The 57,671-nt window shown below is 37.1% G+C and carries 50 protein-coding genes (2 of these 50 running past the window's edge); 26 read left to right on the top strand and 24 right to left on the bottom strand.

Features of this window, described 5'->3' with window-relative positions; translation table 11 throughout:
- The 3 genes in view from GS03_RS05590 to GS03_RS05600 are tightly spaced (at most 27 nt apart) and all read left to right on the top strand, a layout consistent with a single transcriptional unit that may run on beyond the window.
- Nucleotides 1–132 carry the end of a MotA/TolQ/ExbB proton channel family protein gene (locus GS03_RS05590; protein WP_168710318.1) on the top strand. Its footprint begins 582 nt before the window's first position, so the window shows 132 of its 714 coding nt (coding positions 583–714); the start codon falls outside the window, past its left edge; the stop codon is at nt 130–132.
- Nucleotides 113–508, top strand: coding sequence for an ExbD/TolR family protein (locus tag GS03_RS05595; protein WP_136151574.1), 396 nt, complete (start codon nt 113–115; stop codon nt 506–508). The genes GS03_RS05590 and GS03_RS05595 overlap by 20 nt, the downstream gene beginning before the upstream one ends.
- Before the next feature lie 27 nt (nt 509–535).
- Nucleotides 536–1,072 (top strand): DUF4468 domain-containing protein, encoded by a 537-nt coding sequence (locus GS03_RS05600; RefSeq protein ID WP_136151575.1) that lies wholly within the window; start codon nt 536–538, stop codon nt 1,070–1,072.
- Between the two features lie 58 nt (nt 1,073–1,130).
- Here the strand turns inward: GS03_RS05600 and GS03_RS05605 are convergent, their stop codons facing one another.
- The 4 genes from GS03_RS05605 to GS03_RS05620 all read right to left on the bottom strand — a co-directional run bounded on the left by GS03_RS05605 (nt 1,131) and on the right by GS03_RS05620 (nt 5,058).
- A complete protein-coding gene (locus GS03_RS05605) occupies nt 1,131–2,009 on the bottom strand; it encodes an energy transducer TonB family protein (protein WP_136151576.1) in 879 nt (292 codons plus the stop codon).
- A gap of 77 nt (nt 2,010–2,086) precedes the next feature.
- Entirely contained in the window at nt 2,087–3,313 is a 1,227-nt protein-coding gene (locus tag GS03_RS05610; protein WP_136151577.1) for a Glu/Leu/Phe/Val dehydrogenase dimerization domain-containing protein, read from the bottom strand.
- A 150-nt stretch (nt 3,314–3,463) separates the two neighbouring features.
- Nucleotides 3,464–3,874, bottom strand: coding sequence for a response regulator (locus tag GS03_RS05615; RefSeq protein ID WP_136151578.1), 411 nt, complete (start codon nt 3,872–3,874; stop codon nt 3,464–3,466).
- 119 nt (nt 3,875–3,993) lie between these two features.
- Nucleotides 3,994–5,058, bottom strand: coding sequence for an anhydro-N-acetylmuramic acid kinase (locus GS03_RS05620; protein ID WP_136151579.1), 1,065 nt, complete (start codon nt 5,056–5,058; stop codon nt 3,994–3,996).
- 94 nt (nt 5,059–5,152) lie between these two features.
- Between GS03_RS05620 and GS03_RS05625 the strand changes: the two genes are divergently transcribed.
- The 14 genes from GS03_RS05625 to GS03_RS05690 all read left to right on the top strand — a co-directional run bounded on the left by GS03_RS05625 (nt 5,153) and on the right by GS03_RS05690 (nt 17,968).
- Nucleotides 5,153–6,292 carry an acyl-CoA dehydrogenase family protein gene (locus tag GS03_RS05625; RefSeq protein ID WP_136151580.1) on the top strand — a complete coding sequence of 380 codons (1,140 nt, stop codon included), beginning with the start codon at nt 5,153–5,155 and terminating at the stop codon, nt 6,290–6,292.
- Between the two features lie 111 nt (nt 6,293–6,403).
- Nucleotides 6,404–7,084 carry a Crp/Fnr family transcriptional regulator gene (locus tag GS03_RS05630; RefSeq protein WP_136151581.1) on the top strand — a complete coding sequence of 227 codons (681 nt, stop codon included), beginning with the start codon at nt 6,404–6,406 and terminating at the stop codon, nt 7,082–7,084.
- 11 nt (nt 7,085–7,095) lie between these two features.
- Nucleotides 7,096–7,629, top strand: a complete 534-nt coding sequence (locus GS03_RS05635; RefSeq protein WP_136151582.1) for a GNAT family N-acetyltransferase — start codon at nt 7,096–7,098, stop codon at nt 7,627–7,629.
- 90 nt (nt 7,630–7,719) lie between these two features.
- Nucleotides 7,720–8,181, top strand: a complete 462-nt coding sequence (locus tag GS03_RS05640) for a YHS domain-containing (seleno)protein (protein ID WP_136151583.1) — start codon at nt 7,720–7,722, stop codon at nt 8,179–8,181.
- Between the two features lie 10 nt (nt 8,182–8,191).
- The gene (locus GS03_RS05645) at nt 8,192–8,581 is read left to right on the top strand and encodes a DoxX family protein (protein WP_136151584.1); all 390 of its coding nucleotides are present in this window, start codon (nt 8,192–8,194) and stop codon (nt 8,579–8,581) included.
- A gap of 46 nt (nt 8,582–8,627) precedes the next feature.
- Nucleotides 8,628–9,116 carry a DinB family protein gene (locus tag GS03_RS05650; protein WP_136151585.1) on the top strand — a complete coding sequence of 163 codons (489 nt, stop codon included), beginning with the start codon at nt 8,628–8,630 and terminating at the stop codon, nt 9,114–9,116.
- Nucleotides 9,104–9,814: an NRDE family protein gene (locus tag GS03_RS05655; RefSeq protein WP_136151586.1), complete on the top strand. Its 711-nt coding sequence runs from the start codon at nt 9,104–9,106 to the stop codon at nt 9,812–9,814. Before GS03_RS05650 ends, GS03_RS05655 begins: the two co-directional genes overlap by 13 nt.
- 180 nt (nt 9,815–9,994) lie before the next feature.
- A complete protein-coding gene (locus tag GS03_RS05660; protein WP_317128592.1) occupies nt 9,995–10,870 on the top strand; it encodes an ATP-grasp domain-containing protein in 876 nt (291 codons plus the stop codon).
- The gene (locus tag GS03_RS05665; RefSeq protein ID WP_136151588.1) at nt 10,870–11,496 is read left to right on the top strand and encodes a hypothetical protein; all 627 of its coding nucleotides are present in this window, start codon (nt 10,870–10,872) and stop codon (nt 11,494–11,496) included. The genes GS03_RS05660 and GS03_RS05665 overlap by 1 nt, the downstream gene beginning before the upstream one ends.
- A gap of 56 nt (nt 11,497–11,552) precedes the next feature.
- Nucleotides 11,553–12,230: an SDR family NAD(P)-dependent oxidoreductase gene (locus GS03_RS05670; protein ID WP_136151589.1), complete on the top strand. Its 678-nt coding sequence runs from the start codon at nt 11,553–11,555 to the stop codon at nt 12,228–12,230.
- 2 nt (nt 12,231–12,232) lie between these two features.
- A complete protein-coding gene (locus GS03_RS05675) occupies nt 12,233–12,835 on the top strand; it encodes a SprT-like domain-containing protein (RefSeq protein WP_136151590.1) in 603 nt (200 codons plus the stop codon).
- A gap of 10 nt (nt 12,836–12,845) precedes the next feature.
- Complete coding sequence (locus GS03_RS05680) at nt 12,846–13,343, top strand: hypothetical protein (RefSeq protein ID WP_136151591.1); 498 nt, start codon at nt 12,846–12,848, stop codon at nt 13,341–13,343.
- A gap of 6 nt (nt 13,344–13,349) precedes the next feature.
- Nucleotides 13,350–14,411, top strand: coding sequence for a mannose-1-phosphate guanylyltransferase (locus tag GS03_RS05685; protein ID WP_136151592.1), 1,062 nt, complete (start codon nt 13,350–13,352; stop codon nt 14,409–14,411).
- 104 nt (nt 14,412–14,515) lie between these two features.
- A complete protein-coding gene (locus GS03_RS05690; RefSeq protein ID WP_136151593.1) occupies nt 14,516–17,968 on the top strand; it encodes a gliding motility-associated C-terminal domain-containing protein in 3,453 nt (1,150 codons plus the stop codon).
- Nucleotide 17,969: 1 nt separating this feature from the next.
- Here the strand turns inward: GS03_RS05690 and GS03_RS05695 are convergent, their stop codons facing one another.
- The 7 genes from GS03_RS05695 to gcvP all read right to left on the bottom strand — a co-directional run bounded on the left by GS03_RS05695 (nt 17,970) and on the right by gcvP (nt 25,659).
- Nucleotides 17,970–18,734 carry an ABC transporter ATP-binding protein gene (locus GS03_RS05695; RefSeq protein ID WP_136151594.1) on the bottom strand — a complete coding sequence of 255 codons (765 nt, stop codon included), beginning with the start codon at nt 18,732–18,734 and terminating at the stop codon, nt 17,970–17,972.
- Nucleotides 18,734–19,480: an MlaE family ABC transporter permease gene (locus GS03_RS05700; RefSeq protein WP_136151595.1), complete on the bottom strand. Its 747-nt coding sequence runs from the start codon at nt 19,478–19,480 to the stop codon at nt 18,734–18,736. The genes GS03_RS05695 and GS03_RS05700 overlap by 1 nt, the downstream gene beginning before the upstream one ends.
- 187 nt (nt 19,481–19,667) lie before the next feature.
- Nucleotides 19,668–20,516 (bottom strand): glycosyltransferase, encoded by an 849-nt coding sequence (locus tag GS03_RS05705; protein ID WP_136151596.1) that lies wholly within the window; start codon nt 20,514–20,516, stop codon nt 19,668–19,670.
- Nucleotides 20,517–20,567: 51 nt separating this feature from the next.
- Nucleotides 20,568–21,095 (bottom strand): class I SAM-dependent methyltransferase, encoded by a 528-nt coding sequence (locus tag GS03_RS05710; protein ID WP_136151597.1) that lies wholly within the window; start codon nt 21,093–21,095, stop codon nt 20,568–20,570.
- A 32-nt stretch (nt 21,096–21,127) separates the two neighbouring features.
- Nucleotides 21,128–22,186: a 3-oxoacyl-ACP synthase III family protein gene (locus tag GS03_RS05715; RefSeq protein ID WP_136151598.1), complete on the bottom strand. Its 1,059-nt coding sequence runs from the start codon at nt 22,184–22,186 to the stop codon at nt 21,128–21,130.
- A 116-nt stretch (nt 22,187–22,302) separates the two neighbouring features.
- Nucleotides 22,303–22,689: a group III truncated hemoglobin gene (locus GS03_RS05720; protein WP_136151599.1), complete on the bottom strand. Its 387-nt coding sequence runs from the start codon at nt 22,687–22,689 to the stop codon at nt 22,303–22,305.
- A gap of 126 nt (nt 22,690–22,815) precedes the next feature.
- Entirely contained in the window at nt 22,816–25,659 is a 2,844-nt protein-coding gene (gene gcvP, locus GS03_RS05725) for an aminomethyl-transferring glycine dehydrogenase (protein WP_136151600.1), read from the bottom strand.
- Between the two features lie 154 nt (nt 25,660–25,813).
- Between gcvP and GS03_RS05730 the strand changes: the two genes are divergently transcribed.
- Both GS03_RS05730 and GS03_RS05735 read left to right on the top strand, forming a co-directional pair.
- Nucleotides 25,814–26,635 carry a UbiA prenyltransferase family protein gene (locus GS03_RS05730; protein WP_136151601.1) on the top strand — a complete coding sequence of 274 codons (822 nt, stop codon included), beginning with the start codon at nt 25,814–25,816 and terminating at the stop codon, nt 26,633–26,635.
- Entirely contained in the window at nt 26,632–27,039 is a 408-nt protein-coding gene (locus GS03_RS05735) for a large conductance mechanosensitive channel protein MscL (protein WP_136151602.1), read from the top strand. Before GS03_RS05730 ends, GS03_RS05735 begins: the two co-directional genes overlap by 4 nt.
- Here the strand turns inward: GS03_RS05735 and GS03_RS05740 are convergent.
- The 9 genes from GS03_RS05740 to GS03_RS13340 all read right to left on the bottom strand — a co-directional run bounded on the left by GS03_RS05740 (nt 27,036) and on the right by GS03_RS13340 (nt 33,844).
- A complete protein-coding gene (locus GS03_RS05740) occupies nt 27,036–27,494 on the bottom strand; it encodes an SRPBCC family protein (protein ID WP_136151603.1) in 459 nt (152 codons plus the stop codon). The two genes, GS03_RS05735 and GS03_RS05740, sit on opposite strands and share 4 nt — an antisense overlap.
- A complete protein-coding gene (locus GS03_RS05745) occupies nt 27,491–27,826 on the bottom strand; it encodes a hypothetical protein (RefSeq protein WP_136151604.1) in 336 nt (111 codons plus the stop codon). Before GS03_RS05745 ends, GS03_RS05740 begins: the two co-directional genes overlap by 4 nt.
- A 5-nt stretch (nt 27,827–27,831) precedes the next feature.
- Nucleotides 27,832–28,272, bottom strand: a complete 441-nt coding sequence (locus GS03_RS05750; RefSeq protein WP_136151605.1) for a hypothetical protein — start codon at nt 28,270–28,272, stop codon at nt 27,832–27,834.
- Entirely contained in the window at nt 28,269–28,628 is a 360-nt protein-coding gene (locus GS03_RS05755) for a hypothetical protein (RefSeq protein ID WP_136151606.1), read from the bottom strand. The genes GS03_RS05750 and GS03_RS05755 overlap by 4 nt, the downstream gene beginning before the upstream one ends.
- A gap of 57 nt (nt 28,629–28,685) precedes the next feature.
- Nucleotides 28,686–29,189, bottom strand: coding sequence for a GbsR/MarR family transcriptional regulator (locus GS03_RS05760; RefSeq protein WP_136151607.1), 504 nt, complete (start codon nt 29,187–29,189; stop codon nt 28,686–28,688).
- Between the two features lie 245 nt (nt 29,190–29,434).
- Nucleotides 29,435–31,462, bottom strand: coding sequence for a M3 family metallopeptidase (locus GS03_RS05765; RefSeq protein WP_136151608.1), 2,028 nt, complete (start codon nt 31,460–31,462; stop codon nt 29,435–29,437).
- A gap of 57 nt (nt 31,463–31,519) precedes the next feature.
- On the bottom strand, nt 31,520–32,005 hold the full coding sequence (gene purE, locus GS03_RS05770; RefSeq protein ID WP_136151609.1) for a 5-(carboxyamino)imidazole ribonucleotide mutase: 486 nt from the start codon (nt 32,003–32,005) through the stop codon (nt 31,520–31,522).
- 100 nt (nt 32,006–32,105) lie between these two features.
- Complete coding sequence (locus GS03_RS05775) at nt 32,106–33,257, bottom strand: 5-(carboxyamino)imidazole ribonucleotide synthase (protein WP_136153070.1); 1,152 nt, start codon at nt 33,255–33,257, stop codon at nt 32,106–32,108.
- Nucleotides 33,258–33,307: 50 nt separating this feature from the next.
- Entirely contained in the window at nt 33,308–33,844 is a 537-nt protein-coding gene (locus GS03_RS13340; RefSeq protein WP_168710271.1) for a hypothetical protein, read from the bottom strand.
- Nucleotides 33,845–33,949: 105 nt separating this feature from the next.
- Between GS03_RS13340 and hpt the strand changes: the two genes are divergently transcribed.
- The 4 genes from hpt to obgE all read left to right on the top strand — a co-directional run bounded on the left by hpt (nt 33,950) and on the right by obgE (nt 37,500).
- The gene (gene hpt, locus GS03_RS05785) at nt 33,950–34,480 is read left to right on the top strand and encodes a hypoxanthine phosphoribosyltransferase (protein WP_136151611.1); all 531 of its coding nucleotides are present in this window, start codon (nt 33,950–33,952) and stop codon (nt 34,478–34,480) included.
- Nucleotides 34,481–34,543: 63 nt separating this feature from the next.
- Nucleotides 34,544–35,116, top strand: a complete 573-nt coding sequence (locus GS03_RS05790) for an adenylate kinase (protein WP_136151612.1) — start codon at nt 34,544–34,546, stop codon at nt 35,114–35,116.
- A 109-nt stretch (nt 35,117–35,225) separates the two neighbouring features.
- On the top strand, nt 35,226–36,449 hold the full coding sequence (locus GS03_RS05795; protein ID WP_246034190.1) for a hemolysin family protein: 1,224 nt from the start codon (nt 35,226–35,228) through the stop codon (nt 36,447–36,449).
- 16 nt (nt 36,450–36,465) lie between these two features.
- Nucleotides 36,466–37,500, top strand: a complete 1,035-nt coding sequence (obgE, locus tag GS03_RS05800) for a GTPase ObgE (RefSeq protein WP_136151614.1) — start codon at nt 36,466–36,468, stop codon at nt 37,498–37,500.
- Nucleotides 37,501–37,547: 47 nt separating this feature from the next.
- Here the strand turns inward: obgE and GS03_RS05805 are convergent, their stop codons facing one another.
- The 3 genes from GS03_RS05805 to GS03_RS05815 form a co-directional block, all read right to left on the bottom strand.
- Nucleotides 37,548–38,591 carry a methyltransferase gene (locus GS03_RS05805; protein WP_136151615.1) on the bottom strand — a complete coding sequence of 348 codons (1,044 nt, stop codon included), beginning with the start codon at nt 38,589–38,591 and terminating at the stop codon, nt 37,548–37,550.
- Between the two features lie 118 nt (nt 38,592–38,709).
- Nucleotides 38,710–45,879, bottom strand: coding sequence for a GEVED domain-containing protein (locus GS03_RS05810; RefSeq protein WP_136151616.1), 7,170 nt, complete (start codon nt 45,877–45,879; stop codon nt 38,710–38,712).
- A 181-nt stretch (nt 45,880–46,060) separates the two neighbouring features.
- Nucleotides 46,061–54,214 (bottom strand): Ig-like domain-containing protein, encoded by an 8,154-nt coding sequence (locus tag GS03_RS05815; RefSeq protein ID WP_168710272.1) that lies wholly within the window; start codon nt 54,212–54,214, stop codon nt 46,061–46,063.
- Nucleotides 54,215–54,517: 303 nt separating this feature from the next.
- Between GS03_RS05815 and GS03_RS05820 the strand changes: the two genes are divergently transcribed.
- The 3 genes from GS03_RS05820 to GS03_RS05830 are packed head-to-tail and all read left to right on the top strand — an operon-like array spanning nt 54,518 to nt 57,239.
- Complete coding sequence (locus GS03_RS05820) at nt 54,518–55,216, top strand: tetratricopeptide repeat protein (protein ID WP_136151618.1); 699 nt, start codon at nt 54,518–54,520, stop codon at nt 55,214–55,216.
- 3 nt (nt 55,217–55,219) lie between these two features.
- Complete coding sequence (locus GS03_RS05825) at nt 55,220–56,575, top strand: UDP-N-acetylmuramate--L-alanine ligase (protein WP_136151619.1); 1,356 nt, start codon at nt 55,220–55,222, stop codon at nt 56,573–56,575.
- A gap of 43 nt (nt 56,576–56,618) precedes the next feature.
- On the top strand, nt 56,619–57,239 hold the full coding sequence (locus GS03_RS05830) for a hypothetical protein (RefSeq protein WP_136151620.1): 621 nt from the start codon (nt 56,619–56,621) through the stop codon (nt 57,237–57,239).
- Nucleotide 57,240: 1 nt separating this feature from the next.
- Here the strand turns inward: GS03_RS05830 and GS03_RS05835 are convergent, their stop codons facing one another.
- Nucleotides 57,241–57,671: the 3' portion of a DUF1287 domain-containing protein gene (locus GS03_RS05835; RefSeq protein WP_136151621.1), read on the bottom strand. 181 nt of this gene lie beyond the right edge of the window; only the last 431 of its 612 coding nucleotides appear in the window; its start codon lies beyond the right edge, outside the window; the stop codon is at nt 57,241–57,243.

Below are 57,671 nucleotides of genomic sequence, written 5' to 3' on the forward strand. Positions count from 1 at the left end.
GTTGGGATTATTGCCTACAGCGCGTATCACTTATTCAACGGAAAGATTGATAACTTCTCTTTGGCAATCCAAAAGCAAGTATTAGAATTTGTAAATATAATTCAAAGACCTCATGGCCATAAAGCGAAATAAACGATTTCATGCAGAAGTCGCCACATCTTCGCTGAGCGACATTATGTTTTTCCTGTTGTTGTTTTTCTTAATCATCTCGACCTTGGCAAATCCAAATGTTATCCGAATGACATTGCCAAAATCGAAAACCAATGAAAAGACAAACAAGCAACTTATCACCTTATCGGTAACCGATGAAAAAAGATATTTCATTGACAAAGAAGAAGTACTTTTGGAACAATTGGAAACCAGATTACTTCAATTAATGGACCCTGAAAAGCAGCAAACGGTAATTATTAGAATCCCGGCTACGCTGCAAGTACAAGACTTGGTAGATGTATTGCAAATCGGAGTGAAGAACAAACTGAAGTTTGTCATTGCTACGAGTCCAAAATAGAATTTATAAAATTAAATAGTTTAGCATATGAAACTAAAAACTTTACTGTTGATGGCATTTGTAACGACATCAACTTTTGCACAAGACACCGAATTTAAATTTTCAAAAGACGGATTGACAGATTTTATTGTAACCATTTATGATGGTTCCGCTAAAGATACCTACAATAGAGCAACAGCATGGGTAAAGGATAATGCTAAGAAAAACTTTACTGTGATTTCATCTGTCGAAAATGAAAAGCTTGTGATTGAAGGAACTAAAGAGAATTTTCTTTGCAGTAAAGCAGGAGGAACAACGGTTTGTACTACAGCTACGTTTACCATCGAAATAAATTTCAAAGAAGGAAAATATAAGTTTGCTGCTCTTGGCTTGACTGAAAAACCGAATAACTCAGCGAATACTACGGTTCATAATCTGGATGATTTTTCAGAGTATTACGATAAAGATGGTACGTTGAAGAAGTATAAAGATGAAGTGCCTGCAGCTTATGAATCTCTTTTCAATGACTTGAATAAAAGTTTGATTGTCTTTATGGATAAAAAGAAGAAAGCCGAAAACTGGTAATCTTTTCAAATTAGTAAAAACAAAAAATCCCGATTGTGAAATCGGGATTTTTTTATGTTTAATTCAAACTGAAAGTATAAATTATCTTTCCAACTTGCTTTTCCGGAGCATTGCTGTCAGGCTGCCATTTGGTATTCATTGCAGCAATTTTAGCTTGGTCAAGCAAACATTTTGCTGTGTTGGTTGTTCCCTGAACACCGGCTGTAACGCTTATCGTATTCCCATTTCTATCTACAGAAACTTGAACCGCAACTCTTCCTTGCTCTTGGCATGTATAATCCGGTTGAGGCTTGCTTAATGCTTTTCGGTTGCCCAATGAATAGCCTGAACCGCTTCCGTTTCCGCCACCACTTCCGCTTCCGCTTCCTGAACCTGTGCCCGAACCACTTCCTGTTCCGTTACCCGAACCGTTTCCGCCACCGGAACCTGTTCCGCTTCCGTTGCCATAATAGCCACTTGAATTTAGATTTCCGTTAGCACTACCTTTGTTTCCACCTTTGTTATCATTTCCATCGCCACCTTTATTGCCAAGAATACTAGACAAAGCATCATCAGCACTTTTAGAAACCTTTGGTTTTACAATGGCTGGTTTTACATCTTTTTTGACAGGAACGGGAGTTTTTACATTCTCTTTTTTAGGTACAACAACATTGTCATCAGCATTATCATCAGAAATCACATCTTCGTCGGGAGTTGCTACAGCAGTTGCTTTTACCTGGTCTTTTACATTTAAGACTTCACTTTTATAGTTATCGCCCATGCCAAAATCGCTATCGCCAAAGTTCATTTCGATACCACCACCGCCACCACCGCCCATGATTTTCATGTCAGCCGGAGGCCAAAAACGCAATAGGAAAAGTAGCAGAATTAACAAAGCATACACTACTGTTGTAATGGCTAACGATTTTTTGTCATCTTCAGTTAGTTGAAAACTCATAGCTTTTTCTTTTGTTCGTTAATGAATATAACGCTTAAAAATACAAATTATTGTGTAATTGCAACAGATATTTTTTATTACACTAATTGTTTCAGAGCAATTTCAAAAGCGGTTGCGCTGATATTTTTTTTGTCTGCATGCAAATTGTGTGCCTTTTCTAATGCCTTTTTTATAGTTTCCGAAATATCGTAGAAGATAGCCTCATCGGTCATCTGTACTTTTGCCTCCATGAAGTAAGCAAATACTCTTGCCATTCCGCAGTTCGAAATAAAGTCAGGAATCAAACTTACTTTGCTGTCGGTTTCTTCCATGATGCTTCCAAAGAATATTTCTTTGTCTGCAAAAGGTACATTGGCACCACACGAAATAACTTCTAAACCATGACTGATTAAGTTATCGATTTGGTCTTTGGTTACCAATCTTGACGCAGCACAAGGAGCAAATATATCAGCACCTAATGTCCATATTTTTTGATTGATTTCTTCAAATGATATCATGTTTTGTGCTACCAATTTGTTTCCGTCTTTGTTTAAGAACAATTTTTTAATTTCGTCAAAAGTGTAACCTTCTTCGTTGATAATTCCACCTTCACGGTCGATGATACCTACAATTTTTGCTCCCATTTCGGCAAGATAAAAAGCAGCCGCTGAGCCAACATTTCCAAAACCTTGTACAATCGCTTTTTTACCCTGCACATCCCCACCATAAATATGATAATAATGACGAACAGCTTCGGCAACACCATAACCCGTAATCATGTCGGCAACAGTGTATTTTCGCAACACATCAGGAGAGAATTTAGGGTTTTCGATTACTTTGATTACACCTTGACGCAACTGCCCAATACGGTTGATTTTATCAGCTTCTGTAGGTTTGAAATGTCCGTTAAAAACACCTTCCTGCGGATGCCACACACCACATTCTTCGGTAAATGGAATTACTTCGTGAATCTCATCAACGTTCAAATCACCACCGGTTCCGTAGTAGCTTTTTAATAAAGGAGAAACCGCTTTGTACCAACGTTGTAAAACGCCCTTTTTGCGTGGGTCATTTGGGTCGAAATTAATACCCGATTTTGCACCACCAATCGCCGGACCTGAAACAGAAAATTTAACTTCCATTGTCTTGGCAAGCGAAAGCACTTCGTTCATGTCTAGTCCTTTTCTCATTCGGGTTCCACCGCCGGAAGCACCGCCACGAAGCGAATTAATTACGGTCCAGCCTTCGGCCTCAGTCTCAGAATCTTTCCAGTTAAATACTATTTCGGGTGTTTTATCTTCGAATTTTTTTAATAATTCTTTCATTATGTTGTTAGTTTATTCCGCTTCGCTTCATACAATTGGGCAAAGCCTCGGGTGTTTGTGGTGCAAATATAAGAAATGGGAATTAGGATTTGACTATAAAAAGCGCCACTCATTGGGTGGCGCTTTTTTATTATCCCTTTGTTGAAAATCCTAAGCTTGATGTTTTAGAGGAGGACAAATCATGGATATGAACTTCTTAATGGGTAGAGGCTTGGTCATAACATCTCCAACATAGGGATTACATCTTCCCTTATAGATTTCGTTGCCGCAAAGTGTTGAAGAAAGCATAAAAATTTGAGTTTCCTTTTTTAAGTCTTCCGATAGTTTATCAAATTTGGAAAGAAACTCAAATCCATCCATTACCGGCATTTTAATATCGGAAAGAATGATAAGCGACTTGTTCAGCTTACACTTATGGGTTTTTATCCAGTTAATAGCTTCCTCCCCATTATTCACTATATTTATTTCTGACATAGTAAGCGCATTTTTTAAAAGCTTACTGGTTATGATTTGGTCAATAACATTATCTTCAATTAATAAAAAAGTATAATTGTGATCCATAATAATCAAGTATAGTTTGTTTAATATGGAGCAAGCTATTGTAAAAGTCCTTATTATAATAATGCTTGTCTTTTCAAATTCGCGAAATTAAGGATAGCCAAAATGGAATATTATAGTGTTTATTTTAGAATAACACCTGAAGAATGATCGCTTTTAGCTCCGGTAACACTACTTAAAACATTGATTTCATTTCGCAGCTTCAAAACGCCAAGCAACGCAAAAATTAAGGCTTCTTTGAACTCAATAGTTTTTTTATCGGGAATGATTATTTCAAGTTGAGGTAAATGATACTGCATTCGTTCCATCAAAAAATCATTATAGGTTCCGCCACCTGTTGCTAATAGTTTGCCTTGCTTTTTGGGCAAAGCCACAACGGTCTGAAAAGCAATATGCTCTATAAATGTCCGCATCTTATCTTCAATTGGAATAGTGTATCGTTCTATCAATGGCAAGACAATCGTTTTTACAAATTCAAATCCGAGTGATTTTGGAAATGGTTTTTTGTAATAATCCAATGCATTCAATTCATTCATTAAATCAGTATTGCCTTTTCCTGAACACGCAAGTTGCCCTTTATCATCATAATCCAATCCGAGTTGATTCGCATAAAAATTCAGAACTGTATTTACGGGAGAAATGTCAAAAGCGATTCTATTTCCATTTTGCTCAAACGAAACATTAGAAAAGCCACCTAAATTCAGGCAATAATCATAATCCGAAAATAAAATTCGGTCACCAATAGGAACCAATGGTGCGCCTTGTCCGCCAAGCTGGACATCTTGAACTCTAAAATCACAAACTACAGTCTGGTTAATCAGTTTTGCTATTTTGGGAAGATTTCCAATTTGAAGCGTAAAACCATTTTGCGGCTGATGCAGTATCGTATGTCCATGAGAACAAACAGCATCGAGGTGTTGCAAATTATGTTTTTCAATAAAGGTTTTGATGACATTTGCCAACAGCACTGTATAATCGTCGTTGAGTTGCAGCAATTCGGCTTCTGGAAAATCAACGGCAATTTTAAGTTTTCCCAACCAATCATTGTTATAAGAAACCGTTTCGGTCTCAAGAATTTTGAAACTCCATTTGGTATCAACTATCGAAAAATGAATGTGTGCCAAATCGATGCCGTCTAGCGAAGTGCCTGACATTACTCCGATAACATTATAAGTTTCTTTCTGCATTGGCTAAATTTACGAAAACGTTTGAAATTTTAACTTTTATATTCTATTTTTGCTCACCAAAATTAAAGAAACAACAACACAAATCTTCATAACTATGGATTTTAATTTGAACGAAGAACAGTTAATGATTCAACAAGCGGCGAGAGATTTTGCTCAAGCTGAATTATTACCTGGCGTAATTGAAAGAGACGAACATTCCAAGTTTCCAACGGAACAAGTGAAAATGATGGCGGAATTAGGATTCTTAGGAATGATGGTGGATCCAAAATATGGTGGTGCGGGTTTAGATAGTGTTTCTTATGTTTTGGCGATGACCGAAATTGCTAAAGTGGATGCTTCGGCAGCGGTTATCATGTCGGTAAACAATTCTTTGGTTTGCGCCGGAATGGAAAAATATTGTTCAGAAGAACAAAAAATGAAATATTTAGTGCCTTTAGCAAAAGGTGAGGTTATCGGTGCATTTTGCTTATCTGAACCTGAAGCGGGAAGTGATGCGAGTTCACAAAAAACGACTGCTATTGATATGGGCGATTACTATTTATTAAACGGAACCAAAAACTGGATTACTAACGGCGGAACAGCTTCGACTTATTTGGTGATTGCACAAACCGATGTAGCAAAAGGACACAAAGGAATCAATGCGTTTATCGTTGAAAAAGGTTGGGCCGGTTTCGAAATTGGACCAAAAGAAAAGAAAATGGGAATCCGCGGAAGCGATACACATTCCTTAATGTTTACTGATGTAAAAGTACCAAAAGAAAACCGAATAGGTGCTGATGGTTTCGGATTTAATTTTGCAATGAATGTCTTAAACGGAGGAAGAATCGGGATTGCATCACAAGCATTGGGAATTGCAACCGGAGCTTACGAATTGGCATTAAAATATTCGCATGAGCGTAAAGCATTTGGCAAAGAAATTTTCAAACACCAAGCCATTGCGTTTAAATTAGCGGATATGTATGTGAAAATTACGGCTGCTAAACTTTTGATTATGAAAGCGGCTTGCGAAAAAGATGAAGGAAAAGACATTGCGCACTCAGGTTCAATGGCAAAACTGTATGCTTCGGAAATTGCTTTGGAAGTTGCCAATGAAGCGGTTCAAATTCATGGCGGAAATGGTTATGTTGCCGAATATCACGTAGAGCGTATGATGCGCGATTCGAAAATTACGCAGATTTATGAAGGAACTTCAGAAATTCAAAGAATTGTAATTTCTCGTGGTTTGGTTTCATAATTTTTCTTATATTTGAGAAGAATAATTCTTGAAAATTTAAAATTAATAATCAAAAAACCCTTTCAGCAATGAAAGGGTTTTTTGATTTAGAATATTTGCTACATTTACTGTATGTATGACGAATTAAAATATTGGTATCTCCGCGATCACAAATTATTCCGGACATTGAGTATGTCACAAATCAAGCAATTGTGCATTATTGTTGGTTTTAAAAAAGCCAAAAAAGGCGATATTATTTATTTTTCTTCTTCGGATTTGCCTCGTGTTTTTTTACTCAAAAAAGGCAATATCAAAATTGTTTCTGTTGATGAAGACGGCAACGAAACCATCAAAGACATTATCCAAAAAGGTGATTTGTTTGGCGAATTAGAACTCGAAAACGACAGAAATTCAAACGAATATGCCAAAGCCTTAACTGATGAAGTTACCATTTGTAGTTTCCTGATGTCTGACTTTGAAGATTTGCTATTGCGTAATCCAAGTCTGGCGCTGTCTTATACCAAGTTTGTTGGTTTGAAAATGAAACGCATCAAAAATAATTATGCTAATCTAATTTCTAAAGATGCCAAAACACGCCTGCTGACATTTATGAAAGAATGGGCAGAACGCGATGGAAAAAAAGAAGGAAACAGAGTCGTCATCGAAAACTACCTTACGCAAAATGATATCGCCCAAATCATCTGCACTTCACGCCAAACAGCCACTTCATTACTTAATGAATTAGAGGAAAATGGTCTGATGCATTATGGAAGAAAAGAGATTATTATTGAAGATGTTTCGAAATTGAACTAAACATAAACAGGATGATACATTTCGAGAATTATACTGTCCGACGAATAGTAATAAGCGATTTGGAAAACTACTTCTCGCTGATTGAAAATAACCGGAAAAGACTTGAGGATTTTTTTACCGGAACGGTTTCCAGAACACGAACATTTGAAGACACGGAAACGTTTTTGCGTGAAATAATTCAAAAACGTTATGCGAAACTATATTATGCGTTTGTTATAGAGAATGATGAAAATAAGGAGTTAGTTGGTTTTATTGACATAAAGAATATTGATTGGAATATTCCAAAAGCCGAATTGGGATTTTACACTGACGAACAGTATTCGGGAAAAGGAATAAGTTCAAAAGCATTTTCCTTGTTTGTGGATTATTGCTTTGATCATTTTGGTTTTTCAAAACTGTTTTTGAGAACACATGAAAGCAATATTGCTGCCCAAAAGCTTGCCCAAAAAGCGGGTTTTCAAATTGAAGGTAAAATCAGAAAAGACTATAAAACCACAAAAGGAGAAGTTGTCGACTTGATTTATTATGGAAAAATTAGAGAGTAAAACAACTTATTTACTCCAAATGTAAACTACCCGACAAAACGTTTTTTCAAACCGCTTTAGTTTTGCTTCATAATCAAAACAATATTAAAAATGAGAAGACAAATTTTAATCATGTTCGTTGCCTTTATTTCGGTGACAACATTTGGACAAACCGCTGCAAAAAGAATAGCCGATTTCAATCTGGATAAAAAAACAGCCATTCAGGGATATGATCCAGTGGCGTATTTTACGCAGAAAAAAGCAGTAAAAGGGAAAGCAACTATAGTCGCAACTTATGAAGGTGTGACCTATAATTTTTCTTCGCAAACCAATAAAGACCTGTTTCTAAAAAATCCAGCGGGTTACGAACCGCAATATGGCGGTTGGTGTGCTTTTGCGATGGGCGATTATGGCGAGAAAGTGGAAATCAATCCGGAAACGTTTAAAGTTTTGGATGGCAAATTGTATTTGTTTTACAACGCTTTTTTTAATAACACTTTGAAAAGCTGGAACAGGGATGAGGTTAATTTAAAGAAGAAAGCTGATGCTAACTGGAAGAAAATAATCAACTAAAGGAGGAAGCATGAAAAACTCGATATTCACTTGGATTGTCAAACTCATAGCAGTAATAATCCTTTTACAAACTTTATATTTCAAATTTACCGCTGCCGAAGAAAGCGTTTATATTTTCACCAAACTGGGCATCGAACCTTTTGGAAGAATAGGTTCCGGTCTTGTTGAATTGATTGCATCGATTTTAATTCTGATTCCACGAACCACTTTAATTGGTGCTCTATTAGGAGCGGGTACTATGCTTGGCGCTATTTTTTCACACCTGTTTGTCTTGGGGATTGAGGTGAAAAATGATGGTGGAGAATTGTTTATTTTGGCAATAATTACTTTACTTTGTTGTACGTTACTAATTATTCAAAACAGAAATAAGATTCAGGATTTGCTAAGATTTAAGATATAAAACTGAGGTATTACAAAAAACGTAATTAAGTTATAAATATAAAAATATGCTCATACCATCTTTGCACAAAACCTTAAATGAATTGGAGCTGTTGTTAAACCAACTTTCCAATGCCGATTTTACTTTGCCATGTAAGGGTTTGAGTAATGCAACAATTGGTGAACACACACGGCATATTATCGAAATGTTTCAGTGTCTCGAAAATCAATATGAAAATGGTGTTGTGAATTATGACAGAAGAAATCGCGATTACCGAATCCAAACCGATACTCATTTTGCGTTGCAATGTTTAACTGATATCAAAAATCAATTGGAAAAAGACAATAAAAAATTACTGTTGCAACAAATTATTGATGAAGAAGAATTGCATATCGAGAGTAATTATTTCAGAGAATTGTTATACAATTTGGAGCATTGCATTCATCATCAGGCCTTAATAAAAGTCGCAGTTTTGCAGTTGGAGCATTTACAAATTGATGCTGATTTTGGCGTGGCACCATCTACTATCGAATACAGAAAACAATGTGCACAGTAAGTTTTGTCAATGCCAATGGCAAAATTATCATTACTTCCAATCGTGATGAAAAGACATTGAGGCCAAACTCCATCGAACCCAAAAATTATCTCATCAACAACAAAAAAATCATCTTTCCAAAAGATCAAAAAGCTGGCGGAACATGGTTCGCTATTGATGAACACGCTACTATTTTAGTGCTTTTAAATGGTGCCGATGAAAGACATATTCTCAAAGAAAGTTACCGAAAAAGTCGCGGTTTGATTGTATTGGAATTAATCAGCAGCGAATCCGTAATTGCAGCATGGAAAAACATCGATTTGGAAAACATCGAACCTTTTACGCTGGTGCTTTTTCAAAATCAAAAATTGTATCAGTTGCGATGGAATGAAACTGAAAAAAGCACTTTGGAATTGGATACCAATCAGAGTCATATTTGGTCATCGTCAACTTTGTATTCAAAGGAAATCAGAGAAAAAAGAGCGAATTGGTTTTACACGTTTCTAGATGCAAAGCCGGAAGTGGACGACGAAGAATTGTTTAATTTTCACCGTTATACAGAAGAAGAAAACACCGAACACGGATTGGTTATCAATAGGAATGGGACACTGAAAACCCTGAGCATCACACAAACGATTATCGAAAAAAATAAAGTTGCAATTCATTACAATGATTTGATTGCCGAACAGGATTTTTCCAATACCTTTATTTCCGTCTGACAACTCATAATTTATAACTATTTGAGACTTTTTCTCCATAAATTGTTCCACTGGGAATATTGGCCATTTCAAATTGTCTATATTCCTATTTATTTTTTATGGTCGTATTATGCTTTGAAAGCAAGGACAATTTTCTTTTTTAATACTTGCAATCCAACGATGAAAAACGGTGGTTTTGTTATGGATAGCAAAATAGAAATCTATGATTTAATTCCGAAACAGTTTTATCCAACAACGAAATTTGTCAAAGAGAAAATACCTTTTGATGAAGTTGAAACCTTACTTGAAACTTCCAAAATTAATTTCCCTTTTATTGTAAAACCGGATATTGGTTTGCGCGGATCAGCGGTAAAAAAAGTAAGCAATTTAGAAGAATTAAAAGCCTATCACAACAAAGCTAATTTTGATTATTTAGTACAGGATTTGATTCCGTATGAAAACGAAGTCGGAATTTTCTATGTTCGTTTTCCATATGAAAAGCACGGGCAACTTACCGGAATTGTAGCCAAGGAATTTCTAATTATTGAAGGTGATGGCTGTTCAACGATTGAAGAATTATTGAAAGCCAATCCGCGTTACGAACTTCAGTTAAAAGCACTCGAAAAAGAATATGGTAGTCAGCTAAAAACCATTTTGGCAAATGGCGAAAAACGAAATCTAGTGCCTTATGGGAATCACGCTCGTGGCGCAAAATTTTTAGATTATAGTCATTTAATTTCTGCTGAATTGACCAAAGCCATTGACGAAATGTGTCTTCAGATTCCAGAGTTTTATTTTGGCAGAATGGATTTGATGTACAACACTTGGGAAGAACTTGAACAAGGCAAAAACTTTTCTATCGTTGAATTAAACGGTGCAGCGAGCGAACCAACGCATATTTATGACCCAAAGCATTCGTTGTTTTTTGCATGGAAAGAATTGGCGCGACACATTAGTTATATGTTTCGTATCAGTGTTGAAAATCACAAACGAGGATTTCCGTATTTGTCACACAAAGTTGGAATGGAACAATATAGGTTACATTTGGAACAAAGTAATAAAATTGTAAAATTTTAATGCAGAACCTTAAGAACATAGCAGTTGGTTTTCTGGTGAGTTTCATCGGCTCCATTCCCTTGGGATATCTGAATGTTGTGGGTTTTCAGGTTTATGAAAAAACGGGTTTATTTCCAACAGCTTTGTACTTATTGGGTGTAATTATTATTGAGTTTTTCGTGATTTATTTCACCTTGATTTTCGCTAATAAGTTAGCTGCCAATAAAAGACTAACCAAGTATATTGAAGGATTTTCGATAGTATTCATGTTTGTTTTGGCGTATGTTTTTTATTCCAGTGCCAATGCTAAAAGTGATTTTTCAACAAGCTTTAATTATGCACCATTCTTATTAGGCATAGTTTTGAGCTGTCTCAATTTTATCCAAATTCCGTTTTGGACCGGTTGGAATTTGTATTTGCTAAACGGAAACTACATAGAAGTTTCTAAATCAAGAAAATACTTTTATGTCTTCGGAACCATAACCGGAACATTTTGTGGTATGTTGGTGTTGATTCTTTCGCTTCATTATTTTGCTTCTAATGTAGATTTTTTGTCTAAATATTTAATGCAAATCATTATTCCACTGGTATTTGTTGGACTCGGGATTTTGCAGACGATTAAGTTTTACCGAAAATATTACCGTTAAATTTCAATCGTTTCATTTCCTAAGTTTTGTTATATTTACCAGACTTAAAATTACAAATGAAGAATGTAATCATCACAGGAACTTCGCGTGGCATCGGATTCGAGCTGGCTTTACAGTTTGCCAATGCTGGTCATCAGGTTTTGGCCATTTCCCGCAAAATCCCACAAGGTTTATTAGGAAACTCAAACATCACTTGTCTTTCCGTTGATTTGTCAAAAGAAAACGAACTTGTTGCTGTTGACAATTTTATTTCGCAAACATGGAAAAAAGTGGATGTCATCATTCACAACGCCGGAAGTTTGGTCAACAAACCATTTGCACAAACTACACAGCAAGATTTTGAAAATGTTTATAAAGTCAATGTTTTTGGTGTGGCCAATTTGACTCGGATTTGCCTGCCTTATTTGCAAAAAGGAAGTCATGTGGTTTCGATAAGTTCAATGGGCGGAATTCAGGGAAGCATGAAGTTTGCCGGACTTTCAGCTTATAGTTCGAGTAAAGGTGCCATAATAACATTATCTGAATTGTTAGCCGAAGAATACAAAGAGCAAGGCATTGCTTTTAATGTATTAGCACTTGGAGCGGTAAATACAGAAATGCTGCAGGAAGCTTTTCCGGGTTATGAAGCTCCGATTTCTGCGGGAGCAATGGCCGATTATATTTTCAATTTTGCCCTAACGGGAAACAAATATCACAACGGAAAAATAATTCAGGTTTCATCTTCAACGCCATAATTTTGAGCGAAGTCTTATCCAAATACTTGCCCGAACACGCCGTACTTTCTTGCTTTGAATTAATCAAAGAGAATAATGTGCATCTAAAAATTGTCAACGAACGACAAACGCGTCATGGTGATTATCGACGAGCTGTTGGTGGGAAACACGAAATTACGGTCAATGCCAATTTGAATAAATACCGATTTCTAATTACGTTGGTTCATGAGATTTCGCATTTGGTTGCTTATGAAAAATACGGGCGACTTATAAAACCACATGGCAACGAATGGAAAATTACCTTTCAGCGTTTGATGGTTCCGTTTATTCGACCGGAAATATTTCCGCATGCTGTCCTGCCTTTGATTGCCAATCATTTCAGAAATCCAACAGCGAGTAGTGATACCGATGCCCGATTGGCTTTTGCCCTAAAACAATTTGACGAAAGAAAACCTGATGTTCATTTCGTACACGAAGTACCAAGCGGCAGTATGTTCCGAATAAAAAATGGCAGAATTTTTCAAAAGAAAGGCTTACGCGTAAAGCGTTATGAATGTCTGGAAGTAAAAACAGGAAGACTTTATTTGTTTAATGCCAACGCTGAGGTGGAAATTTTGCCTGGTTAAATAATCTGTCATGAAAAAAGTTCAAATTGCTTTATTCTTTCTGTTGTTTTCAAAACTAAGTTTTGGGCAGGATTATCTTTTACCAAATGAAGAAGTTCTTTTTTCATTTGAGACAAAGGCTGGCAAAAAAATGATTTTAGCTAAAGATAAGCATGGTAAATATATAGTTTACAGATTTGGCACTTCAAAAAAAATCGAATTAGAATATCCCGAAAAGAATAAAGAAAGTTGGAATAAGTTTACCTTTGCGTATTATAGTAGAGGAGGCGGAGTTCAAAACTTAGCTATGGATTTAAACAATGTTTTTTTTAAAATAGGCAATTTTGAATATTCGATTCATGAGAATTATTATTCTGAAAGTAATGAAAATGATGTAGGAATCACAATCAGGAATACAGCGACAGAAAAGACTTCAGAAATTTATGGAAAATATAATTCTGTAAAAGGGTCCTTATATAAATTTAGAAGCAATAAGTTACTCAAAATAGATGAGGATAGAATAGACTAAGAAATTATGAATAAAAATTATTACGCAATAGTAATGGCTGGTGGTGTTGGTTCAAGATTTTGGCCGGTCAGTACTACCGATTTTCCTAAACAGTTTCACGACATGTTGGGTTCAGGCGATACTTTGATCCAAAAAACATTCAGCCGCTTATCAAAATTGATTCCAGCGGAAAACATTTTGATACTGACAAACGAGCGTTACAACGATTTGGTTTTGGAACAATTACCAATGGTAAAACAAGAACAGGTATTGTTAGAACCAGCGATGCGAAATACTGCACCATGCATTTTATATGCTTCACTAAAAATTCAAAAGCAAAATCCAAATGCCGTTATGGTTGTTGCGCCAAGTGATCACTGGATTGAAGATGAAGATGAATTTTCAGGAAATTTGCAACAGTGTTTTGACTTCTGTCAAAAAGAAAATGCCTTGATGACCTTAGGCATACAACCAACATTTCCGAACACAGGTTTTGGTTATATCGAATTTGATAAATCAGATGCAAATCCGATTAAGAAAGTGAATCAGTTTCGTGAAAAACCTGATTATGAAACGGCAAAAGCATTTTTAGATTCCGGAAATTTCCTTTGGAATGGTGGGATTTTTATTTGGAGTGTAAAATCGATTACGGAAGCTTTTGAAAAATTTCAACCACAAATGAATGGCTTGTTTCAGCAAGGTTCTGAAAGTTACAATACCGACAGCGAAAAGCAATTTATCCAAACGAATTACGAAAAAGCTGAAAACATCTCGATTGATTATGCTGTGATGGAAAAGGCAAAAAATGTTTACGTTTTGCCAGCCACTTTTGATTGGAATGATTTGGGAACTTGGGGTTCGCTACATGACAAATTAGACAAAGACGACAATAATAATACGGTAGTGAATGCGACTGTAATTTTGGAGAATGCATCCAACAACATCATTCGTTCCGAAGCAAAAAAACTAGTAGTTATAGATGGTTTGGATGATTACATTATTGTCGATAATGAAAATGTACTGATGATTTATCCAAAAAGCAAAGAGCAGGATATCAAGCGGATTACGGAAATTGCCAACAAATTATAAAAGAAAAGGAGCTGATTAGTTCCTTTTTTATTTAAAAAACTAAGATTTTACACAACTAAAATAAATTTGTATTATCTTGTACTCTTATCTAAAAAGTAGGATTGATGCTTGGTAAAAGGCTGTATTTATTTTTGACGTTTTTGTTTTTTGTGCAATTTGCTCAGGGACAACTGTCAAATTTCACTTTGAATGTTACAGCGACAAATGAAACATGTCCTTCTAATGGGACTTTAACTTTTGCGGTTTCCAATACAACTACAGGCTCCACATTTTTATATTCGGTCTACTTACTTCCGGATGTTACTACACCAATTTCTGTTCAGTCGGCCACAACAATTTCGGGATTACCAGCTGGTAATTATAGGGTTGTCGCGACTCAGTCTTTGGGAGGTGAAAGCGGGACACAGCAACAAGACGCAACGATTGTTAATACGACAAGTCTTTTAACCTATCAAACAACCAGCACTAATGAAATTTGTGGTAATGACGGAACCATAACGGTCAATGTGACAACCGGGACAGCAGCAAGTTATCAAATTATTTCCGGGCCTATGACAAGGCCATTGCAAACTTCTAATTTGTTTACCGGTTTAACAGCAGGAGTTTATCAGATAAGGGTTGTTGATACTTGTGGGCAGGCAGTTGTTCAGACTTATACTTTATTTAAAACGGATACCAATATAAACTTTACTTTAATGAATCCCTCCATGGTTAGCTGTACTATGGCTAACATTGGTGCCAGTTTTCAACCGGCTTTATCATCCGGAATAATAAGATATCCTCTTCAGATAGTCATTGTATTTTCTCCACCTACAGGGCCATCAATTACCTATAATCAAACGTTAACTACTGGAAATGGGTTTTCCCAACAAGTTCCATACTTTCCCAACAGTAATTACTCTTTTACCATAACAGATGGTTGTGGTACGGTTTATAATTTAAATGGAGTAATAGAAGTTTTACCGCCTATCGGTGGTCCTGGTTATACGGTTGGACCTCAAGATTGTGATTTTCAACTAATAAATTTTTCTAACGTAACTTCATTGATTTTGGTGTCAGCACCTCCGGGTTATGCAGGCACATTGCCGCAAAATTTTGATTCTTCGATAGTCAATGCAGAGGTAGTTGTTCATGATGTAGTTCCGGGAACCTATATCTTTAACGTTATTGATGCTTGTGGTAATCCCCAGACCGTTACGGTAATAGTTTCGACAAATCAAGGAGCTAATCCTCCTTACTATGTAATTGCCAGCCCGACGTGTATAGACGTGACACTTTTTGTATATGACGTTGATCAGCTGATAATGATTTCAGCTCCTCCGACATATACCGTTCCATTACCTCATGACTACAGCAGTTTAATAAATTCCGCACATTATGCTGTTTTTGTTCATTTACCTGTTGGAACGTATGTTTTTAATGTTGTAGATCGATGTGGAAATGCATTACCTATGACTGTTGTTATAACTTCACAAACAAATCCGCCGACAGTTTCTGTAAGAGAAGGATGCGAAAATGGTTTTGGCTCGTTTCGAATGTCAGGAGATTTGATAGCGGTTTCGATAACATCAGCACCAACGGCATATACAGGTCCGGTACCGGCTGATCTATCAGGAAATATTGTATCAAGCGGAACCAGGTTTACTATGGATTCGTTGCCTCCGGGAAGTTATAGTTTTCAATCTACCAATTCCTGCGGTGGCACTTTTACAACCAATATAACTATTTTAGGTTATCAGCAAAATACGAATGTTGTAATTGCTCCTAACTGTGGTTCATTTAATCTTACTTTGAATCATACCAGTAACAATAATTTTGGTGCTACATATTGGTTGCAAAAATTTGACGCGGCAAGCGGAAACTGGGTGCATCCTTTGACGGATATAGTTTATACAGATGGATCATTTCCGACAACAACAAATTCTTTTGAGCTAACAAATAATGGTACAACTTTTAATATTGCTTTTGTCGGCCATTTTAGGATACTGAAAGTTTTTAACGTTTTTACAACCGGAATCTCTTCACAGGTTAATTGTTTTAAAGTTATTTATGAGTTCGACTTTTATAATGTGCCAAGAATTATTGATGTGTTTCCGGTTTCATGCGGTTCAACTTTTGAAGTTGTGGTAAATGCAGTAGGAAATTCAGCTTTGGTTTATCGAATCACAACTAAAAACGGTCTGCCTTTTTTGGTTGAAAACGGAAGCTCAAATCTTTTTTCAGGATTAGAGCCCGGCACATATAATTTTGAAGTTGAAGATGTATGCCATAATAGTGCGAACAGTCAATTTCAGGTTTTAAATCCAGCCCCAATGACAATAGCCAGCTCCATTTCGTGTGATGGGCAAAGTGCTTCTTTAACAGTAGCCAATTTCCCATTTCTGACATATCAATGGTGGAAAGACAACAATACGACAACTATTTTGAGTACCACCAATTCATTAAATTTTTCCTCGTTTAATTCAGCTTTGGATAACGGAACCTATCATGTTAGAATTACCTATTTAGGTAATCCTGCTTCCTGCCTTAACCAAGTTTTGGATTATGAAGTGAACATAAATAATACTACTCCGCAGGCCGGAAATGACAATACTGTTTCTTATTGTGGCAGACAGGGAGTTATTGATATGACTACTTTATTAACGGGAACATTTCAGCCTTTGGGAACTTGGACAGAAATAACCACAAGTGGAACCCTGACAAATAATTTATGGGATTCATCGACTGTTCCGTTTGGAATCTATCAGTTTAAATATACCGTTATAGGAAGCTGTGCTTCGACAGATGATGCAACGATTAACATTACGATTAAGGCCATTCCGGAAACGCCGGTTGCCAGTGCTGACCCAATACTATGTGAAACTCAAAATGTGAATCTATTTGCCACTTTTGTAGCAAACGGGAACTATAATTGGACTGGTCCTAACGGATTTGCATCAACGCTGCAAAACCCAACTATAAATTCGGTTTCTGTTAGTGATAATGGGACTTACACAGTTAATGTAACTCAAAATGGCTGTCAATCTGGAAATTCAAGTGTTGAGGTCTTGGTTAATCCTTTGCCAAGTTTTACTTTAAATCAGAGTTGTGTTGGCAAAGATTATCAGCTTTGGTACACCAGACAAAATGAAACCTCTTTTGATGAAGCTACTTCAACATTTAGCTGGACAGGCCCAAATAATTATACAAGTAATCAGAATCCAATAACAATTACGGGAGGCGAATTGGGAGTTTATTCTCTAAGTATTACAAACCAGTTTGGTTGTGAAGTAACTAACACTATCGATGTTGTACGTAACATTTGTTTTATTCCAAATGTAATTACGCCTAACAATGATCAAACAAATGAAAGCCTGGACTTAACAGGATTTGGTGTTGATAAACTTGAAATCTACAATCGTTGGGGCAGAAAAGTGTATGAAAAAAGTAATTATTCAGACGAGTGGCATGGTCAGAATATGAACGGAGGCATATTGCCGGATTCAACTTATTACTACATTATTAAATTAGATACTGCCGAAATTAAAAACGGCTGGATTTTCCTGACTAGAGGCTGATTTATTCTTCTTTATTCTGTGCTTTTCTAATTTTCTTGAAAAGATTAGACGAATAAACAAAGTCGGTTATGGCTTCATTGTCAGTTTTGAAAATGTCTTTTTTGGTTCCTTCCCAAGCCAAAATTCCTTTTTTCAGAAAGATAATTTTTTCGCCAATTTCCATCACCGAGTTCATATCGTGCGTATTGATAACTGTTGTGATATTGTACTCTACAGTAATCTCATGTATCAGGTTGTCAATGATTATGGCTGTTTTTGGATCGAGCCCTGAGTTTGGTTCGTCACAAAAAAGATACTTCGGATTGTTCACAATCGCACGGGCAATCGCTACACGCTTTTGCATTCCACCCGAAAGCTCAGAAGGTTTTTTATGATGTGCGTCTTTCAAATCAACTCTGTCAATTACAAAATCGACACGTTCTTTTATTTCGGCAGCGGTTTTAGTAGTAAACATTTTTAACGGAAACCCAACATTTTCCTCCACAGTCATGCTGTCAAAAAGTGCACTTCCCTGGAATACCATCCCAATTTCGGTGCGTAACGCTCTTTTTTCATCCGGATTTAAATCCGAATAAATTCTACCGTCAAATGAAATAGTTCCTTTTTCGGGTGTATGAATTCCGAGTAGACTTTTGAGCAAAACCGTTTTTCCGGAACCACTTTGACCAATAATCAAATTGGTTTTACCAGTTTCAAAAATGGTAGAAACCCCTTTTAAAACCTTAGTATCTCCGAAAGATTTCTCTACGTTTTTTACTTCTATCATTAGGTCAAAAGTAATTGGGTTAATATATAGTTTACCAAAATAATTGTCACCGCTGTCCATACAAAAGAAACCGTACTAGCTTTTCCAACTTCAAGTGCGCCACCTTTCATATAATAGCCATGAAATGATGGAATAGTCGCCAGAATTAAAGCAAAAGCAAAGGTTTTGATGAAGGCATATGCAATATGAAAAGGAATAAATTCCTGTTGAATTCCGGTGATAAAATCATTACTCGAAGCGAATCCGCCATAAACTGCCGCAATCCAACCGCCAAAAATTCCTAAAAACATAGCAATTCCAATGACAAAAGGATAGAGTAACAGCGCAATTATTTTTGGGAAAACCAAATAATTTAAAGAGTTTACACCCATAACTTCTAAAGCATCAATTTGCTCGGTAACACGCATCGTTCCTATACTCGACGTAATAAAAGAACCCATTTTTCCTGCCATGATTATCGAAATAAATGTCGGTGCAAATTCTAAGATTACCGATTGTCTTGTAGCAAAACCAATCAGGTATTTTGGAATTAACGGATTGGTTAAGTTTAAGGCAGTCTGAATCGAAACTACGCCACCAACAAAGAAGGATATAAAGCAAACAATTCCGAGTGAGTCAATGATTAAGTCATCAATTTCTTTGAAGATTAAGGTTCTCATGACCGACCATTTTGTTGGTTTGTTGAAAATCTCTTTCCACATCAGAAAGTATCTTCCTATTTGCGATAAATACCGAATTAGCATCATGAGTTAAAAATATTGTCAAAAATAGGGAGAAGTTATGAGTTATGAGTTATGAGTTATGAGTTTTTTTGGGGCGTTTCCCTTCGGGTCGGGCTATCCGTTACAATCTTTTGTTTTGTGAAAATTCCCTCGACTGCGCTCGGGATGACAAAACAAAAGGATTTTCACTACTATCCCTAACGCACCTTTCTTAGAACAATTTCTCCTTCATCTTTTTCCAACGATAATTCCGAATGAATTTGGCTTGTTCAGTTGTAACTAAAAGTGGTTTTTTTGCCGATTTTGCTTTCCAGAACCCATTGATATAATCAAAGAATAATAGCGGTTTTCTTTTTCGCATGGCTAATTTTAAGGATGCAATTGAAGTGATGAAAAAGCCGTAACCTAAACTATAAAAAGCTTCGCCTTGTTTGTAACGTGCGGTTTTGTTGTAATTCGCGCCCGTTGGTTTTAGGTGTTTTACTTTTAGCGTTCGATCGGTTACTACTTTCCAATCATAAAATTTACAAAGTAACTCATCAACCGTGTCCCAACCCATGGCTGGTTTTAATCCGCCAATTTGTTTAAAGCAATCTTTTCGGTAAGCTTTAAAAGCACCACGAATATGGTCTTTATCAGTAAGGTTTTCCAGAATCCAGTCACCATTTTTTTCGATGTAGGCAAAGCCACCAACCATTCCGATTTTGTCATCTGATTTGAAATGAGAAATTATGGTTTCAAAATAATTGCTTGGAAAAATCAAATCGGCATCTACTTTTACAATGAAATCATAATTGTCATCCAAAGTTTCCAAACCTTTTTGAAACGCCTGAATTACTTTGCTTCCCGGTAAATGTATGGTATCAGAAGTTTTATTGACCAATGAAATAAACGGATACTCTTTGGCGAAAGCCGTAACAATTTCTTCGGTTTTATCGGTAGAATTGTCATTGACCACTACTATTTTTTTTGGCAAAACGGTTTGCTCGACTAACGATTGTAATGTTAGTGAGATAAAGTTTTCTTCGTTGTGAGATGGAATAACGATGTAGTAGTTCATTGTCTCGCAAAGCCGCAAAGCCGCTAATGTTTTAAATAGTTATAAATCTTTCTAGCTTTTAACTCTTTCGGCATACACCATATAATAGCGTGGGGTGAAATAGCGCAGCAATGGACGGAAACCTAATTTCTTTACAGGATGTGTGAATTTCACGCGGTCAACAATTTTCCAGCCGGTTTTTTCTAATAACCAATCCAATTGCCAATCTTCAAATTCGTGGTAATGTCTGTCCCATTTATCGGTTTTGCTTCTGTAAGCCGGAGAAAACCATAATCGCAACGGAATCGAAATTAATAATTTGTCGCATTTTACGTTTTCCAAAACGGTATACGGATTCAACAAATGCTCAAAAATTTCAAAACCGGTAAAGACATTATAAGTTTCATTTTGTAATGCCGTTTGGTCGTTATCCAAATCTTCACCTTTAGTATTGATGACAGTATAACCATTATCTTCCATGATTTTTGAAAATGGATTTGGCACACCAAGGTCAAAAATGGTTTCGGAAGTTTTGATGTGTTTCTTTAAAAATGCCAGTGTAAGGTTGAAGCGTTTGCTTGGATAGGTCTTCTCGTACATGTTCGAAATATTAAGCCGCGAAGTTACAATTTTTACATTTTATATACGATAGCATTGACATTCATTCCGGCGCCAACCGAAGCAAAAAGAATAACATCACCTTTTTTAATCGAATGATTTTCAAGTTGGCCCTTTACCAATAAATCATATAATGTTGGAACGGTTGCCACACTTGAATTACCCAATTTGTGAATGCTCATTGGCATAATTCCGTCCGGTGGTGTTTGACCGTGAAGTTTATAAAATCTTTGGATAATGGCTTCATCCATTTTTTCATTAGCCTGATGGATGAGTATTTTTTTAATGTCTTTAATATCAACGCCGCTTTTTTCCAGACATTCTTTCATGGCTTTTGGTACTTGACTTAAAGCAAATTCATAAATCTTTCTTCCGTGCATTTTGATATAACGCACATCGGGATCATGCGTTTTATTGAATGAATTCCCAAAAAATAAATAATAGGCTTCATCATAAGTGAACGTTGCCGTTTCGTGTGCCAAAATTCCGCCTTCATCATCAGTAGCTTCAATGATAGTAGCGCCGGCACCATCCGAATAAATCATAGAATCTCTGTCGTGTAAATCAACTACGCGGGAAAGGGTTTCGGCTCCGATAACCAAACATTTTTTAGCCATACCGGCTTTTATAAATGCCTGCGCCTGAATAACACCTTCAACCCAACCCGGACAACCAAAAAGCATGTCATAGCAAACGCATTTTGGGTTTTTTATACGCAAATCAAATTTGACTCTGGTTGCCAAACTTGGTAATAAATCGGTTTGAATAGCTCCCTTTTTTACATTCCCAAAGTTGTGGGCAAAAATGATATAATCCAACGTTTCAGGATCAATTTTTGAATCTTCAATGGCTCTTTTTGCAGCAATAAATGCAATGTCAGAAGTTTGCAAATCATCAGTAACATAGCGACGTTCCTGAATACCTGTTATTTCCAGAAATTTTTCGGCAACGATATCATTCGGATGTGGAAATGGTGTTCCGTCATCATTCAAAAAAACGTGTTCGGCAAAATCTTTATTGGATACTATTTCAGTCGGAATATAACTCCCGGAACCGGTTATTTTTGTACTCATTATTTTAATTATTTCATTGCGAAATTAGAAATAAAAGCTGTTGAATGTTACTAAAATATAAATAATCGAGATTTAATTATGAATATTTTCAATATTGATTACATAAATTGAGAAAATCACATCTTTTTGCCTTTTTCCTGTGCTATTTTTATCTGCATTATGGTGCCAATACTCAAAGCCTGTGTTTTTATTTGTTCTGCTTTTTCGCCTTTGAAGTTTTCATCAACAGTAGTAAAAAAATGGTTGAGCCATATTTTAAACAGCTCAGGCGAAAGGTATTCTTTAGCATTCACATCCAAATGTATTTGAGTCAAATTTTTGGTATAACCTCCAGTTCCGAGGATTGCTTGAGACCAAAAGGTAACCAGAATCGGCAAATGCTCTTCGATTTTAATCTTAACAACATCTGTGAAAATGTAACTTATAGAATCATCCGACAATAATTTTTTGTAGAATTCATCAACAAGTAAGTATAAATCGTCTTGGTTTAGGATGTCGTGCATTGGTTCTTTATTTGGAACAAAAATATAAATTACTGCTTTCTGATTTACTGATTAAAATCAGCTTTTAAAATTAAAATCCCAAACTCACATCTGGAATTTGGGATTTTAATATTGGAATTTTATAGTTTACATATACGCTTCAATTGGCGCACAAGAACAAACTAAATTTCTGTCGCCATACGCATCATCAACACGACGCACACTTGGCCAGAATTTGTTTTCGTGAATATAATCCAATGGATACGCTGCTTGTTCTCTGGTGTATGGCATATTCCAATCGTTGGAAGTCAGCATCGCCAAAGTATGTGGTGAATTTTTCAATACGTTATTTGCATCGTCAGCAGAAGCCGCATCAATTTCTTTTCTGATCGAAATCATTGCATCACAAAAACGATCTAACTCAGCTAAATCTTCCGATTCTGTTGGTTCAACCATCAAGGTTCCGGCAACCGGGAAAGAAACTGTTGGCGCATGGAAACCATAATCCATCAGACGTTTTGCGATATCAGTAACTTCAATTCCGTTTTGTTTGAACGAACGACAATCCAAAATCATTTCGTGAGCTGCACGTCCCATTTCTCCCGAATATAAAACCGGATAATGCTCTTCTAAACGGGCTTTCATATAATTGGCATTCAAAATAGCGTGTTCCGTAGAGCTTTTTAGTCCTTCCGCACCAAGCATTGTGATATAACCATACGATATCAAACAAACCAAAGCTGAACCATAAGGCGCAGAAGAAATGGCAGTAATCGCATTATTTCCACCTACCGGAATGATTGGGTTGGTTGGTAAAAACGGCACTAATTTTTCGTTTACACAAATTGGCCCAACTCCGGGACCACCACCACCATGAGGAATAGCGAAAGTCTTGTGTAAGTTTAAGTGGCATACGTCAGCACCAATTGTTGCCGGATTTGTTAATCCAACCTGCGCATTCATATTGGCACCATCCATATAAACCAAACCGCCATTGTCGTGAATGATTTTGGTGATTTCACAAATAGCACTTTCAAAAACGCCATGAGTTGATGGATAGGTTACCATCAAACAAGACAAATCAGCTGCGTGCTCTATTGCTCTGGCTCTTAAATCTTCCACATCGATATTACCGTTTTCCATGGTTTTGGTAACTATAATGTGCATTCCGGCCATTGCTGCTGAAGCAGGATTTGTTCCGTGTGCCGAAGATGGAATCAAACATACATTTCTGTGATTGTCACCACGTGATAAATGATAAGCACGAATCGCCATAAGTCCGGCATATTCGCCTTGTGCACCCGAATTAGGCTGCAAAGTAGTTCCGGCAAAACCGGTTACTACGTTCAATTGTTGCTCTAATTTTTTAAGCATCGTGATATAACCTTCTGCTTGCTCGATAGGCGCAAAAGGGTGAATGCTGTTCCAGTTTGCCATTGATAACGGCAACATTTCGGCAGCGGCATTCAATTTCATTGTGCAAGAACCTAAAGAAATCATAGAATGATTTAACGATAAATCTTTGCGCTCTAATTTTTTGATATAACGCATCAACTGAGATTCAGAATGATGGTTGTTGAAAACATCATGCATCAGGAAAGCTGATTTTCTTTCCAGGCCAGCAACGAAATTATCAGAAGTTGATAAGTTAGAAACAGTTACTTTATCTTTTCCGGTTGCTTCTGCAAAAATGGCTATGATTTGATTGATGTCAGCAATAGAAGTGGTTTCGTTTAATGAAATCGAAATCGTATCGGCATCAACATAATAGAAATTTACTTTGTTTTTCTCAGCAATCGCTTTTACTTTTTGTGCATCCGCTTTTACAGAAATCGTATCGAAGAAAGCTGAATTTGTTTGGTAAACACCTAATTTATTCAAAGCATCTGCCAATGTAACCGCAGATGAATGTACTTTGTTAGCAATATAACGCAATCCTTTTGGTCCGTGATAAACCGCATACATTCCGGCCATAACAGCAAGTAAAACCTGAGCCGTACAAATATTAGAAGTTGCTTTTTCACGTTTGATATGTTGCTCACGGGTTCCCAAAGCCATACGTAAGGCACGGTTACCGTTTGCATCAATAGAAACGCCAATAATTCTTCCCGGCATCGAACGCTTATATTCTTCTTTAGTCGCAAAGTAAGCCGCGTGCGGTCCACCATAACCCATTGGAATTCCGAAACGTTGTGTAGTTCCTACAACAACTGCAGCACCCATTTCACCGGGAGAAGTCAATTTTGCCAATGACAAAATATCGGCAGCAACGGCTACTTTAATATCGCTTTCACTTGCTTTAGCGATAAATCCGGCGTAATCATTTACCTGACCATATTTACCAGGATATTGTAAAATCGCACCGAAGAAATCAGTAGAGAAATCAAAATCTTCATGATTTCCCACCACTAATTCAATGTTTAGTGGAGTAGAACGCGTTTGTAGTATGGATAAGGTTTGTGGCAATATTTCTTCAGAAACGAAGAATTTATTTGTGTTGATTTTCTTTTGGTCACGAGTACGAACATCGAACAATAAAGCCATGGCTTCAGCTGCAGCAGTTCCTTCGTCTAATAGCGAAGCATTTGCGATTTCCATTCCCGTTAACTCGATAACAGTAGTTTGAAAATTCAAAATAGCTTCTAATCTTCCTTGTGCAATTTCCGCCTGATAAGGCGTGTAAGCAGTATACCAACCCGGATTTTCAAAAACATTTCTTTGAATTACAGCCGGAATAATTGTTGGGTGATAACCCAACCCGATGTACGATTTGTATACTTTATTTTTTTTGCCTAATTCATGAATGTGTTGCGAATACTCATATTCAGTCATTGGTGCATCCAAATTCAGATCGTTTTTCAAACGAATATCATCCGGAATCGTTTCATAAATTAGTTGGTCAAAGTTTTCAACTCCTATGGTTTTGAACATGTGGTTTAGGTCGTTCTCACGTGGACCTATGTGGCGTAGTGCAAATGCGTCTGTTCTCATTAAATTGTAAGTTCTAAGTGTGTTTAGTTGTGCTTGTTTTTAACGCCAACAAAAGTAATTATTAAACTCTAAATTTTAGGTTAAAAGGATTGTAAATTTCACGAATTTTTCAACTAAAAGAGGTGCTTATTAACATATTGACTAAATTTGTGTAATGAGCATTTTAAAGCGACTTCTCGACTTTTATATCAACAGCAGTATTCATGTCGCGCTGGCTGTTTATGCTTTGGTGCGAATGACGGGTTATTTGTTTGATATAGCCAGTATAGATGTGCCGGCTTTGTTTGCTTTTTTTGGTACAATCGTTGGCTATAATTTTGTGAAGTACGATGCTTTGGCACGAACACAAAAACTACAAATGCGAACCGAATTAAAGGCGATTGCTGTCTTGAGTTCCCTTTCTTTTTTGGCAACCTGCTATTACTTTTTCCAACTGGAACAAGTAACAAAAATCATCGCTGTTGTCTTTCTGATATTGACAATGCTGTACACTTTGCCTTTTTTTCCAAATCGGAATAATGCCCGGAATTGGGCTGGCGTAAAGATTTACATTGTGGCACTTTGCTGGGTTGGAGTGACTTTGTTCTTACCAATTATTAATGTTGGAATTCCATTGACATTCGATATTTTTGTACTTGCTGTTCAGCGTTTTATTTTAATTTTTGTGCTGATATTGATTTTTGAAATTATCGATTTGAAGGTTGATGACCCCAATTTAAAAACAGTGCCACAGCAAATAGGAGTAGATCATACAAAAATTGTTGGTGCTGTTTTACTGTTACTGTTTATACTGTTATGTTTTTTCCAAATTGATTTTAGCTTTCCGTCATTGTTCGTCAGATCGGGAGTCGCTTTTACCATTTTTCTTTTTCTGCTTTTTGCCCACGAAAAACAGTCAAAATACTATAGCACATTTTGGGTAGAAAGTATACCGATTTTGTGGTGGGTTTTAATATTAGTGACTACAAAAATATGATGAATAGGGAAGTTTTATTTTTCGGGTTTAGATTTACGGTTCTTACTTTTTCATTGCTGGCATTTGCCTGGACCATTTGCCTGTTTGGTGTTTTGCCCTATTTTTTGCATAGCAACGGTTGGGTTTATATTTTCTATACTTTTGGTGCCTTGATTCTTGCAGGTTTTGTGAACAGAAAATTACTCCTTTTGCTTGTAGCTGTTTTTTTTATCAGTAAAACAGCCGTAATCTGGTTCCAGAATTTCATGCTTGTTTTTAGTGGCTTTCTGGCAACTTTTATCTACCGCTTGTTTGTTTATAAAAGTTTTTGGATGACCATCACTCATTTTCTGATTATCACATTCAGCGTTTTTATCTATTACACTTTGCTGATTAAAGTGATAAGAATAGTTGAAGAAGATTAGCAGTTGTTTTTCTCTGCTAAATTTTTAATGAATTCATTTCTTTCCTCTATGAAAGAAGTTAAATGCTTTTTCAAAATCAATTTATCGAATAGCGTTCCAAAAATACCAAGTGGAGTTTCATATTGAAGAAAATCAATCATGGCAGTTGTTCCATTTTGGCTTACAAAACTATGTTCGTGACGAAAGAACTTAAAATAACCTTTTATCATCTCATCAACAAAATAATCAGGGTTTTCCATTTCTGTGATTTTGCTTTGATGCTTTAAATAAATTCCAAAATGCTTTCCTTTAAAGGTAACTGTTTCATTTAGATTTATCATTCCGCCTGTAACTCCGGCAATGGCTTTTTCATTTGATTTAGCTGTTGACAATTTATGGATGTCAATGTTTCGGCTTAAATCGAAAACAGTTTGAATTGGCGCTTTTATTTTGGTGATGAGATGAATTGTGGTCACTGATTTCTTTTTTTATAGATTATGAAAGTAAGATATAAAGCAAGTAGAGGTGGAGTTCCAAATAAGCCAAAAGTAAGGAAGTTGTGATACCCAGTTTGAGCATTGATATACCAAGTAATGAAAAATAAAACTACTAAGGCAATATATACCTGAAGATATTTGTCATTTGGTTCATCACGAAGCATCAAAATTCCCACAATAACCTGAAACAAACCAGTAAGCATTGTTGATAGTAATCCCCAGAAAAGGAAGTTTTCATCAATTACTCCGAATAAACAAAGCAGTATTGGAACTCCGATAAATGCAAGATTTAGTTTGAATAGGCTTTTCATGATTATTAAAGTTTATAATGACCAATTATATTATGAATAAAAAGGAACGTATTCACCACGGCAAAAAGCACAAACAAAGTATTCATCCCATAGCTCCCTATCTTAAAAATCTTTTTTTGTGGAATTTGATACATTGGATAATAAGCAATTTGTGTGGCCACTTTTCCAACCCAATAAGCAGCAATTAATCCTGTTAAAGCAACTGCCAATGCTGATTGTTCTTTTAATTCATTTGTAAATAGTATTGCAATCAATCCAAATGAAAAGTTTAATCCCTGTATGTAACGTCCATAGGTTTTACAAATCTCCTGATTCAAAGGTTTAAGTTGTTTGACATCATTGTACCAGTCAAAAACATGATGACGGATGTAAGGATAAATTAGAGCAGTAAATATCAGGCCACAGCCACTTAGGATGATGAGCCAGTTTGGGATTGTTGTGTTCATGGTTTGATGATTTCTGTATTGATTTCTATAATTAAAAAGTGAAAGTAAATGGCAATTAACATGGGCAGAATGAAGTAGCATATCATTCCGGGAAAATCAAAGATGTTTCCGGAAAATGGCAGGCTAACAAGGTCAATAATTACTAGTGCCCAGTATAATTTCAATCTTGATTTTAACTTTACATTCAACAATTTATAGCAATTATAACTTATGATGACAGCAATTATAAGTTGACTAATACCAAGCAGTATTTGTAAAACCATGGCAAGTGATATGCCTACAACAGAAATATATAAGATTGAAGTAGGATATAATATCAGTTTATTTGCATTTATAAGGGTGTCCAGGTTTTTCATAATTAGATATTGTTTTAAACTTTCAGAAAAAATTGAAAGTTTTGATTAAAAAAATGTTTATTTCATAAACTTAACCAGAATTTGTGCCAACCAATTGTCTTTGTATTCTGTGATTTTGTCCATAACATTATCGGCTTTTAAAACAAAATCGTATAATTTGGTTGTTTGCTCTACAAAGTGTCTTTCTTCTGCTGTTGCATTGGCTTCAATCGAAGAAACTTCTTTTAAAACTTTCAAAGCTGGTTTGATTTCTCTTTTGCTTCTTTCTTTTGAAATTTTTACGGCCAATTCATCTAAATCCTTTTCAGCTGTGAAAAACTCTCTTCTTTCTCCGGCTTTGTATTCTTTGTAAACGATTCCCCAATCCATTAATGCTCTCAAATTCATAGAAGCGTTTCCTCTTGAAATCTGCAATTCTTCCATTATGTCTTCCATTGAAACCGCTTCATTCGATACCATCAATAACGCATGAATCTGAGCCATGGTTTTGTTAATACCCCATTGTGAGCCTAATGCTCCCCATGTCTGAACGAATTTATTTTTAGCTTCTTTGAATTTCATTTGTCGCTTTTATTGTTTTTTAAAGGTCAAATGCAAATCGCAATTAAAATTGCTCATTGTCATGAGTCAAAGGTAAACAAAAGTTTTTAAACTTTCAAAAAAAAATGAAAGTTATTTTAAATTATTATGGCGTTCCCTTTCAGGTCGGGCTTTCCGCGCTACATGGTAGCTAGCTTCAATCCCTAACGCAGTCCACGTTAAATAAAAAACCGAAGCATAACTCCGGTTTCTAAATATCTAACAATCTAAATTAATCCCGCTCGCTTAAGTAAAGCTTCAGGTTTTGGTTCCTGTCCGCGGAAGCGTTTGTATAATTCCATCGGTAATTCGGTTCCGCCTTTTGACAATACGTTTTCTTTGAATTTGGTCGCGACTTCAGTGTTGAAAATTCCTTTTTCCTGAAAATACGCAAACGCATCGGCATCGAGAACTTCTGCCCATTTGTAGCTGTAATAACCCGAAGAATAGCCACCTTGAAAAATATGCGAAAACGAAACACTCATGCAGTTTTCTTCCACATCAGGATATAAAGACGTTCCATCAAATGCGACTTTTTCAAACGCTTTTACATCCGTAATCGCATTTGGATTGTTACTGTGGAAAGCCATATCTAAAATCCCGAAACTCAATTGGCGCAACGTTGCCATTCCTTCTAAAAAGCTGGCACTTTCTTTAATTTTATTTACAAATTCCTGTGGAATGATTTCTCCCGTTTCATAATGTTTGGCAAAAATCGCCAAGGCTTCTGGCTCGTAGCACCAGTTTTCCATCACCTGACTTGGCAATTCCACAAAATCCCAATAAACAGAAGTTCCCGATAAACTTGGATAAGTAGTATTGGCCAACATGCCGTGTAAAGCGTGTCCAAATTCATGAAACAAAGTCGTTACTTCGTTAAAGGTCAGGAGTGAAGGTTTGCTTTCGGTTGGAGGCGAAAAGTTGCACACTATAGAAACATGCGGTCTTTCGTTAACACCATCCTTTATATATTGTGGTTTGAAAGAAGTCATCCACGCGCCATTTCGTTTCCCTTTTCTTGGAAAAAAGTCGGCATAGAAAATGGCAACCAATTCATTTTGGAAATCCAAAACTTCAAAAGTCTGCACATCTTCATGGTATTTATCAATATCAAAAACTTCTTTGAATCTGATCCCGAATAACTTTTCAGCCACAGTAAACGCACCATTCAAAACATTTTCCAGTTTGAAATATGGCTTTAATTGTTCGTCATCAAAATCGAAAAGTTTTTGTTTTAGTTTTTCTGAATAGTAAGCACCATCCCATTTTTCCAATTGATCAATTCCGTCGAGTTCTTTTGCGAAAGCGGTTAATTGTGCAAATTCTTTCTCGGCTGCCGGTTTGGCTTTGGCTAACAAATCATTCAAAAACGATTTTACTTTTTCCGGAGTTTGTGCCATTCGTTCTTCGAGAACAAAATCAGAATGGGTTTTGTAACCTAATAAATTAGCACGTTCAAAACGTAATTTGGCAATCTTCAACGCAATTTCCTGATTGTCGAATTCGTTATTTTGGAATGCTTTCTTACCGTTGGCAATCGCCAATTCTTTTCTAAGTTCGCGATTGTCGGCATAGGTAACAAACGGAATATAACTTGGGTAATCCAAAGTGAAAATCCAGCCTTCCATATTTTTTGATTTTGCCAGACTTGCCGCGGCTTCAACTGTTCCTTCCGGCAAACCTTTTATATCGTTTTCATTGGTAATATGCAATTGATAATTGTTGGTTTCCGCCAGCACATTTTCCCCGTAAGTCAGTTTTAGTTTGGACAAATCCGTATCAATTTCACGTAAACGTGCTTTTTTATCTTCTGGTAAAAGTGCTCCGTTTCGGGAAAAGCTTTTGAATTTTTTATCTAATAATGTGGCTTGTTCTGTTGTTAAATTTAGCTTGTCTTTTTGTTCGTAAACTGCTTTTACACGTTTGAACAAATCTTCATTTAACGCAATATCGTTACTGAAAGCAGTTAATAACGGAGAAACATCCTGCGCAATTTTTTGCATTTCTTCACAAGTTTCAGCCGAATTCATATTAAAGAAAATCGACGATAATCGGTCTAAAGCTTCGCCTGAAAAATCTAATGCTTCGATAGTATTTTCGAAAGTTGGTGCTTCCGGATTGTTGGTAATGGCATCAACTTCAGTTCTGGCTTTGGCGATGTTTTCTTCGAAAGCGGTTTGATAATCTTCTAATTTGATTTGACTAAAAGGTGCCGTATTGTGTTTTGTGTTGAATTTTTGTGTTAGGATTTTCATTGCTCGCAGAGGCGCAAAGGCGCAAAGTTTAAGTGTTTTTTTAGGGGTTTTTTTAACCTATTTTTTCATTTCATCCGATGATTTGTTCACCGCATCTTTTAGAGATTCTTTGTAAATGATAATTTTATCAAGTACCATTTTGTCGTGGCTTCCGATAATTTGTGCTGCCAGAATTCCGGCGTTTTTTGCTCCGTTAAGCGCCACAGTTGCCACAGGAACGCCGCCAGGCATTTGCAAAATAGACAAAACTGAATCCCAACCATCAATAGAATTGCTCGATTTTACGGGAACGCCAATCACAGGCAATGGCGACATAGAAGCAACCATACCAGGTAAATGTGCTGCACCACCAGCTCCGGCAATAATTACTGTAATGCCACGCGTATGTGCTTTTTTACTGAAATCAAATAATTTTTCCGGCGTTCGGTGTGCCGAAACAATATCGACTTCGGTCTCGATGTCAAAACTTTTTAGAATGTCGATGGCTTCCTGCATTACGGGTAAATCTGATTTTGAACCCATGATTATGGCTACTTTGCTCATTTTCTATTTTGAATTATAAATTATAAATTATTAAATGATTTTATTCTTTCATTCAAAATTTAATATTGCTTACGCCCGTTCACTACGTTCGGGTCATTATTTATAATAATTTTTTACTGATTACTTTGATACTGTTCTTTACTTCTTCCGCAATTCTTCTCGCCTCCTTCATATCTTCATTGACAATCGTTACATGTCCCATTTTGCGGAAAGGACGTGTTTCTTTTTTGCCGTAAATGTGAGGTGTCACGCCGTCAATTGCCATAATTTTTTCGATGTTTTCATAGATAACGTTTCCACTATATCCTTCAGCACCGACCAAATTTACCATAATTCCGGCAACTTTGCTAGCAGTATTCCCCAAAGGCAAACCCAAAATCGCACGAAGATGATTTTCAAATTGGGAAGTATAACTCGCTTCAATACTGTAATGTCCCGAATTGTGTGGTCTAGGCGCGACTTCGTTTACCAAAATTTCATTATCATGCGTTTGAAACATTTCAACGGCAAGCAAACCAACATGGTTATAAGCCTTTGAAACTTGTAATGCTATTTCAGTTGCTTTTTGAGCTACTTTAGTATCAATTCGAGCCGGACAAATTACATATTCCACTTGATTGGCTTCGGGATGGAATTCCATTTCTACAACAGGATAGGTTTTTACTTCTCCGGAAGCAGAACGAGCGACAATTACGGCCAGTTCGTTTTTAAACGAAACCATTTGCTCAGCGACGCATTCCACATTTGGTAAATTTCCGATATCATCAATGGAGCGAACTACTTTTACGCCATTTCCGTCGTAACCAAACTGGGCGCATTTCCATACAAAAGGGAAAGTTAGACAATTTGATTTTAAATCATCAAGATTTACAAAACGTTGGTGTGCTGAAGTCGGAATGTTATGCTGTACATAAAAATCTTTTTGAATGCCTTTGTTCTGAATGAGTCGCAATGTTTTTGGAGATGGAAAAACTTTTTGCCCTTCGGCTTCCAGTTTGTCCAAAGCGTCAAGATTTACATTCTCAATTTCGATGGTTAGCAAATCGACTTTTTTTCCAAATTCATAAACGGTATTAAAATCCATTAAATCACCAATAGAGAAATGAGTAGCACCAAATTGTGATGGAGCTTCTCTGCTTGGATCGAGAATGTAGGTTTGAATATCGAATTTTCGGGTTTCGGCCAATAGCATTTTGCCTAATTGTCCGCCACCGAGAATTCCTAGTTTAAAATCGGAAGAGAAATAGTTCATTCGTTGTAGTTGTAGTTGTTGGTGCAAAGATACTATTTCAAATTCAAAAATCATTTAGATATTTTTCGCAAAACTTCACGTGCGGCAGCTTTATATCCAGCGGATTGAGAAGCAAAATCTTTATCAATGATATTTCGCAATTCCTCTTTTATCCAATCGTGTTTTTTTGCATAATGCCCTAATGTATACATGGCATAAGCTTTCGGAGCGACTTTGGCATCACCAATTAACCAATCTAAACAAATCTCGATTAGTTTTTCCTGTTGGGTTTCGCTTAAAGAAATTGTTTTGGAAGTACTCAGAAAAAAAACGGTTCTCGACATTCCTCTGATGGCTGATTCGTGTTTGTATTTCGGAATGGTTTCGCAAATGATATCAACAAAAGGAGCGAGCATTTTAGTATGAGTTTCAACAAGCATTTCGATAATCCAAACGGCTTTGTAATGATTTTTGTTGGTTAAATCGGTTGCAAAAGCTACTAAATCTTTCAGGTATTCCGGATTTTCCACAACAAAATCACGATTGCCATTTCTGCAATTTGTGCTGGCGTTGCTTTTTGCAATTCGGTTAAAGAAAGTCAGATCCATTTTGTAAATATAAAAAATCCATTTTTATTTAACATTTTCACTTCTAAGGTCTAGCTTCTAACTTCCAAGTTCTTATCTTTGCACCTTATTTTAAATTTCAAAAAAATGATACACTTACACGATAAAACATTCGAGCCATTCATTTCATCTGATGAAATTGATTTTGCAATTAAAAATATGGCTAAGCAAATGGATGATGATTTTTTTGACGAAGTGCCTGTATTTATTGGTGTTTTGAACGGATCATTTATGGTTTTGTCTGATTTGATGAAACACTATCGAGGCATGTGTGAAGTGAGTTTTGTAAAAATGGCTTCGTATGAAGGAACTGAAACAACCAACGAAGTAAAACAACTGATTGGTCTAAATCAGGATTTGGAAGGAAGAACTGTTGTCGTTGTGGAAGATATTGTCGATACAGGAAATACAATTGAGGAGTTGAAAGCTATTTTCAAACAAAACAAAGTAAAGCATTTGAAAATCGCAACCTTGTTTTTCAAACCGGAAGCCTATAAAAAAGACATTAAGATTGATTACGTTGGAATCAGAATTCCGAATAAGTTCATTGTTGGTTTTGGTTTAGACTACGATGGATTAGGAAGAAATTTAGCCGACGTTTATCAATTAGCACAATAAAAAATGCTCAAGAGTATAAAACATTATTATAAAAAATTACTAAAATTTTTAAGGTTATATAAAATGATTAACATCGTTCTTTTCGGAAAACCAGGTGCAGGAAAAGGCACACAAGCTGAATTTTTAAAGGAAAAATACAATCTGACACATCTTTCAACAGGAGATATTTTCAGATACAATATAAAAAACGATACCGAATTGGGTCAGCTTGCTAAAACCTATATGGACAAAGGAGATTTGGTTCCGGATGAAGTTACCATCCAAATGTTGCAAAGCGAAGTAGATAAAAATCCGAATTCTGACGGGTTTTTATTTGATGGTTTTCCAAGAACATTAGCGCAGGCAGCAGCTTTAGATGCTTTTTTGGAATCCAAAAATCAAAGCATTACAGCAACTGTAGCGTTAGAAGCCGATGACAATATTTTAGTTGCCCGTTTGTTAGAAAGAGGAAAAACTTCGGGAAGACCAGACGATCAGGACGAAGAAAAAATCAGAAACCGTTACGACGAATACAACCAAAAGACAGCGCCATTGATGGATTATTACAAAGCACAAGGCAAATTTCATTCAGTGGATGGCATCGGAACAATTGCAGAAGTGACGGAACGATTGACTAACGTATTCGACAAATTTTAAAAACAATTTTTTGTTATTGGTTATTACACAACTCATAACTTATAACTTATAACTCAAAATGGAAATACTCATCATACTTTTTTTAATCCTGCTTAACGGCGTTTTCTCCATGTCGGAAATCGCGTTGATTTCTGCGCGTAAAAACCGTCTGGAAACTGCAGCAAAAAAAGGAAATACGAATGCCAAAGTTGCTCTAGATTTGGCTAATTCACCAAATAAATTTCTGTCCACAGTTCAAATCGGAATTACGTTAATCGGAATTTTGACCGGTATTTATTCCGGAGATAAGATTACACACGATGTGCAGGCTTTCGTCGCAGGGTTTGATGCTTTGAAACCGTATTCGGAAAGTATTGGCGTTGGAATTGTCGTGGTTGTTTTAACCTTCTTTTCTTTGGTTTTAGGCGAATTATTACCAAAAAGAATCGGACTAAATCATCCCGAAAATATTGCCAAAGCCGTTGCTGTTCCGATGAAAATCATTTCACAAATTACAGCACCGTTTATTTGGTTATTGACCATTTCGACAGATGGATTGCTAAAAGTGTTGAACATCAAACCAACAGCTGACGGAAAAGTAACCGAAGAAGAAATCAAAGCCATTATCAAAGAAGGAACCGAAGGCGGCGAAGTTCAGGAAATTGAGCAGGACATAGTGGAACGCGTTTTTCATATTGGCGACCGAAAAATCAATTCGTTAATGACGCACAGACAATCGATAGTTTATCTTTCGTTTGACGACACGATTGAAGAATTGAAAGCCAAGGTTTTGGATGAATTGCATTCCATTTATCCAGTTTGCAAAGAGAATATGGACGATGTTGAAGGTGTGGTTTTGCTGAAAGATTTGTTTGCAAGTTTTGAAAAAGGAAAATTCAATTTAAAATCAATTACCAAATCGCCGGTTTATCTGATTGAGCATACTTCGGCTTATAAAGCATTGGAGAATTTCAAAAAATCGAAAGTGCATTATGCTTTTGTTACCGATGAATACGGAGTGTTTCAGGGAATAATTACGCTGAATGATATCTTAGAAGCTTTGGTTGGTGATGCATCCGATTTTGATGAAGATGAATACCAATTGATAGCCCGTGAAGATGGAACCTGGTTGGTTGATGGCTTGTATTCGTTACACGACTTTCTGACTTATTTTGATATGGATGAGTTGACCAACGACTACGAAGTCACAACCGTAAGCGGATTGATCATGACCGAAATGGGTAAAATTCCAACTACCGGAGAAAAGTTAATTTGGAACAAATTAGAACTTGAAATCATCGATATGGATGGAGTGAAGATTGATAAAGTGCTGGTAAAAACGTTAAGAGAATAAAAAAAGAAAAGAAATAATGACAGAGGGAAATTTTGTAGACTACGTAAAAATATATGTTTCTTCCGGAAAAGGAGGAAAGGGTTCTTCGCATCTACACAGAGAAAAATTTATTGAAAAAGGTGGCCCAGATGGTGGTGATGGTGGTCGTGGTGGACACGTTATTTTAAAAGGAAACAAAGGTCTGTGGACATTGTTTCACCTCAAGTTTGCCCGTCATATTAAAGCAGGTCATGGTGGTGATGGCGGAAGTTCAAGAAGCACAGGTCACGATGGTGAAGATATTACGATTGAAGTTCCGTTGGGAACGGTTGTTCGCGATAAAGAAACCGACGAAATCTTATTTGAAATAACCGAAAATGGTGAAGAAAGAATTTTGGCCAAAGGCGGAAAAGGTGGATTAGGAAACTGGAATTTCAGAAGTTCAACCAACCAAACGCCGCGTTATGCACAACCCGGAATGCCACCTGAAGAATTGGATGTTATTTTAGAGTTGAAAGTTTTGGCAGATGTTGGTTTGGTAGGTTTTCCAAATGCAGGAAAATCAACTTTGCTTTCGGTGTTGACATCGGCTAAGCCAAAAATTGCTGATTATCCGTTTACGACTTTGAAACCTAATTTGGGAATTGTTGCTTATCGTGAATTCAAATCGTTCATAATGGCAGACATTCCCGGAATTATTGAAGGTGCGGCGGAAGGAAAAGGATTGGGACATTATTTCTTGCGACATATTGAAAGAAACTCAACTTTATTATTTTTGGTTCCGGCCGATGCTGATGATATCAAAAAAGAATATGAAATCCTGTTAGACGAATTACGTCGTTACAATCCTGAAATGTTGGATAAGGATAAATTGTTGGTTGTTTCCAAATGCGATATGCTTGATGAGGAATTAAAAACCGAACTAAAAGCACAACTTAAAAAGGAAATCAAAGGAGTTCCTTTTATGTTTATTTCTTCTGTAGCACAGCAAGGCTTAACGGAACTAAAAGACAAACTTTGGGAAATGCTCAACGTTGATACAGAAGAGCCAGAAAACAGTCATGGTTTATAAAACAAAAAATCCCGCTCGAAAGGCGGGATTTTCTATTTAAGTAAATTTTATTTAATCGCAATAGCCGCACTAGCCGGACCGGCAAGTGGCATGATGGTTACCTTTTTAAATCCGGCTTCCTTAACCCAGGATTCAAAATCAGCTCCGGTAAAATCGAAAGCCACACCAAATTCAATCAACATGTTGAGCGACATCGATAACCCAAAAACATTCTTTTTTCGCTCGTCATCAATAATGGCTTCCACGGCAATAAAAGCTCCGCCTTCGGGTAAAGCATTATAGGCTTTTTTAATCAGCATTTTTTTATTCTCAAGATCCCAATCATGCAAAATCATACCCATGGTGATGACATCTGCTTTTGGAAATTCATCAGTAAAAAAGTCGACGGAACCAGTCTTTACTTTATCACTCATTCCTTGTGCTGCTATAGTTTCTTTGGCTATAGTTTCTACGGCTGGCAGGTCTAAAGTAGTGCAACTCATGTGTGGATTGTGTTTGGCTACCTGAATCGATAAGACGCCGGCAGCTCCTCCAACATCACAAAGTGTTTTATAAGGTGAAAAATCAAATTGATTAGCAAGCGCCATAAAATTACCAACAGATATACCTGACATGGCATGGATAAATTGTTTTAAGCGTGCCGAATCAGAATACAATTCTTCAAACATTGACTTACCACTATGTTTCAATTCATTTTGAGGTTTGCCACTAAGAAGCGCTTCGTCAAGATCTGCCCAAAACCGGAACAGCCGGTCGTTTGCCATCTCAAGGATTCCGCCTATGTAGGAGGGTTTATTTTTATCTAAAAAGGTATCAGTGTCAACCGAATTGGAATACTTAGCCGTGTCCCAAATTCCGTCACGAATTAAAAAACCTAAACCAGTTAACAGGTCAAGAAAATCATATACATGCCTGTCTGTGGCTTGAAAGGATAAAGCTTTTTTTATTTCGGCACCTGTCATCGATTTTTGGCTGGCTAACAAAGTAAATAATTCAAATTTTACTGCTGTCAGCAATACTTTGGAAGGCCAAAAAGCTGTTCCGATTTGCATAATGTTTTGGGGCGTTGGTTGGTTGGTGTTGTTGTCCATTTGTTTAATTTATAGCTTGTTAGTTGTTTGCTATACTAAAGGTATAAATTTTTTCCTAAATAATGACCAAATAAAAATCCCGTCTTTCGAACGGGATTTTTTTATTTAAAATTAGTTGTTAATGGATTATTTTTTTGGTAACCACCATATCATTGTCTAAAGTGATTTTTGCAATATAGATTCCATTAGGATAATTGAAAGCGTCAGAAAATTGTTTTTTATATTCTGTCAAGGAATAGTTATTTATGAGTTTTCCTGTTATGTCATAAAGACTTATTTTTTTTATAAACTCACTTGATTCTATTCTGATTTGATGATTAGAAATCGTAGCAAAAGTATTTATTTCACTTGGATTGTTTGTACCTAATGCATTGCTGACAAATACTAATTCAAATCGGTCGTCAAATGTACCGGCTGTAGTAGTAAATGTATATGGACTTTGTTTTATATTATGGTCAATAGTCAGTAATTTATCTCTCAAATACACGTTTTGATTACCACTAAAAATACCATCCAATTCATCTATGTTTATCGAATAATTACCAGCGTTTGTAATCTTGTAGCCTAACGGAATAATATCATTTTCATCAAATGGTAATGCTTTACCTTGTATCACTAATTTTCTGTTGTCAAGTAATGAATAAATATTTATTTCATTGTTTGTAAAGGCGTCACCATCATACAATCTGTCGTGACCATTAGTAGCACCATCAACGTAGCCCACTAACATTTGTCTGAAAGTAGTATCGCTATAAAGGTTCAACCATATTCTACTATTTTCCTCACTATGAGTTGTATTTGAATTTTTGAAAAATTGTGAATTAAAATCAGGTTCACGCATTATGTTATCAAAATGAATTTGTCCATCAGCAAAAGCCTGGGCAAAGAATCCCTGACCTGCGGCTATTTTACCATTTGGTTTTAGACTTAAATCTGATGGCGCACTTGCAGGCATGCTACCTGTTCCTCCTACTAAATTCCAGCTTCCATAGTCTGTCATTGAATAAGGTCCAGATCCGTTATATAGCGTAACAGATGTCCAGAAGAATAACGTTCCTCCCAATTCTGAATTACTTTTGCCAGCAACATTATATTCTAAAAACTTTTTGCAATCAACAGCACTTGGATACGGATTTGCTAATAAAACGGTATTTCCAGCAACCATAGAACTTGAGTTATAACTATCCACATTTACATTAACAATTCCATTTTTTGGAGTTCCGGTATATACAAAATCAATAGTTCCTGTTCCGGTACTAAATGGAGCAATATTTCTAACCCGGGCAATAAAACCTTCTCCCGAAGTTAGTGACGTAAGTCCAACCCAGGCTCCATTCATTGTGCCCGATGTCCAACGGTATTTTAAATCAAATTGTGATGGGATTTGGCTAAAAGCATTTTCAGCTACAGGTGAACCTGCATAAACGTAAGCCCATCTTGTCATAGCTCTTGTGGTTCGGGTCATCTTAATAGAACCATTATTTAAAGCAGTATTGTTGGTTTGTATTAAACTAGCACTATTTTTTATGTCAAATAGTCCGCCACTACTGACTGTGACCTCATCTGTAATTGTTATATTGTTATCTGAATTTACAGTTAGGATTCCACCTGATTTTACTTTAATGTTTTTCCCAAAAGCATCATAGCTTGTTCCGGATATAATAGGGTCAAAGGTAGTATCAGGAATTATAATGCAATTACTGGCTGTCGGCTTCCCTAAAGGTATCCAGTTTTCATCATCATCCCAATAGGAATCTGTTCCATTCCAAATTTTGGTATTGTTTGTAACTGTTATAGTCTTACTGGTCGTACAACCGTTTGCTAAAGTTGCATTGGCGGTAAAACTGTAGCTAAACAATTCCAGTTGAGCCAATGAAGGTTTTACATAAACATTGACTGCCGGTGTTCCCGAAACATAGGCAATCGTACATGCGGCGTCAGTAAAGGCGTTCACAGTAGTGGCACTAGTCCAGCTTAAAGCTGTACTAATTGGTCTGTATCCGTATAATTTTATATCATCAACAGCAACACCATCACACCATTCACCATAATATCGCACTCTGACTTTTAAGTTAGCTTGACCAACATAAGCTGCCAAATCAAAGGATAAGGTTTCAAACCGGGTTCCAATTCCTACGTCTTCAGTATATCTTCTTATTTCTGTCCATGATCCACCACCATTAGTAGAAACATCGATGGTAACAAAATCGTCAGTTAGATAAGTTCCATCCATAAAGTAACGCGAATAATACATTCTCATGCTTAAGGTAAGAGTAGTAAAGTTGACCGAACTAATTGTAGCTGAAGCTAATTGGGTGTGAGCTGTTGCATTAATTTCATCGGATGTTGTATAAGCAAAGGTATTTCCGGTTATACCTGTTGAAATTGCAGGAAACCATACCTCACCTGTTGGAACATAAGTACTGCTTTGGTTTTGCCATTGTGTTAAGGCGTCAAAACCACTTGAAGTAATATTAGTGTTGGTAAAAGTTCCCAAACCGCTGTTGAATTTTTCGTCAATAAGAAAAACCTCTTCTACATCTCCGGTTGCTGTTAGATTTAAAACTACATCTTCGCCACAAACTGTTGGATTGGTTGGAGAATAAGTTAAAGTTGGAATCGGACTAATAACAGCAGTTACAGCTGTTCTAACCAATGATTCGCAACCGTTGTAAGCAGTTACATAATAAGTTGTAGTGGTTGAAATGGAAGGTGTTGTCCAACTTCCGGTAGGACTTGTACCAACCAAGGTTGAACCTGTAGGCGTAGTATACCAACGGTATTCTGTTACTCCAACAGAAGTGCTACTAGCTGTTAGGTTAACTGTTCCGGTGCCACATGTTTTTCCGTCTGTTACCGATGTAATTAAGGAATTACAATTCGAAACCACTGTAAAAATATAATCTTCAGTTTCGCCACCATTATTGATATTTCCACAGGATTCAATAGTGGTTAAATCCGGGTATTGATTTAATCTAATTCTAATTCTATAATTACCAACTGGCGTAGAAGATGGAATTATAAATCCGAAGGTTGTTGATCCCGTAGATATAGTTCCGGAATTATACACTTCCTCATTTGTTGGAACTGTATCATCAAAAACACCATCTTTATTCCAATCCACCCAAGCTACCATATAGGAACTATATAACGCCTGAACGAACACATTGACTCCTTCACCCTGTGCCTGAGAAGCTAAGTTTGTTAATGCTGTAAAATCTTGGTATCCTCGTGGGCTTGAAGAATAAGTAGAATAATTTGAGACATCATTTAATGTCCCAATAAAACTTACTTCAGAGAAATAACAATCGTCCTGTAGGTTTACTCCAACCGAAGGAACACAGTAGTTTGATGTTATTGTTGCTACACTTCCTGAAAGAGGCGTGGTGACATTATAAGTTGGTCCGCCCGTACAAGCTGAATTATAAGCAAAGACAAAAATATAATAGGTTGTTGTTGTCGATAATCCGGTAGCGGTAAATGTTACGTTTGAGTCATTGTCAACCACAATATTCCCAGTACCAACAGTTCCACCAATGGTATAAGTTGTAGTGTTTACCGGTGAAGGTACAGCTCCGGTGGTATTAATCACTACCAAATAGTTGTTAGGGGCAGGACTTGGAGCTGTAAAGCTACCTGCAATTGTAGTTCCGGCCGAATTTAATATCAACGCGGTTGGTTGTGAAATCGGAGCCACACAAGCAATAGGGTTAATTATAGTTAATGTATAATCTTCGGTTTCTCCGTAAGTTCCTGCCATAGTACAACTCATGGTCGATGCCATATTGATTTGTTTACCATATCGAACTCTCATTCTTACTGTTCCTAATGGAGTTCCGGCTGGAATAGCAATAGCAATTGTATTGATTGAGTTTGCAATGACACCATTTCCAAAGGTGAAATATTCTCCGGCATCAGCAAAAGATTGGTTTTGGTTAAAGTCAATCCATACAGCCAAGCCGTGTTTTTTAGTACCGTAACCAGTTCCAACACTTAAATTATATGTATTTCCTCTGGTTAGTGTAGTAGTTTGTGTTCCTGTAGCAGGGAAATTAGTATAACCGCCAGTATTGCAAGTAGTGTTGTTGTTCAATGTATTGATAGTTACATTAGCAATGTAATCACCAGAAGTACAGGTTAAATTTCCTGTTGGTAAACAATAACTTGTTGCCAATGTGGTGACACTTCCATTTAATGGGGAAGTAGTCAAATACAAAGGACCACCGCTACAAGACGAATTATAGGAGAAAACATAAATGTAATATAAGGTTGTAAGTGTTAATCCCGAAGCAGTAAAAGTGTTATCACTATCTGTATCAACTACGGTATTTCCTGCTCCGACCGTTCCTCCAATGGCATAGGTTGTTCCATTTACCGGAGTTGGTGTTACGCCTGAAGTGTTGATTACAACCAAATAATTATTTGGAGCTGGTGATGCAGCGGTAAAAACCCCTGCGATAGCTGTTCCTCCCGGTGTTAAAACTAGTGAAGTTGGTTGCGCAGTGGGAGTTGTACAAGCTACAATTGCCTGAACATTTATTTTATAATCCTGTGCGTCGGTTAGAGAAAATACATTACACGGCGCAGCGGCACCTTCTGAATTAAATGCAAGTTCAACTCTTAAACGGGTTAGATTTACAATTGCAGTTAATGGAACAGTAAAAGTATTGGTTAATGTTACGCTTTGAGGAGTCGCTACAGTAGAGGTTGTAGACAAAACAGTTTCAGTGGCGACATCAAAAACACCATTTAAATTCCAATCAATCCAGGCAGAAATATTTTTTTGTGTTGTTGTAGCATTCCATATCGTAACGCTTATGGTATAACTAGTTGATTGCAAAACATTAGTTGATAGGGATGGATAATAATCTCTATAACCCCCCCAAGCAGAGTTTGTCTGATTTATAGTATTTAAGGTAACGTTTGATATATACGAACTTGCAGCTAAAGTTCCGCCAACAGTGCAATAGGTTGGTCCCAATGTAGTTGCATTTGCATTTAAAGGAGAAGCTGCAAGATATAAAGGTCCGCCAGTACACGCTGAGTTATACGAAAAGATATATACGTAATACTGTGTTAACGAGCTTAATCCTGAAGCAGTAAAACTAGTGTTACTGTCAATATCAACTACTGTATTACCAGCGCCAACAGTTCCACCAATCGTATAAGATGTTCCGTTAGTCGGTGAAGGCGCAACACCAGTTGTATTGATTACTACCAAATAATTGTTTGGTGCTGGTGAAGCCGCTGTAAATGTTCCTGAAATACTGGTACTTGCAGGAGTTAATATAAGTGCTGTTGGTTGTGCTGTTGGTGTTGTACAAGCTGCCGGCGCAACAAATGTTACTGAGTAATCTTCGGTTTCTCCGTAAGTTCCTGCCATGGTACAACTCATAGTCGATACGACTGTTAAATTGTACGCATATCGAACTCTCATTTGAGTTGTTCCGAGAGTTGCTCCCGCCGGAATAGCAATCGATACTGAAATAGTTGCGCTTGGAGCAATGGTATTACTTACTAAGAAAAATTCCCCGGCATCGGTAAATACTCCGTTTTGATTAAAATCTATCCATACTCCGGCACCGTGATTTCCGGTTCCGGCACCAACACTTAAATTGAACGTATAGGTTTGTCCTGTGACTAATGTTGTTGTTTGCGAGCCTGAAGCTGCATAAACAGTATATCCTCCGGCGCCACAGGTAGTAGTATTATTTAAAGTATTTAAAGTGACATTACTAATGAAATCACTAGCCGTACAATTTAAATTTCCGGTTGGCGTACAATAACATGGTGTAGCGGAAGTAGTGAAACTCCAAGTTAATGCTGTTCCTGTTGATGGACAGGTACTGTTTCTCGGTACTATTTTCCAGTAATAGGTTGTTGAAGCTAATAAAGTTCCTGTAGTATAGGATGTAGTAGCAACATTTGCAGTTACCGTTCCCGGAAGACTTCCTGCTCCAAAGTAAACATCATACGATGTTGCTCCAGCCGCTGCTGTCCATGAAATACTACTTACTGCACCTGTGCCGGCATAACAAATTCCCGTTGCAGCTGTTGCAGGTGATGGGACTGTAGCCAAAGTGCTTATACTTGTACTAATGACAACCGCTAAACTTCCCTGTCCAGAGCTCCAACAACCTGAAACGGTATTGTATGCTCTGATGTAGTATGTGCCCGAAGTAGTTGCAGTATAGGTGGCTGCGCTATTTGCTGTACTTGTTCCTAAAGAAACAGTTTGCCAATACCAAGCTTCATTCGCAGGAACCGTTCCTACTGCTGTTAAAGTAACCCCAGGAGGATTGCATTGTGGAGAATTGCTTGTTGGATTACTTGGGTTAGCGGGTAAAGTATTTACTGTAAATGTTCCTGCGCTGGTTGCAGTTCCGCCCAAAGCCACAACACTTACAGCTCCTGTTGTTCCGGCTCCAATAACCGCAATAATCTGAGTTGTGGTAAATGAAGTTATAGAAGCCACAGCTGTACCGCCGATAGTGACATTAGCTGCTGTTATATTATAAAAATTAGTTCCGTTTATTGTAATGGTTGAACCAACACATCCGCTTGAGGCTGCAAAACCTGATATTGTTGGCCCGCAGGTTATGATTACTTGTCCATTTCCACCAGCTCCTCCAGAGGTGCTTGTTCCACCATCTTTTTCACCGCCACCGCCACCGCCACCAGGATTTGTTCCAGATAAACCATTTGCATTTGTTTGACCAGCGCCAAAAGTAGTAGTAGTATTTCCGCCATTTCCGCCATTTCCGCCAGGAGCTGCACCTCCAGCGCTTCCAGCACCTCCAACAGTATTTGTTGTTCCACCTGTTGCAGTACCTCCAGCACCTACGGCACCACCATTTGCATTTCCGTTGCCACCACCACCAGCTGTAAAACTATTTCCAGATGGAACATGGGAAAGTGTTGTTGGATTACCACTTAAACCATTTGCTCCGGCTGCTCCGGCTATTGCACCAACACCAACATTATAATTAATGACATCACCAGCAGTTACGTTAAAGGTTTTGGTAGTGTAGCCACCACCACCACCACCAGATCCACCAGAATTATTGGTTGAAGATCCGCCGCCAGACCCACCGCTTCCCCATACCTGAACATTTACAGATGTTACTCCGGCAGGAATGGTATATGAACCTACGCCAGTTGATGGATTAGTATGAACTTGAGCATTTATAATATTTGAAGAAAACATCCAAATCAGAAATAAACTAATTCCTAATTTGGTAAATGTAGATTTCGATTTTTCTTTTTTGTTTGGGTAATTGTTTTCCATACAGCAGATTAATTTTCATTCAACAATGGGATAAAAATAAATCTAGTCTATTATTACAATCTGAACAAAATTAATAGTTGAAGCGATAAAAAAGTCGATTAACTACACAACAAAGCCTATCTGTTGGTTAACAAATAATTTTATGCAATGACTCTAGAAAACAATGTGTTATAGATAAAAATTATTTTTTCTGAATTTTTTCTGCGAAAATTCTGTTTTCTTCTGTTATAACTTTTACAATATAATTTCCTGATGCTAAGTTTTTATAAGGAATCTCAATGTTCTCTGAACCTAAATTATCGATTTTGTTTTCGGAAATAAACTGACCTAAAATGTTATATAATTTCACAGTTTTGATAATCTCCTTTGTGTTAATATGTAAGACGTCATTACTATTTGTAAAATAAATTATAGGGCTGCTATTTTGTGAAGGATTATAAGTTCCTAATGCATTTCCTGAGAAGCGAAGAGAAAATCTGTCGTTGTAGATGCCAATTGGTAATGAAATACTAAAATCATCATTTTTAATGTCATAATCCATTCCGGTTTCAGCATCATGGATGTATAATTGAGTGTCTTCTGAAATATTTTCCAGTGTGTCAACTTTGATTGTGTATGTGCCAGATGTTGAAGCTTTTAGGCCAAGAGGCAGTATCTGGTCGGTATTAAAATCTGAAACCGCCTGGATAGTCAATTTAGCATCAGTGGTTTTCCAATATAAATCATCCGCATTTTCATCAATTATCGGGGCATCATAACCGACATCAAAAAAACTGGTCGTATTCTCATCAACACCTACTAAAATTTGTCGGTGAATGTTCGAAGGTGATTGATATAATAATCTGATTTTTTGTCGGTTATCAATATCGTCATTCGTTGTTTGATTCCGGTTATTAGATCTAAAAAACACAGAATTGCTCACCGATTCTACTTTGAAAGCGCGTTGAGTGTTTTTAAAATTAATAGTACCGCCTGTAACTGGTGTACTTAAACCAGGATTGTTTCCTGTTAATGCTGCATTTGAACCAGTTCCAATAAAAAATCCTTGTGCTACAGGTATGTGTCTTTTTGGGACTCTTGTTCCCATTGCGCCATTAGCATTTATCAATGGATCGTTCGAAATAGCTACCACACCACCCATTAAGGTATAAGTTGAATAGCCACCAATATATTGATTTAGAATATGGGATTGTCCTCCAAAATGATCCCAAAAATATAAAGCCCCATTAAAAATATTTGAAGCAGCTCTTCCCGCACCATCTTTTATGTTATCTTTTATAAATTCGTCAGCATCTAAGGCAGATGGATAAGGATTTCCAACTAAATAACTTTGATTTAAAGAAATTGACAAAGGAATAGTTCCATTGTTTGGCTTACCAACAAAAACATAGTTCTGTGGCGTGGTAAATGGTGCAATTCCGGTAACGCCTTTCATCGTAAATCCTTCACCAATGCCTATAGTTCCTGTGCTTCCAACATATTGCCATCCCGCATAAACGGTGCTTACACTGGTATATTTAAACATCCAGCGGTTACCAAGTTTAACAGGCGTAGTTATTGCACCATCGGCAAAATAGGCACCGTCGCCAAAAGTTATTGCACTTGGGTTAAATGAATTTGTGGAAGAATCAGTTCCGTCTCTTAAAACACCACCGATTGTGTAGTTTGTACCATTAGTTGAAACTGGTGATGACCAATAATTATAATGATAGCTACTTCTATTACCTTGCTGGTCTTTCAATATTTTTCCTGTTCCAGCAGAAGGATTTGCAACTGTACCATTTTGAACAATCTGCGCTTCTCCAACTAATCTTAAATCACCGCTTAGTAGTGATAACTCATTAGCAACGGTTAATTCAAAGCCATTAACAACACTAATCCCTTTGGCACCATTGGAATTGTTTAATGTCAAATTATGAAAAGCTTCATTAGTTTTAATTCCAGCATTGATATTTTGTATCTGATTTAATGTAGCGCCATTAAAAGTAACTGTCCCTGTTCCTGGAATAAAGCTACCACTATTTCTCCAGTCTCTACTTATCTGTAATTCAGAATTATTAGTAGCAACCATTGTTACAGAGGCACCAGAGGCAACTATTAAATCACGTGCTGATGCAATATAATTATATGCAGCTGCAAATGGTGATGTTCTATCTATAAGAGGCATTCTGCCAGAATTGGTAACTGTTGGGATTTGCGCATCAATAGTACTTGAAGGTAGTCCGCCAGCCCAATTTTTACAATCAAACCAATCGGTACTAACAAGTCCAGTCCATAATCCCGGAGTTCCATTAAGAACTGTAACAACTGCGGCACCAGTCAAGTCTTGTGATCTTGCACTACATCTGGAGTCGCTTAAAGCCGTTATGGTAAACGTTCTGTTTGCTGTCATTCCGCTTATGCTAAATACATATGGACTTGAAGTTATTCCGTTAACCGTAGTTGTAGATACACCATTGCTATAAGTTAAGTTCCATGGTCCCGTTCCTTCTAAGGCAACGCTAAATGTTGCTGTCCCACCATAACAAATGGTTTGTGATGGTTGAATATCACCTTTAGGTCTTGGATTTACTCGAGCTATTATAGTTCTTGGCGGACCAATGCATCCATTTGCTGTAGGTGTGATAGTATAAGTTACAGTACCCTGAACGGTTCCTGTAGCTGTTAACGTTTGATTGATAGAGCTTCCTGTGCCAGCACTTCCACCAGTAGCATCAGTTTGGGCGACAGTCCAACTAAATGCCGTTGATGTTTGTGTGCCTACGACTGCACTCGATAATGCAATAGTATTTACATCACCTGAACAACTCGTTGTTGGCGATGCTGTAACTATTGGTAATTGATTTACTGTTACTGTAATATAGGTAGTGCCTTCTGGTCCATAACTAGTACAACCATTAAGAAAAGATGTTACTGCATAGGTAGTAGTAACTGTTGGATATACACTTACATTGGTAGCATTGGTAACGCTAACAGTAGCGTTTGAAGTGATATCCGTCCATAATGATGTAAGTGCAGGTACTGGGGCTTGAGGAATGTTTACATTATCGATAACCCAGGCATCACCAGTGATACCAGGACCATTAGATTGTAATCCATGGTAATTAAACCGTATTCTCAGGTTGGTATAGCCTAAATAGGCATTTAAATTGATACTTACAGCTGTGTTAAATGGATTGTACGGACCTTGATTTCCGGTGTAGGTAGCCAAGATTACAGGATAGGTTGTACCACCATTAAATGAAAGTTCTACTTTACCCCAGGCTCCGGCTACTAATTTATGCGCATGATTGAATGTTAGATTTGCCGATGATAATCCAAAAAGATCAAAAACGGGAGTTTGTAACGTAGTATCTAAATTTCCTCTTGCAATAGCAAACTTATCATCAGTTGTAGTGTTATATTCACTGCTGGCATTTCCATTTGTTTCTTTAAAGGTAGTCGGATTTCCATTATCTCCACTTGCACTAAAAACTCCATTTCCATCCACCAACCAGCCTGCAGGGTTAGCAGTGTTAAAAAGTCCACCATATTGTACGTTTTGACTACTTGAAAAACCGCTTAAAGAAGTTAAAGTTGTAAATTCTCCTGCACATATAGTAGATGGAGTAGCAGTTACAGGCGAAGGCTTAATGTTAGGAATTACAAATAAAATGGCAGGTGTAGAATAGGTAATATTACAAGACGCATTTTGAACGACAGCTCTAAAAATGGTAGTTGCTGTTGCATTAGTATACGTAAAATTACTATTACCAGCACCACCTAAATTCAGCCAAGTATTTCCTGCATCTGTTGAAGATTCCCATCTAAGAACCGTTCCTGTTTGTCCATTGAGAGCTATAATTCCGGATGAAAGATGACAATCGGTATGAGTACTTACCGGTGAAGGTAAAGCAATCATAGTACCACTCGAGTTGGCTGTGTGTGTAATTGTGGCCGAACCTCCGGCCGATAATGAGTTTACAATTAATGTAGCATTATTTGAAGTAGCACTAGGTGAACAGCTTCCACTAACCACACATTTATAATTGGATGAAGTGTCTGCTGTGCTTACAGGATTTATTGTTAAGGTTGCTGATGTTGCTCCTGAAATTGAACCGCCATTGCTTAAAAGTGTTGCGCCATTGTACCATTGATAAGTCAATCCTGTTCCAGTAGCAGTTACAGAAAAGCTAACAGAACTTCCGGAACACAAAGTTTGAGAAGCCGCTGGTTGCGAAGTAATAGCTGGAAGTTGGTTGACAACTAAAGCGGCATTATTCGAAGTTACTGCCGTACATGGACTCGCTCCTGAAACCACACATCTATAATTGGTAGCTGCATCACCAGTTGCGATTGGATTTATTGTTAAAGTTGCTGATGTTGCCCCTGAAATAGCTCCGCCATTAGATAAGGCGGTTGCTCCTTTGTACCATTGATAACTCAAACCGGTTCCAGTTGCCGTAACAGAAAAAGTAGCCGGGCTGCCTGCACATACAGTTTGGGTAAGGATAGGTTGGCTTGTAATGGCAACAACTTGGTTTACAATTAATATAGCATTATTTGAAGTAGCACTAGGAGAACAACTTCCACTAACTACACAATGATAATTGGATGAAGCATCAGAAGCGCTTATAGGGTTTATTGTTAAGGTTGCAGTTGTTGCTCCTGAAATTGAACCGCCATTGCTTAAAAGTGTTGCGCCATTGTACCATTGGTAAGTCAATCCCGTACCAGTAGCACTTACAGAAAAGCTAACAGAACTTCCGGAGCACAAAGTTTGAGAAGCTGCTGGTTGCGAAGCAATAGCTGGAAGTTGGTTGACAACTAAAGCGGCATTATTCGAAGTTACCGCCGTACATGGACTCGCTCCTGAAACCACACATCTATAATTGGTAGCTGCATCACCAGTTGCGATTGGATTTATTGTTAAAGTTGCTGATGTTGCCCCTGAAATAGCTCCGCCATTAGATAAGGCGGTTGCTCCTTTGTACCATTGATAACTCAAACCGGTTCCAGTTGCCGTAACAGAAAAAGTAGCCGGGCTGCCTGCACATACAGTTTGGGTAAGGATAGGTTGGCTTGTAATGGCAACAACTTGGTTTACAATTAATATAGCATTATTTGAAGTAGCACTAGGAGAACAACTTCCACTAACTACACAATGATAATTGGATGAAGCATCAGAAGCGCTTATAGGGTTTATTGTTAAGGTTGCAGTTGTTGCTCCTGAAATTGAACCGCCATTGCTTAAAAGTGTTGCGCCATTGTACCATTGGTAAGTCAATCCCGTACCAGTAGCACTTACAGAAAAGCTAACAGAACTTCCGGAGCACAAAGTTTGAGAAGCTGCTGGTTGCGAAGCAATAGCTGGAAGTTGGTTGACAACTAAAGCGACATTATTCGAAGTTACCGCCGTACATGGACTCGCTCCTGAAACCACACATCTATAATTGGTAGCTGCATCACCAGTTGCGATTGGATTTATTGTTAAAGTTGCTGATGTTGCCCCTGAAATAGCCCCGCCATCAGTTAAGGCAGTTGCTCCTTTGTACCATTGATAACTCAAACCGGTTCCTGTAGCCGTAACAGAAAAAGTAGCCGGGCTGCCTTCACATACAGTTTGGGTAAGGATAGGTTGGCTTGTAATGACAACAGCTTCGTTTACAATGATTGCAGCATCATCAGAAATAATTCCGCTGGAGCATCCATTTGTAACATGACAATTATAGTTTGAAGCAGCATCAGCTAAAGCAACAGAATTTATTGTTAAAGTAGCCGATGTTGCACCGGTTATATTTCCACCATTACTTAATAAAGTTGCTCCTTTATACCATTGGTATACTAAATTTCCACCAGTAGCAGCAACGGAAATACTAACAGAATTACCTTCACAAACAGTTTGGGAAACTTGTGGCTGAGTGGTTATCGAAGCGCTTTGGTTTATATTCAAAATGGAATTAGCAGAGGCAATAGCACTACATGGGCTGGTTCCACTAACCAAACAATAGTAGTTTGCAGCAGCATCACTTAAAGCTAAAGGAGAAATGCTCAAAGTATCAGTAGTAGCACCCGAAATTGCCCCGCCATCAGTTAAGGCAGTTGCTCCTTTGTACCATTGAAAAGAAATCCCGGTACCAGTGGCAGCAACAACAAATGTTGCTATGTCGCCGCTGCATAAAGTTTGTGTAGCAACAGGTTGAGAAGTTATCGTAACATTTTCAATTACGATTAACTCAGCATTTGTTGAAGTTGCTGCAGGGGAACAAGTTCCACTTACAACGCAATTATAATTTGCAGATGCATCACCTAAAGTAATCGGATTTATAGTAAGAGTAGCACTTGCGGCACCTGAAATTGAACCACCATTGCTTAAAGGCGTTGCGCCATTGTACCATTGGTAAGTCAATCCTGCTCCGGTAGCAGTTACCGAAAAACTAGCGGAACTTCCTGAACATAAAGTTTGGGAAGCTACAGGTTGCGAAGTAATTGCAGGAAGTTGGTTGACAACTAAAGCGGCATTATTTGAAGTTACTGCCGCACATGGACTTGTTCCTGAAATTACACATCTGTAATTGGTAGCTGCATCGCCAGACACAATTGGATTTATTGTTAAAGTAGCCGATGTTGCACCCGAAATAGCTCCGCCATCAGTTAAGGCAGTTGCTCCTTTGTACCATTGAAAAGAAATCCCGGTACCAGTAGCAGCAACAATAAATGTTGCAGTATCTCCGGCACATAAAGTTTGGGTAGTAACAGGCTGAGAAGTAATGGTAACTTTTTCAATTACGATTAACTCAGCATTAGCTGAAGTTGCTGTAGGGGAACAACTTCCGCTTACAACGCAATTATAATTTGCTGATGCATCTGTTAAAGCAACCGGATTTATAACAAGAGTGTCCGATGTTGCACCGGAAATTGATCCTCCATTGATCAAAGCAGTAGCGCCATTATACCATTGATAAGTCAAACCTGGTCCGGTAGCGCTTACCGAAAAGCTAACTGAACTTCCTGAACAAACAGTTTGTGTAGTGAGAGGTTGTGTACTTATTGCAGGTAAAGCCAATACATTTACTGCATTGGTTGTTTTGCTGCAATTCGTAGTTGAATTGGTAAAAGTAAAAGTTGGACTTCCAACAGCAACACCAGTCACAAGACCAGTATTGTCAACAGTTGCTTTGGTGTTGTCACTACTAGTCCAGGTTCCTCCTGAATTTGGTGTTAATTGAACAGTACCTCCAATACATACACTAGCCGGAGATGAAACCACAGGAAGAGCATTAACGGTAACTGTTGTATTTACGGAATTGGCACACCCATTTCCATTAGTATAAGAATAAGTGATTAGTGAAGTTCCACTAGAAACACTTGAAACAAGACCACTTGTATTTATAGTGGCAACTCCAGTGGAAGCACTATTCCATGTGCCGCCAGGAGTTGAATTTGATAAAGCGGTCGTCGAACCGATACAAACCGATGTAGTACCCGTAATTGGATTTAAAACTGGTAAAGGGTTTACAGTAAAACTACTAGCGCTGGTTCCGGTTCCTTGCGGAGTTGTCAAAGAAATTGTTCCTGTTGTAGCAGCAGCTGGTAAAGTTGCTGTAACCTGAGTGTTACTATCCTGCACAAAACTTGCTGGGGTACCGTTAAAACTTACAGAAGTTGTTGCTGCGATATAACCACCGGTTATTACTACTGATGTAGTAGAGCCAACACAGGCACTCGTTGGAGAGAATCCAATAGTAGTATAATAAACAGTAATTTTAATATAATCTACCGTAGCAGTTAAACTATTGTTTGCGTTTACTGATAGTACCGCTCCAAAATTAGTCGCATTGATATCAGCCGGAGTCCAGGTTGTTCCCCAGGTATCTGTCGATGAGCCATAAGTTGCAACAGCAAGGGTTGTAGTATAAGCTGCTGCAGTAGCTTTATTAGTACCAGTAACAACTCCACCCTTTACAAGGTAAACAGCATTGTCTTTTGTTACTCTTCCAGCGTTTACTGCACTGGTTCTTCGGTTTATGGTAACAACAATACCGTTGATTATGGCACCGGTTGGAATTGAAAAATTATAATTACTGCCTTGTAGGTAATCCGTATTTCCCGCACCACCAAAAACGGCAGTAGCATAATTCGTGTCGACAGTATTAGTAATGTTTCCCGGATTTGTCCAGTCAATATTTGCACCTGCGATAAAATTACCGGTTAAAGGGTTATTTGGTCCAACAGATTGTGCAAATGAATAATTTCCGAAGAAAAGAGTGAGCGTAGCTAGAAGTAGGATATATTTTTGTTTCAAAAATAATTCTAGTACAAATTCCGTTTTTTGTGATAAGTAGTTTTTCTTCATAGGGCGATGAATTTTAAACTCCATTAATAATAATACGAATTTATACTACCTTTTTACTGTGCAACAATTTTTCGGTTACACTACTTTAAAAATCGATAAAGTGCATTTTTTTTAAATATTTTTAAATAAATTGACTATAATAGTCTGTTTTTCAGCAATATGTGTGTTTTTGAAATAGTGCATTTCAACGAACGAAATGATACTTTCATGGATAAAATAGGAATAAATGAAAGATTGAAATTTTGCTCAATCTTAACAAATACTATTTCAAGAAATAGGTATTAATAGCTTATATTTGTTTCTATGAAAATTTTTGTCTCATTTTTACTTTTTTTACCAATGCTGCTCTTTTCTCAAACAAATTTTGAGAAAGCAGAAAAGCTATTTAGTCAGGAAAAATATACTGCGGCAAAGCCTATTTTCGAAAGCATTTATAAAGAAAATCCAAACCAGTTAAAAACCATAGAGTATTTGGGTGACATTGCCAGTAATTTAAAAGACTGGGACAAAGCGGCTTTTTATTATGAAAAACTAAAAACCTTAAAACCCAATGAAGCCGATTATTACTTCAAGTATGGTGGCGCTTTGGGAATGAAAGCACAAACAGGTGGCAAATGGGTTGCCATCAGACTAATTGGAGATGTCAGAAGTTCACTTGAAAAAGCATTAGTTCTTAATCCAAATCATATTCAAGCACGATGGGCATTGATAGAATATTATCTTCAGTTACCTGCATTTGTTGGAGGCAGCGAAAGAAAAGCGCAACGATATTCGAATGAATTATTTAAAATCTCACCCGTCGATGGATATCTTTCCAAAGCACATATCGATGAATATTTTAAAAGATATAAAAATGCTGAAAAAAACTATATAAAAGCGATTGAAGTCGGTGGTTCCAAAAACACCTACCATCGCTTAGCCGAATTGTATAGAGAAAAATTACATCAACCCGAAAAAGCATTACAAGTTTTACAAGCTTACCAGGAAAAAAACAAATCATAAAACATGCGTACACATTTCATAGCCATTGGCGGCGCTGCCATGCATAACCTTGCTTTAGCATTACACAATAAAGGATATAAAGTTACCGGAAGCGATGATGCCATATTTGAACCTTCCAAATCACGATTAGAAAAAAAAGGATTATTACCGGCAGAATTTGGCTGGTTTCCTGAAAAAATAACATCAGATATTGAAGCAATTATTCTCGGAATGCACGCCAAAGCGGATAATCCTGAATTATTGAAAGCACAAGAATTGGGATTGAAAATCTATTCGTATCCGGAATTTCTATACGAACAATCTAAAAATAAAACCCGCGTTGTCATTGGTGGTTCGCACGGAAAAACAACCATCACTTCGATGATTTTACATGTGATGCATTATCATAATATTGAAGTCGATTATATGGTTGGCGCGCAGTTGGAAGGTTTTGATACGATGGTTCATCTGACACACGAAAATGATTTTATTGTTTTGGAAGGCGACGAATATTTATCATCACCAATCGACAGAAGACCAAAGTTTCATTTGTACCAACCAAATATTGCTTTGCTTTCGGGAATTGCGTGGGATCATATTAACGTGTTCCCAACCTTTGAGAATTATGTAGAACAATTTGAAATATTTGTTAACCAAATAACCAAAGGCGGAATTCTTGTCTATAACGAAGAAGACGAAACGGTTAAAAAGGTTGCCGAAGAAACTACAAATACCATCAGAAGATTGCCATATATAACACCAAGTTACAGTGTTGAAGACGGAACTACTTTATTAGACACACCGGAAGGACCAATGCCAATTGAAGTTTTTGGGGCACACAATCTCAATAATCTGGCTGGCGCCAAATGGATTTGCCAAAACATGGGCGTTGACGAAGCCGATTTCTATGAAGCTATTGCAAGTTTTAAAGGAGCTTCCAAGCGTTTGGAAAAAATAGCAGAAGGAAAAGGAAAAGTAGCTTATAAAGATTTCGCCCATTCTCCGAGTAAAGTTTCGGCAACGACCAAAGCCGTAAAAGCACAATATCCAAACAGAAAACTAGTCGCTTGTCTGGAACTTCATACGTACAGCAGTTTGAACGCCGAATTCCTAAAAGAGTACGAAGGCGCTCTCGATGCTGCCGATGTTGCTGTGGTTTTTTATTCGCCTGATGCGGTGAAGATTAAGCAACTCGAAGAAGTAAGTTATGACCAAATTGCGCAATCTTTCAAACGTGATGATTTGATTATTTATACCAATCCGGCTGAGTTTAAGGATTTTCTTTTTAATTACGATTTGAATAATTCGGCTTTACTTTTAATGAGTTCAGGTAATTATGGCGGATTAAACTTTGATGAGGTGAAAGGATTGATACAATAAAACACATTTTTATTCGTTATTATGTAAACCAAAACCTATAACGATGAAAAAAATCCTTTTTTTATTTCTTACTGCAGTAATGTTTACATCTTGTTCAACTGATTCTGATTCAACAGATGACAGTTTTTTTAATTTGAATGAGGGAAACCTTTGGGTTTACAAAAGATATTTTTCAAATGATGGTGTAAATTACAGCCCTACGAACAGTATTGATAGTGTCAGGGTAACAGGTGACACCTTGATAAATGGTTTGAATTATGCTAAATTGGTACATAAAAAATACAATTCAGATGTATTAATTGCTGTCGAGAAAGAATGTTTAAGAGTAGATTCTAATGGTCATTTGGTCAATGAGAACGGATTTGTGTATCATCCCGGAACCGATAGCGAGTTTTATAATATAAGATCTGTACTAATTGGTGGAACTGAAGATGTTGGTTCAATAGGAGAAGAACTTCTCGAACCATTTACAACGACTATCGAAGGCATTGATTATTTTGTTTATTCCTATTATGGGATTTTTAGCCCGAATGATCCATCACTTCCGGGCAATTATATTTTTTATCAATATAAAGAAGGCCTTGGTTTAGTTTGCCAGCGATGTGCTGCAGTTGCCGGCCCTTATTCCACAGAAGACAGATTGATTTATTATGAGTTGAATTGATTTAGGGCTTTTGATACTTAAAATGTCCGGCAATCGGATAACTGAAAAGACAATCTTCCAACACTTGTCCACCGCCAACATTATGCACTATCATAGGATTTCCATCTGCTGACTTTTTATTGGTAATGATTCCAATATGTGGTAGTTTGCCATTAATCATCCAGGTTACAATTTCACCAGTTTTATAATCAGCTGCGTCATCGGTAACGACTAATTTTTGTCCTTTTCTGCCAAAGAAAACCTCAAGGTTCGGAACTCTTCTGTGGTCAATATTGGTATCCGTTTTGTGCAATCCCCATTTTTTTATATTTGGATAAAGAGAAAAATGCTTCACCATATCTTCATGAACTTCTTTCTGCAGGTCAATGCCCAGTTTTCGGTAAGCCCGAATGACAACATCAGTGCAAACACCGGTTTTGGTCGGAACATCTC

The sequence above is a fragment of the Flavobacterium sangjuense genome (genome assembly GCF_004797125.1).
GTDB lineage: Bacteria > Bacteroidota > Bacteroidia > Flavobacteriales > Flavobacteriaceae > Flavobacterium > Flavobacterium sangjuense.

Bases quoted from the DNA above. Each gene is read 5' to 3' on its own strand.
- GS03_RS05630 (WP_136151581.1), top strand. From the start codon at position 6,404: ATGTATGACGAATTAAAATATTGGTATCTCCGCGATCACAAATTATTC.
- GS03_RS05710 (WP_136151597.1), bottom strand. From the start codon at position 21,095: ATGTACGAGAAGACCTATCCAAGCAAACGCTTCAACCTTACACTGGCA.
- GS03_RS05720 (WP_136151599.1), bottom strand. From the start codon at position 22,689: ATGCACGACATCCTAAACCAAGACGATTTATACTTACTTGTTGATGAA.
- hpt (WP_136151611.1), top strand. From the start codon at position 33,950: ATGATACACTTACACGATAAAACATTCGAGCCATTCATTTCATCTGAT.
- GS03_RS05815 (WP_168710272.1), bottom strand. From the start codon at position 54,214: ATGAAGAAAAACTACTTATCACAAAAAACGGAATTTGTACTAGAATTA.
- GS03_RS05600 (WP_136151575.1), top strand. From the start codon at position 536: ATGAAACTAAAAACTTTACTGTTGATGGCATTTGTAACGACATCAACT.
- GS03_RS05615 (WP_136151578.1), bottom strand. From the start codon at position 3,874: ATGGATCACAATTATACTTTTTTATTAATTGAAGATAATGTTATTGAC.
- GS03_RS05695 (WP_136151594.1), bottom strand. From the start codon at position 18,734: ATGATAGAAGTAAAAAACGTAGAGAAATCTTTCGGAGATACTAAGGTT.
- GS03_RS05620 (WP_136151579.1), bottom strand. From the start codon at position 5,058: ATGCAGAAAGAAACTTATAATGTTATCGGAGTAATGTCAGGCACTTCG.
- purE (WP_136151609.1), bottom strand. From the start codon at position 32,005: ATGAGCAAAGTAGCCATAATCATGGGTTCAAAATCAGATTTACCCGTA.
- GS03_RS13340 (WP_168710271.1), bottom strand. From the start codon at position 33,844: ATGGATCTGACTTTCTTTAACCGAATTGCAAAAAGCAACGCCAGCACA.
- GS03_RS05650 (WP_136151585.1), top strand. From the start codon at position 8,628: ATGCTCATACCATCTTTGCACAAAACCTTAAATGAATTGGAGCTGTTG.
- GS03_RS05690 (WP_136151593.1), top strand. From the start codon at position 14,516: ATGCTTGGTAAAAGGCTGTATTTATTTTTGACGTTTTTGTTTTTTGTG.
- GS03_RS05715 (WP_136151598.1), bottom strand. From the start codon at position 22,186: ATGAGTACAAAAATAACCGGTTCCGGGAGTTATATTCCGACTGAAATA.
- GS03_RS05625 (WP_136151580.1), top strand. From the start codon at position 5,153: ATGGATTTTAATTTGAACGAAGAACAGTTAATGATTCAACAAGCGGCG.
- GS03_RS05660 (WP_317128592.1), top strand. From the start codon at position 9,995: ATGGATAGCAAAATAGAAATCTATGATTTAATTCCGAAACAGTTTTAT.
- GS03_RS05700 (WP_136151595.1), bottom strand. From the start codon at position 19,480: ATGATGCTAATTCGGTATTTATCGCAAATAGGAAGATACTTTCTGATG.
- GS03_RS05760 (WP_136151607.1), bottom strand. From the start codon at position 29,189: ATGAAATTCAAAGAAGCTAAAAATAAATTCGTTCAGACATGGGGAGCA.
- GS03_RS05825 (WP_136151619.1), top strand. From the start codon at position 55,220: ATGCGTACACATTTCATAGCCATTGGCGGCGCTGCCATGCATAACCTT.
- GS03_RS05670 (WP_136151589.1), top strand. From the start codon at position 11,553: ATGAAGAATGTAATCATCACAGGAACTTCGCGTGGCATCGGATTCGAG.
- GS03_RS05775 (WP_136153070.1), bottom strand. From the start codon at position 33,257: ATGAACTATTTCTCTTCCGATTTTAAACTAGGAATTCTCGGTGGCGGA.
- obgE (WP_136151614.1), top strand. From the start codon at position 36,466: ATGACAGAGGGAAATTTTGTAGACTACGTAAAAATATATGTTTCTTCC.
- GS03_RS05765 (WP_136151608.1), bottom strand. From the start codon at position 31,462: ATGAAAATCCTAACACAAAAATTCAACACAAAACACAATACGGCACCT.
- GS03_RS05605 (WP_136151576.1), bottom strand. From the start codon at position 2,009: ATGAGTTTTCAACTAACTGAAGATGACAAAAAATCGTTAGCCATTACA.
- GS03_RS05705 (WP_136151596.1), bottom strand. From the start codon at position 20,516: ATGAACTACTACATCGTTATTCCATCTCACAACGAAGAAAACTTTATC.
- GS03_RS05755 (WP_136151606.1), bottom strand. From the start codon at position 28,628: ATGAAAAACCTGGACACCCTTATAAATGCAAATAAACTGATATTATAT.
- GS03_RS05830 (WP_136151620.1), top strand. From the start codon at position 56,619: ATGAAAAAAATCCTTTTTTTATTTCTTACTGCAGTAATGTTTACATCT.
- GS03_RS05680 (WP_136151591.1), top strand. From the start codon at position 12,846: ATGAAAAAAGTTCAAATTGCTTTATTCTTTCTGTTGTTTTCAAAACTA.
- GS03_RS05655 (WP_136151586.1), top strand. From the start codon at position 9,104: ATGTGCACAGTAAGTTTTGTCAATGCCAATGGCAAAATTATCATTACT.
- gcvP (WP_136151600.1), bottom strand. From the start codon at position 25,659: ATGAGAACAGACGCATTTGCACTACGCCACATAGGTCCACGTGAGAAC.
- GS03_RS05645 (WP_136151584.1), top strand. From the start codon at position 8,192: ATGAAAAACTCGATATTCACTTGGATTGTCAAACTCATAGCAGTAATA.
- GS03_RS05745 (WP_136151604.1), bottom strand. From the start codon at position 27,826: ATGAAAAGCCTATTCAAACTAAATCTTGCATTTATCGGAGTTCCAATA.
- GS03_RS05640 (WP_136151583.1), top strand. From the start codon at position 7,720: ATGAGAAGACAAATTTTAATCATGTTCGTTGCCTTTATTTCGGTGACA.
- GS03_RS05805 (WP_136151615.1), bottom strand. From the start codon at position 38,591: ATGGACAACAACACCAACCAACCAACGCCCCAAAACATTATGCAAATC.
- GS03_RS05810 (WP_136151616.1), bottom strand. From the start codon at position 45,879: ATGGAAAACAATTACCCAAACAAAAAAGAAAAATCGAAATCTACATTT.
- GS03_RS05685 (WP_136151592.1), top strand. From the start codon at position 13,350: ATGAATAAAAATTATTACGCAATAGTAATGGCTGGTGGTGTTGGTTCA.
- GS03_RS05610 (WP_136151577.1), bottom strand. From the start codon at position 3,313: ATGAAAGAATTATTAAAAAAATTCGAAGATAAAACACCCGAAATAGTA.
- GS03_RS05730 (WP_136151601.1), top strand. From the start codon at position 25,814: ATGAGCATTTTAAAGCGACTTCTCGACTTTTATATCAACAGCAGTATT.
- GS03_RS05790 (WP_136151612.1), top strand. From the start codon at position 34,544: ATGATTAACATCGTTCTTTTCGGAAAACCAGGTGCAGGAAAAGGCACA.
- GS03_RS05735 (WP_136151602.1), top strand. From the start codon at position 26,632: ATGATGAATAGGGAAGTTTTATTTTTCGGGTTTAGATTTACGGTTCTT.
- GS03_RS05595 (WP_136151574.1), top strand. From the start codon at position 113: ATGGCCATAAAGCGAAATAAACGATTTCATGCAGAAGTCGCCACATCT.
- GS03_RS05665 (WP_136151588.1), top strand. From the start codon at position 10,870: ATGCAGAACCTTAAGAACATAGCAGTTGGTTTTCTGGTGAGTTTCATC.
- GS03_RS05635 (WP_136151582.1), top strand. From the start codon at position 7,096: ATGATACATTTCGAGAATTATACTGTCCGACGAATAGTAATAAGCGAT.
- GS03_RS05795 (WP_246034190.1), top strand. From the start codon at position 35,226: ATGTCGGAAATCGCGTTGATTTCTGCGCGTAAAAACCGTCTGGAAACT.
- GS03_RS05820 (WP_136151618.1), top strand. From the start codon at position 54,518: ATGAAAATTTTTGTCTCATTTTTACTTTTTTTACCAATGCTGCTCTTT.
- GS03_RS05750 (WP_136151605.1), bottom strand. From the start codon at position 28,272: ATGAACACAACAATCCCAAACTGGCTCATCATCCTAAGTGGCTGTGGC.